Source organism: Kribbella sp. CCNWLW201, assembly GCF_037203805.1.
Lineage (GTDB): Bacteria > Actinomycetota > Actinomycetes > Propionibacteriales > Kribbellaceae > Kribbella.
The window spans coordinates 1,241,237-1,295,939 of sequence record NZ_JBBCBQ010000001.1 but is presented as its reverse complement, the minus strand read 5'-3'; the positions used below and the strand labels follow the sequence as shown (position 1 = coordinate 1,295,939).

Annotated in this window: 57 protein-coding genes, 1 pseudogene and 1 riboswitch (2 of these 59 cut by a window edge); of the genes and pseudogenes, 28 read left to right on the top strand and 30 right to left on the bottom strand. The window is 67.7% G+C overall.

Going from position 1 to position 54,703, the window contains the following annotated elements:
• The 3 genes from V9K99_RS06240 to V9K99_RS06230 form a co-directional block, all read right to left on the bottom strand.
• On the bottom strand, positions 1–666 hold the 5' portion of the coding sequence (locus V9K99_RS06240) for a glutathione synthase (RefSeq protein WP_337323363.1). It extends 336 nt beyond the left edge of the window; only the first 666 of its 1,002 coding nucleotides appear in the window; it begins with the start codon at positions 664–666; the stop codon falls past the left edge of the window.
• On the bottom strand, positions 663–1,844 hold the full coding sequence (locus V9K99_RS06235) for a flavohemoglobin expression-modulating QEGLA motif protein (protein WP_337323364.1): 1,182 nt from the start codon (positions 1,842–1,844) through the stop codon (positions 663–665). Before V9K99_RS06235 ends, V9K99_RS06240 begins: the two co-directional genes overlap by 4 nt.
• A 107-nt stretch (positions 1,845–1,951) precedes the next feature.
• Positions 1,952–3,889 carry a class I tRNA ligase family protein gene (locus tag V9K99_RS06230; protein WP_337323365.1) on the bottom strand — a complete coding sequence of 646 codons (1,938 nt, stop codon included), beginning with the start codon at positions 3,887–3,889 and terminating at the stop codon, positions 1,952–1,954.
• A 335-nt stretch (positions 3,890–4,224) separates the two neighbouring features.
• Here V9K99_RS06230 and V9K99_RS06225 point away from each other — a divergent pair, with 335 nt between their 5' ends.
• Positions 4,225–4,563: a hypothetical protein gene (locus tag V9K99_RS06225; RefSeq protein ID WP_337323366.1), complete on the top strand. Its 339-nt coding sequence runs from the start codon at positions 4,225–4,227 to the stop codon at positions 4,561–4,563.
• Between the two features lie 98 nt (positions 4,564–4,661).
• On the opposite strand, the gene V9K99_RS06220 is transcribed toward V9K99_RS06225, so the two are convergent.
• A complete protein-coding gene (locus V9K99_RS06220; protein WP_337323367.1) occupies positions 4,662–5,183 on the bottom strand; it encodes a cupin domain-containing protein in 522 nt (173 codons plus the stop codon).
• Positions 5,184–5,257: 74 nt separating this feature from the next.
• Between V9K99_RS06220 and V9K99_RS06215 the strand changes: the two genes are divergently transcribed.
• The 6 genes and pseudogenes from V9K99_RS06215 (at position 5,258) to V9K99_RS06190 (ending at position 9,556) form a co-directional block, all read left to right on the top strand.
• Positions 5,258–5,860, top strand: a complete 603-nt coding sequence (locus tag V9K99_RS06215; RefSeq protein WP_337323368.1) for a TetR/AcrR family transcriptional regulator — start codon at positions 5,258–5,260, stop codon at positions 5,858–5,860.
• 206 nt (positions 5,861–6,066) lie between these two features.
• Positions 6,067–7,360: pseudogene (locus tag V9K99_RS06210) on the top strand (IS701 family transposase).
• A gap of 120 nt (positions 7,361–7,480) precedes the next feature.
• Positions 7,481–8,242 (top strand): SAM-dependent methyltransferase, encoded by a 762-nt coding sequence (locus tag V9K99_RS06205; protein WP_337323369.1) that lies wholly within the window; start codon positions 7,481–7,483, stop codon positions 8,240–8,242.
• Between the two features lie 46 nt (positions 8,243–8,288).
• Positions 8,289–8,723 carry a VOC family protein gene (locus V9K99_RS06200; RefSeq protein WP_337323370.1) on the top strand — a complete coding sequence of 145 codons (435 nt, stop codon included), beginning with the start codon at positions 8,289–8,291 and terminating at the stop codon, positions 8,721–8,723.
• A gap of 15 nt (positions 8,724–8,738) precedes the next feature.
• Positions 8,739–9,092: a YciI family protein gene (locus tag V9K99_RS06195; protein ID WP_337323371.1), complete on the top strand. Its 354-nt coding sequence runs from the start codon at positions 8,739–8,741 to the stop codon at positions 9,090–9,092.
• A 104-nt stretch (positions 9,093–9,196) separates the two neighbouring features.
• Positions 9,197–9,556: a YciI family protein gene (locus V9K99_RS06190; protein WP_337323372.1), complete on the top strand. Its 360-nt coding sequence runs from the start codon at positions 9,197–9,199 to the stop codon at positions 9,554–9,556.
• A 14-nt stretch (positions 9,557–9,570) separates the two neighbouring features.
• On the opposite strand, the gene V9K99_RS06185 is transcribed toward V9K99_RS06190, so the two are convergent.
• The 3 genes from V9K99_RS06185 to V9K99_RS06175 are packed head-to-tail and all read right to left on the bottom strand — an operon-like array spanning position 9,571 to position 11,923.
• On the bottom strand, positions 9,571–10,347 hold the full coding sequence (locus V9K99_RS06185) for a MerR family transcriptional regulator (protein WP_337323373.1): 777 nt from the start codon (positions 10,345–10,347) through the stop codon (positions 9,571–9,573).
• 15 nt (positions 10,348–10,362) lie between these two features.
• Positions 10,363–11,124, bottom strand: coding sequence for an ABC transporter permease (locus V9K99_RS06180; RefSeq protein ID WP_337323374.1), 762 nt, complete (start codon positions 11,122–11,124; stop codon positions 10,363–10,365).
• Between the two features lie 10 nt (positions 11,125–11,134).
• The gene (locus V9K99_RS06175) at positions 11,135–11,923 is read right to left on the bottom strand and encodes an ABC transporter ATP-binding protein (RefSeq protein ID WP_337323375.1); all 789 of its coding nucleotides are present in this window, start codon (positions 11,921–11,923) and stop codon (positions 11,135–11,137) included.
• 180 nt (positions 11,924–12,103) lie between these two features.
• On the opposite strand from V9K99_RS06175, the gene V9K99_RS06170 reads away from it, so the two are divergent.
• The 3 genes from V9K99_RS06170 to V9K99_RS06160 are packed head-to-tail and all read left to right on the top strand — an operon-like array spanning position 12,104 to position 14,654.
• Positions 12,104–13,042, top strand: a complete 939-nt coding sequence (locus V9K99_RS06170) for an ATP-binding cassette domain-containing protein (protein ID WP_337323376.1) — start codon at positions 12,104–12,106, stop codon at positions 13,040–13,042.
• Positions 13,039–13,788, top strand: a complete 750-nt coding sequence (locus V9K99_RS06165; protein WP_337323377.1) for an ABC transporter permease — start codon at positions 13,039–13,041, stop codon at positions 13,786–13,788. The genes V9K99_RS06170 and V9K99_RS06165 overlap by 4 nt, the downstream gene beginning before the upstream one ends.
• Positions 13,789–13,817: 29 nt before the next feature.
• Positions 13,818–14,654 carry a DUF4097 family beta strand repeat-containing protein gene (locus tag V9K99_RS06160; protein ID WP_337323378.1) on the top strand — a complete coding sequence of 279 codons (837 nt, stop codon included), beginning with the start codon at positions 13,818–13,820 and terminating at the stop codon, positions 14,652–14,654.
• Between the two features lie 3 nt (positions 14,655–14,657).
• Here the strand turns inward: V9K99_RS06160 and V9K99_RS06155 are convergent, their stop codons facing one another.
• Positions 14,658–17,774, bottom strand: coding sequence for a BTAD domain-containing putative transcriptional regulator (locus V9K99_RS06155; RefSeq protein ID WP_337336370.1), 3,117 nt, complete (start codon positions 17,772–17,774; stop codon positions 14,658–14,660).
• A gap of 117 nt (positions 17,775–17,891) precedes the next feature.
• Between V9K99_RS06155 and V9K99_RS06150 the strand changes: the two genes are divergently transcribed.
• Entirely contained in the window at positions 17,892–18,320 is a 429-nt protein-coding gene (locus V9K99_RS06150; protein WP_337323380.1) for a VOC family protein, read from the top strand.
• A gap of 12 nt (positions 18,321–18,332) precedes the next feature.
• On the opposite strand, the gene V9K99_RS06145 is transcribed toward V9K99_RS06150, so the two are convergent.
• Complete coding sequence (locus V9K99_RS06145) at positions 18,333–18,812, bottom strand: iron chaperone (RefSeq protein ID WP_337323381.1); 480 nt, start codon at positions 18,810–18,812, stop codon at positions 18,333–18,335.
• Positions 18,813–18,910: 98 nt separating this feature from the next.
• Entirely contained in the window at positions 18,911–21,163 is a 2,253-nt protein-coding gene (locus V9K99_RS06140) for a PQQ-dependent sugar dehydrogenase (RefSeq protein ID WP_337323382.1), read from the bottom strand.
• A 270-nt stretch (positions 21,164–21,433) separates the two neighbouring features.
• Here V9K99_RS06140 and V9K99_RS06135 point away from each other — a divergent pair, with 270 nt between their 5' ends.
• On the top strand, positions 21,434–21,814 hold the full coding sequence (locus tag V9K99_RS06135) for a YybH family protein (RefSeq protein ID WP_337323383.1): 381 nt from the start codon (positions 21,434–21,436) through the stop codon (positions 21,812–21,814).
• A gap of 52 nt (positions 21,815–21,866) precedes the next feature.
• Here V9K99_RS06135 and V9K99_RS06130 read toward each other — a convergent pair whose 3' ends face one another.
• Genes V9K99_RS06130 through V9K99_RS06115 form a run of 4 tightly spaced genes read right to left on the bottom strand, consistent with a single transcriptional unit; the run spans position 21,867 to position 25,039 of the window.
• Complete coding sequence (locus V9K99_RS06130) at positions 21,867–22,526, bottom strand: metal-dependent transcriptional regulator (RefSeq protein WP_337323384.1); 660 nt, start codon at positions 22,524–22,526, stop codon at positions 21,867–21,869.
• A 4-nt stretch (positions 22,527–22,530) separates the two neighbouring features.
• A complete protein-coding gene (locus V9K99_RS06125) occupies positions 22,531–23,400 on the bottom strand; it encodes a metal ABC transporter permease (protein WP_337323385.1) in 870 nt (289 codons plus the stop codon).
• A complete protein-coding gene (locus V9K99_RS06120; RefSeq protein WP_337323386.1) occupies positions 23,397–24,134 on the bottom strand; it encodes a metal ABC transporter ATP-binding protein in 738 nt (245 codons plus the stop codon). Before V9K99_RS06120 ends, V9K99_RS06125 begins: the two co-directional genes overlap by 4 nt.
• Positions 24,131–25,039, bottom strand: a complete 909-nt coding sequence (locus tag V9K99_RS06115) for a metal ABC transporter substrate-binding protein (RefSeq protein ID WP_337323387.1) — start codon at positions 25,037–25,039, stop codon at positions 24,131–24,133. The genes V9K99_RS06120 and V9K99_RS06115 overlap by 4 nt, the downstream gene beginning before the upstream one ends.
• A 79-nt stretch (positions 25,040–25,118) precedes the next feature.
• Between V9K99_RS06115 and V9K99_RS06110 the strand changes: the two genes are divergently transcribed.
• Complete coding sequence (locus V9K99_RS06110) at positions 25,119–25,652, top strand: NUDIX hydrolase (RefSeq protein ID WP_337323388.1); 534 nt, start codon at positions 25,119–25,121, stop codon at positions 25,650–25,652.
• A 53-nt stretch (positions 25,653–25,705) separates the two neighbouring features.
• Here V9K99_RS06110 and V9K99_RS06105 read toward each other — a convergent pair whose 3' ends face one another.
• Together V9K99_RS06105 and V9K99_RS06100 are read right to left on the bottom strand one after the other, a co-directional pair.
• Positions 25,706–28,879, bottom strand: a complete 3,174-nt coding sequence (locus V9K99_RS06105; protein ID WP_337323389.1) for a M14 family metallopeptidase — start codon at positions 28,877–28,879, stop codon at positions 25,706–25,708.
• Between the two features lie 169 nt (positions 28,880–29,048).
• A complete protein-coding gene (locus tag V9K99_RS06100) occupies positions 29,049–31,091 on the bottom strand; it encodes a PQQ-dependent sugar dehydrogenase (protein ID WP_337323390.1) in 2,043 nt (680 codons plus the stop codon).
• An 881-nt stretch (positions 31,092–31,972) separates the two neighbouring features.
• On the opposite strand from V9K99_RS06100, the gene V9K99_RS06095 reads away from it, so the two are divergent.
• Both V9K99_RS06095 and V9K99_RS06090 read left to right on the top strand, forming a co-directional pair.
• Complete coding sequence (locus V9K99_RS06095) at positions 31,973–32,491, top strand: DinB family protein (RefSeq protein WP_337000300.1); 519 nt, start codon at positions 31,973–31,975, stop codon at positions 32,489–32,491.
• Positions 32,492–32,496: 5 nt separating this feature from the next.
• A complete protein-coding gene (locus V9K99_RS06090) occupies positions 32,497–33,204 on the top strand; it encodes a pirin family protein (RefSeq protein WP_337000301.1) in 708 nt (235 codons plus the stop codon).
• Here V9K99_RS06090 and V9K99_RS06085 read toward each other — a convergent pair.
• On the bottom strand, positions 33,201–33,533 hold the full coding sequence (locus V9K99_RS06085) for an L-rhamnose mutarotase (protein ID WP_337000302.1): 333 nt from the start codon (positions 33,531–33,533) through the stop codon (positions 33,201–33,203). The genes V9K99_RS06090 and V9K99_RS06085 overlap by 4 nt on opposite strands.
• Positions 33,534–33,668: 135 nt before the next feature.
• Between V9K99_RS06085 and V9K99_RS06080 the strand changes: the two genes are divergently transcribed.
• Together V9K99_RS06080 and V9K99_RS06075 are read left to right on the top strand one after the other, a co-directional pair.
• The gene (locus V9K99_RS06080) at positions 33,669–34,433 is read left to right on the top strand and encodes a VOC family protein (RefSeq protein WP_337000303.1); all 765 of its coding nucleotides are present in this window, start codon (positions 33,669–33,671) and stop codon (positions 34,431–34,433) included.
• Between the two features lie 199 nt (positions 34,434–34,632).
• Positions 34,633–36,540 carry a penicillin-binding transpeptidase domain-containing protein gene (locus V9K99_RS06075; protein ID WP_337000304.1) on the top strand — a complete coding sequence of 636 codons (1,908 nt, stop codon included), beginning with the start codon at positions 34,633–34,635 and terminating at the stop codon, positions 36,538–36,540.
• Between the two features lie 52 nt (positions 36,541–36,592).
• On the opposite strand, the gene V9K99_RS06070 is transcribed toward V9K99_RS06075, so the two are convergent.
• Complete coding sequence (locus V9K99_RS06070; protein ID WP_337000305.1) at positions 36,593–37,933, bottom strand: FAD-binding oxidoreductase; 1,341 nt, start codon at positions 37,931–37,933, stop codon at positions 36,593–36,595.
• A 128-nt stretch (positions 37,934–38,061) separates the two neighbouring features.
• On the opposite strand from V9K99_RS06070, the gene V9K99_RS06065 reads away from it, so the two are divergent.
• Together V9K99_RS06065 and V9K99_RS06060 are read left to right on the top strand one after the other, a co-directional pair.
• On the top strand, positions 38,062–38,472 hold the full coding sequence (locus tag V9K99_RS06065) for a nuclear transport factor 2 family protein (RefSeq protein ID WP_337000306.1): 411 nt from the start codon (positions 38,062–38,064) through the stop codon (positions 38,470–38,472).
• Between the two features lie 122 nt (positions 38,473–38,594).
• The gene (locus tag V9K99_RS06060) at positions 38,595–38,906 is read left to right on the top strand and encodes a TFIIB-type zinc ribbon-containing protein (protein WP_337000307.1); all 312 of its coding nucleotides are present in this window, start codon (positions 38,595–38,597) and stop codon (positions 38,904–38,906) included.
• Positions 38,907–38,935: 29 nt separating this feature from the next.
• Here V9K99_RS06060 and V9K99_RS06055 read toward each other — a convergent pair whose 3' ends face one another.
• Together V9K99_RS06055 and V9K99_RS06050 are read right to left on the bottom strand one after the other, a co-directional pair.
• Positions 38,936–39,349, bottom strand: a complete 414-nt coding sequence (locus tag V9K99_RS06055) for a PaaI family thioesterase (RefSeq protein WP_337000308.1) — start codon at positions 39,347–39,349, stop codon at positions 38,936–38,938.
• Positions 39,350–39,386: 37 nt separating this feature from the next.
• Positions 39,387–39,701 carry a WhiB family transcriptional regulator gene (locus tag V9K99_RS06050; protein WP_337000309.1) on the bottom strand — a complete coding sequence of 105 codons (315 nt, stop codon included), beginning with the start codon at positions 39,699–39,701 and terminating at the stop codon, positions 39,387–39,389.
• Between the two features lie 193 nt (positions 39,702–39,894).
• On the opposite strand from V9K99_RS06050, the gene V9K99_RS06045 reads away from it, so the two are divergent.
• Positions 39,895–40,359, top strand: a complete 465-nt coding sequence (locus V9K99_RS06045; RefSeq protein WP_337000310.1) for a GNAT family N-acetyltransferase — start codon at positions 39,895–39,897, stop codon at positions 40,357–40,359.
• A gap of 11 nt (positions 40,360–40,370) precedes the next feature.
• Positions 40,371–41,501 carry a DNA polymerase IV gene (locus tag V9K99_RS06040; protein ID WP_337000311.1) on the top strand — a complete coding sequence of 377 codons (1,131 nt, stop codon included), beginning with the start codon at positions 40,371–40,373 and terminating at the stop codon, positions 41,499–41,501.
• Here V9K99_RS06040 and V9K99_RS06035 read toward each other — a convergent pair.
• Together V9K99_RS06035 and V9K99_RS06030 are read right to left on the bottom strand one after the other, a co-directional pair.
• On the bottom strand, positions 41,498–42,337 hold the full coding sequence (locus V9K99_RS06035; RefSeq protein WP_337000312.1) for an amidohydrolase family protein: 840 nt from the start codon (positions 42,335–42,337) through the stop codon (positions 41,498–41,500). The genes V9K99_RS06040 and V9K99_RS06035 overlap by 4 nt on opposite strands.
• A 58-nt stretch (positions 42,338–42,395) precedes the next feature.
• The gene (locus V9K99_RS06030) at positions 42,396–43,487 is read right to left on the bottom strand and encodes a mandelate racemase/muconate lactonizing enzyme family protein (RefSeq protein ID WP_337000313.1); all 1,092 of its coding nucleotides are present in this window, start codon (positions 43,485–43,487) and stop codon (positions 42,396–42,398) included.
• A gap of 162 nt (positions 43,488–43,649) precedes the next feature.
• Between V9K99_RS06030 and V9K99_RS06025 the strand changes: the two genes are divergently transcribed.
• From V9K99_RS06025 to V9K99_RS06005, 5 genes are read left to right on the top strand one after another with little or no spacing between them, the layout of a single operon-like run.
• Positions 43,650–44,345 (top strand): GntR family transcriptional regulator, encoded by a 696-nt coding sequence (locus tag V9K99_RS06025; RefSeq protein ID WP_337000314.1) that lies wholly within the window; start codon positions 43,650–43,652, stop codon positions 44,343–44,345.
• Between the two features lie 25 nt (positions 44,346–44,370).
• A complete protein-coding gene (locus V9K99_RS06020) occupies positions 44,371–45,222 on the top strand; it encodes a fumarylacetoacetate hydrolase family protein (RefSeq protein ID WP_337000315.1) in 852 nt (283 codons plus the stop codon).
• Between the two features lie 37 nt (positions 45,223–45,259).
• Positions 45,260–45,853: a class I SAM-dependent methyltransferase gene (locus V9K99_RS06015; RefSeq protein ID WP_337000316.1), complete on the top strand. Its 594-nt coding sequence runs from the start codon at positions 45,260–45,262 to the stop codon at positions 45,851–45,853.
• A gap of 5 nt (positions 45,854–45,858) precedes the next feature.
• Positions 45,859–46,236: a VOC family protein gene (locus V9K99_RS06010; RefSeq protein ID WP_337000317.1), complete on the top strand. Its 378-nt coding sequence runs from the start codon at positions 45,859–45,861 to the stop codon at positions 46,234–46,236.
• A 31-nt stretch (positions 46,237–46,267) separates the two neighbouring features.
• Positions 46,268–46,972, top strand: coding sequence for a hypothetical protein (locus V9K99_RS06005; RefSeq protein WP_337000318.1), 705 nt, complete (start codon positions 46,268–46,270; stop codon positions 46,970–46,972).
• Between the two features lie 4 nt (positions 46,973–46,976).
• On the opposite strand, the gene V9K99_RS06000 is transcribed toward V9K99_RS06005, so the two are convergent.
• The 4 genes from V9K99_RS06000 to V9K99_RS05985 all read right to left on the bottom strand — a co-directional run bounded on the left by V9K99_RS06000 (position 46,977) and on the right by V9K99_RS05985 (position 48,920).
• Positions 46,977–47,360, bottom strand: coding sequence for a hypothetical protein (locus V9K99_RS06000; protein WP_337000319.1), 384 nt, complete (start codon positions 47,358–47,360; stop codon positions 46,977–46,979).
• A gap of 66 nt (positions 47,361–47,426) precedes the next feature.
• Complete coding sequence (locus V9K99_RS05995; protein ID WP_337000320.1) at positions 47,427–47,978, bottom strand: histidine phosphatase family protein; 552 nt, start codon at positions 47,976–47,978, stop codon at positions 47,427–47,429.
• Complete coding sequence (locus V9K99_RS05990; RefSeq protein WP_337000321.1) at positions 47,975–48,718, bottom strand: CbtA family protein; 744 nt, start codon at positions 48,716–48,718, stop codon at positions 47,975–47,977. Before V9K99_RS05990 ends, V9K99_RS05995 begins: the two co-directional genes overlap by 4 nt.
• A 4-nt stretch (positions 48,719–48,722) precedes the next feature.
• Positions 48,723–48,920 carry a CbtB domain-containing protein gene (locus V9K99_RS05985; protein ID WP_337000322.1) on the bottom strand — a complete coding sequence of 66 codons (198 nt, stop codon included), beginning with the start codon at positions 48,918–48,920 and terminating at the stop codon, positions 48,723–48,725.
• A 52-nt stretch (positions 48,921–48,972) separates the two neighbouring features.
• Positions 48,973–49,038, bottom strand: a riboswitch (cobalamin riboswitch).
• A 138-nt stretch (positions 49,039–49,176) separates the two neighbouring features.
• Here V9K99_RS05985 and V9K99_RS05980 point away from each other — a divergent pair.
• Positions 49,177–49,818 carry a LysE family translocator gene (locus V9K99_RS05980; RefSeq protein ID WP_337000323.1) on the top strand — a complete coding sequence of 214 codons (642 nt, stop codon included), beginning with the start codon at positions 49,177–49,179 and terminating at the stop codon, positions 49,816–49,818.
• On the opposite strand, the gene V9K99_RS05975 is transcribed toward V9K99_RS05980, so the two are convergent.
• From V9K99_RS05975 to V9K99_RS05965, 3 genes are all read right to left on the bottom strand, one after another.
• Positions 49,799–51,181 (bottom strand): MFS transporter, encoded by a 1,383-nt coding sequence (locus tag V9K99_RS05975; RefSeq protein ID WP_337000324.1) that lies wholly within the window; start codon positions 51,179–51,181, stop codon positions 49,799–49,801. The genes V9K99_RS05980 and V9K99_RS05975 overlap by 20 nt on opposite strands.
• Positions 51,182–51,223: 42 nt before the next feature.
• Positions 51,224–51,592: a DUF1304 domain-containing protein gene (locus V9K99_RS05970; protein ID WP_337000325.1), complete on the bottom strand. Its 369-nt coding sequence runs from the start codon at positions 51,590–51,592 to the stop codon at positions 51,224–51,226.
• 339 nt (positions 51,593–51,931) lie between these two features.
• The gene (locus V9K99_RS05965) at positions 51,932–53,455 is read right to left on the bottom strand and encodes a DEAD/DEAH box helicase (RefSeq protein WP_337000326.1); all 1,524 of its coding nucleotides are present in this window, start codon (positions 53,453–53,455) and stop codon (positions 51,932–51,934) included.
• A 368-nt stretch (positions 53,456–53,823) separates the two neighbouring features.
• Between V9K99_RS05965 and V9K99_RS05960 the strand changes: the two genes are divergently transcribed.
• A complete protein-coding gene (locus V9K99_RS05960; RefSeq protein WP_337000327.1) occupies positions 53,824–54,336 on the top strand; it encodes a DinB family protein in 513 nt (170 codons plus the stop codon).
• Here V9K99_RS05960 and V9K99_RS05955 read toward each other — a convergent pair whose 3' ends face one another.
• A protein-coding gene (locus tag V9K99_RS05955; protein WP_337000328.1) for a TetR family transcriptional regulator crosses the window boundary here: on the bottom strand, positions 54,337–54,703 show its 3' portion. The gene runs 302 nt beyond the window's last position; the window shows 367 of its 669 coding nt (coding positions 303–669); its start codon lies off the right edge, out of view — the gene reads right to left on this strand; its stop codon occupies positions 54,337–54,339. It abuts the gene before it with no gap.

Sequence of the window (54,703 nt, the reverse complement as noted above, 5' to 3'; positions counted from 1 at the left end):
GATCCGGGCATCGCCGTCCTCGCCGCCGTCGACGAACTCCTGGGCGATCGCGTAGCCGTCCTGAAGCACCGCCTCGGTCATCTGGGCGAGGTTCGCTTCGCCCTCGTCCTCGATCATGAACACGTTCCGCCCTTTGGCTCCGTACAGAGGCTTGACGACGCAGTGGCCGACCTCGCCGGCGAACCGCTCGATCGCTTCCGGGTCGCGCGTCACCAGCGATCGGGGCCGGATCTTCTCGGGAAACTCCTCCAGGTAGAGCTTGCTCGTTGCGCGTGTCAGGGACCTCGGGTCGTTCACGACCGTGACGCCTCGTGCCTGCAGCATCTGGCCGAAGACCACACCCAGTGGGCTTGCCCACGGCCGCTCGTGCAGATCGTCGATCGATTCGTTGCGCAGGAACAAGGCGTCGAGGTCGTCCATGACGATCCGTTCGGCGTCACGCTCCTTGATGCGCTTCATGAAGACCTCGAGTGTGTCGTCCGTCTCGAACTCTGCGGCACGAGCCCGGGCCACCAGTTGTTGCCCGTCGCTCTCCCCGAGCTCGACGTCTCCGACACCGACGTACCAAACCTCATGCTCGCGTTGGACCGCGGCCCTCGCCAGCCGAGTAGTCGTGTACTCGTCGACCTCGGTGGCGACGTCATTGACGAAGAAGGCAAGCCTCATACCGACACAACTCCTTCGTACAGGTCCGTGACCGACATGCCCGCGCGCAGTCGGGCGAGGCGCTCCTGGGCGCCGGGCACGTCCAGCCAGCGCGGCCGGACCCATGGTGCCTCCAGCACCTCGCGGTCGAGCAGATCCTGGATCAACGGGATGTGGTCCAACGCGAACTTGCCGACGAACAGGACATCAAGGCTGCTGCCCTCCGCGAGGGATTCGAGGATCCGCGTGATCCCGCGCAGATAGATCGCGTCCTTCACAGAACCACCCCCGACGACGACCCGGATGGCGATGGACCAGGCGGTCCTCGTCGGTATCTGATGTTCTGACCGCAACGATTCGAAGATCTCCAGGAACTCGGCGCCGTCAAGCATCTTGCCGACGGCAACAACCCTCGCCGCGAGCACGCGAAGACGCCGCGGGTCCAATCCGCCGGCCAGGTACTCGGCGAGCACGGCAAGGCCCTCTTGGGTCTCGTCGTAGCCGGGCAGTCCGATGGTCAGCAGGGTCAGGGGCTGCCTGGCGCCGTTCTGGTAGGTGACGACATGAGTGCCAACCTCGTGGTGCAGCAAGGGCTCGACGCGGTCCGCCCTAATAGTGGCGGATTCGGGGATGAGCAGCCGACCGAACGACACCATCAGTTCGGAGACGTCGTCGCGCACCTCGACGTACGCCGGGAAGTCCGGATACACGGCGCGGTATCGATCGAACTCCGCCCGAGCCGCCTCCGCGAACGCGCCGGCCGTGACGCTGTGGTTGCTGGGAGCTTGGGCTGGGATGGTCTCGAGCAGTTCCTCCGCGACGGACGCGAGCGGCGGGGCGACACCGCCGTACAGCTGCAGCGACCCATACACGAACCGTGAGGTGTCGCGATCCTCCAGGGCTGTGATCTGTCGTGCTATCTCGTCTCGCTTCGCCCGGAAGAGGGTGTGCAGCGCAGGGTCGGTGACGTTCTCGATCTCGAGGTCGTAGAGCTCACGGCGTACCAGGTCCGGCTCGAATTCCAGCGGTCGGAGGCGGAGCGTGGGGGTCGACCCGAAGTCACCCCGTTCGAAGTCCGTCCATGCTTCTGCCGCATTGACCGGCGTGGTGTTGAGCAGCAGGTTCAAGCTGCGCTCGATCTCGGTGAGGCGAGCGTCGATGTCGAGAGCGGGCGCGAGCTGCTCGGTCGGGGAGGTCATCTACCAGCGGTACCCACCAGTCGAACACAATCAACCCAAGCACAGCTCACGCGCCTGCTGCCTTCCACTTGGTCGCTACAGCGTGCGTTGTGAGCGTGACGCCCTGGTTAGTTGCCGATGGTGAGCGTCGCGGGCCCGCACGTGAGGATCGCTGCTGCGTGGCGATCGCGGATCGTATCGTCCGGGCGCAGGCGCGCGAGCCGAAGCAGTTCGGCGGAGCACGCGAGGCCGTCCGCGTGGCCTGGCAGCATCGTGCCGGCCGGGATGCCGTGTTTGGCTCGATGCGACCGGGCGGCGTGCAGCAGGTGACGCAGCCGGTCCACCTCGGTTTCGGCCTCCGGGTCGAGCCGCTCGGGACGGGCAGCCGGCCATGCGTGTGCGTCGAGAGCGTCCTGGCAGGAGCCGTCGGTGCCGGCGAGGGATTCCCACAGCTGCTCGGTGAGGTACGGCGCGATCGGGTGCAGCAGAAGGAGAAGCTCGGCCAGCGTCGCGGCGAGCGTGGCGCGCGAGCCAGGGTCGTGCCGGAGCGAGGGCTTACGGGCCTCGAGGTACAGGTCGGACAGGTCGTCGTTCATGAACCGGGCCAGCGCATCGGTCGCGCCGGCCAGGTCGAGCTCCTCGAACCCAGCGGCTGCGAGTGCGCGGGTCCGTTCCAGGCGGGACGCCAGCCACCGATCCAGCGGGTGCGCGGGCTCCTGCGGTTCCGGAGGAGTGCTTGTGGGGAGATGGATGCTGTGCGCTGTGGTGAGCCGCGCGATGCTCCACAGCTTCTTCAGCAGCGCAAGGGCGCCGGTGAGGTCGGTGCGGCCGAACGACAGGTCGGTGCCGGGCCGCGCACGGCGGCACAACGCAAGGCGCAGTGCGTCGGTCCCGAACTCGTCGGCGTAGTCGAGCGGGTCGATGGTATTACCGAACGACGACGACATCTTCTTGCCGTGCTCGGTGCGGATCATGCCGTGCAGGTACAGCCGTTTGAATGGTGCGGTGCCGGTTAGATGCGTACACAGCATCGTCATGCGGATTGCCCAGAAGAACAGCAGGTCTGACCCGGTGATGAGCAGATCGTTCGGGTAGTACCGTGCCAGGTCCTTGGTCGCCTCGGGCCAGCCGAGCGTCGACAGTGGCCACAGGCCCGAGGAGAACCAGGTGTCGAGGGTGTCCTCATCCTGCGTCCAGCCGGCCGGGATTGCCTCGTCCGGCCCGAACGAACGAGCCTCGCCGTCGGCGCCGTACCAGATGGGGATCCGGTGCCCCCACCACAGCTGCCGCGACAGGCACCAGTCACGCATGTCGTCGAGCCACCGCAGGTACTCGGTCGCCAACTCGGGCGGATCGATGCGAAGCTGCCCGGATTCGAACGCGAACCGTGCGGAGGCGGCGAGCGTCGTGGTCGCGAGGTACCACTGCGGTGTGGAACGGATCTCGATCCTCGACGAGCAGCGGGTGCAGCTGCGGCCGCCGGCGGTCTCGATGGTCTCGATGTCGGACAAGCCGGTCTGGCAGCCTGTGCACCACAGCGTGTCTCGTTCGGCGCGGTAGATCAATCCCTGCCGGAACAGGCGTCTGAACGCCGCATGAGTCGCGCGAGCCGGGCCGGGATCCAGGGTGTACGTGGACCGGTCCCAGTCGGGGGACATGCCGAGGTGTCGCATCTGCGCGGCGATCGTCTCGCTGGTCGCGTCACCCCAGGCGCGTGTTCGCGCGAGGAACGCGTCGCGGCCGAGCTCGTGCCGGCTGGTGCCCTCGGCGGCCAGTTGCCGTTCCATCAGGGCCTGTGTGGCGATGCCGGCGTGGTCGGTCCCCGGCAGCCACAGGGTCTCGGCGCCGAGCATCCGCCGGTGCCGGATGAACGCGTCGGAGATGGTGTGCTCATACGCGTGACCCAGGTGCAGGCCGCCGGTGATGTTCAGCGGCGGCAGGATCATGGCGAAACGTTCGGCTGCCGGCCGTGGCCGGAACAGGCCCGCTCGCTCCCAGGCTGCGTAGCGATCTGCGTCGCGGGCGAAGTGGTGCGCAGGGGTGTAGTGCGCGTCGATGGTGGACATCGCGATCTCCCAGGATGGGTCGTCGTGGGCGCCGCGGACCAAGTTGCCCGGGGCGCGCGGAGGCGCCCTCGCCGAGAGGCGAGGGCTACCGTACGACGAACCGACCGCCAGGCAGGCAGCAACGACCGAGAAGCGGAGCTGCCTGACTGGTCATAACATCTACTGTGACCGATCCACCCCAAGATGCAACAGATTTCCGCTCCCGACCGCGCCTGCCAGGAGCACTTGTTCGTGCGCGGACCGCGGCAATTGAGTGCATCGCGTGACGCTGCGTCCGCTGGCGACGTACCCTGTTCGAAAACCTCACCGGGTCGCGTCACGTTACGGCGCAGCAGATGACCAAGAACGATTCACGTGGGATGCGCCATCGGCCCCCCGAGGCCAGAGTTACCAATGGCTTCCACACGCAATGGTTGCTGCGGAGTTGGGAGCACATCGTCAAGCGGGTCGAAGCCGGCCTCGACGAAACCGCGACCGGCTGTCCACGATGTGACGGCACCGAGGGTCTCGACGCACGTGACCAGCTTGAATCACTGATGCGTCGCGGCGGCAGACGCGCCGAGCGTGTCTCGGTCCAGGTGAAAGCGCTGGATGAGCGCTTCCGACGAGCACCTTCTCCGCAGCCGTTCTCGCCCGTCGACGGCAACTGGTGGCGCTATCGCAATCTGGACTGACTAGTACTGCAGCCGTAGATCGTGATCGCGTTCCTGTCGAGCAGGTAGTCCATCGCGAACGGGTGTAGGCCGCCTGGCTTACATCCAGGCGGCCCGGACTAAGGCGTCGGCATGGAGAGCTGGTAGCGCTCGATGACGTCCGCGAACCATTCGGGCTCGGCGATTGGGACCTCGTAGCGGTTCGCGAGCTCGACGATCTTCGACATCTCTGCTTCGCCGCGCTCGGTCAGGCCGATGACCGTCCGGAAGAGCTCTTCGAGTCCGGCAGGCGAGATGATCTCGATCATGCGCGCCGGCGTCGGCCCGGCGTTCCACATCGCGTGGACCTCGCCACGCGGCTTCACGATGTATCCGCCCGGACCGAGCACGATCTCCTTGTCCTCGGACCGGAAGCCGATCTCGCCCTCGAGCACGATGGAGATCTCATCCTCGCGGTGGTGGACGTGGGGCGGGACGAGTCCGCCGACTTCGAAGGGGTGTTCGACGACGGCGAGGGCCCCACCGGAGTCGACACCGTCGATCTTGAAGATCACCCCGACGCCGGGCATCAATCCGCCGCGCCGACCTTCACCGGGCTGGACAACCTTGACGGTCGTGGCCGCTACAGTCCGTGCACTCATGCCGCACCTCCATTTGGGTGACACATGTGTACAATGAAGCAGCAGCACAGCGCCCTGTCAAGATTGGCTAACATATGTGTTCAGCGAACATAGCGTCGCCACGCCCATACCGGAAGACGAAGCGTGCGCTCACCGAAGCCGAGACCCGGCAACGAATCGTTGAAGCGACGGTCGAGCTCCACGAAACGCTCGGCCCCGCGAAGACGACCATCAAGGCCATCGCCGAACGCGCGGGCGTGCAGCGTGCCACGGTGTACAACCACTTCCCCGATCTCCAGGTGCTCTTCGAGGCGTGCAACGCCCACTACTACGAGCGGCATCCCATGCCCGACCCAACGTCGTGGGCCGGCATCGCCTCACCCAACGAGCGCTTTCGCGTCGCGGTGCGCGAACTGTATCGGTGGTACGAGGAAACGGAGGCGATGCTCTCGGCAGGCATCCGCGATATCGATGCTGTCCCGCCGGCGGCCCGCGAGGCGTTCTTCGGATACTTCCGCCACGTCGCTCGTTCACTAATGACGGGACGCCGCGAGCGAGGTCGTGCGCGCGTGCGCGCGGCGGCAGCCGTCGGCCACGCGATCTCGTTCGTGACATGGCACTCGCTCGTCCGGGAGGGATCGCTCACGAGCGAAGAGGCTGCCGATCTCATGGAGGCGATGGTCGGCGCGGCGGGATGACGGCTTCGTGAGCGAGCATCGTGACGATGGGCACAAGCACGGCTTCTGCGAATTGCCCTGGCCCATGCAATGCGCCTGAGCCGCCTAGTACTACAGCCGTTGATCGTGGCTGATTCGCTTTCCTGGTAAGGGATCTGAGATCGGCGTGGCTGTGTGACGCGAGGCGGCCGCCGCTTGCGATCTGGGAACGGGAACTGGGCGCGCTGATGCAACGGGTTGGAGGATGTTTCGCGCGGGTCGAGACCCGCCGGACGGCCAGGGACGCTGTCGACGGTCTGCTGGCAGACCTGCCGCGCAAGAACTGCTGGAGCCTGGCCGAGCATGCCGGCCATGGCTCCCCGGACCGGATACAGCACCTGATGGGCCGGGCGAGCTGGGACCACGAAACGGTCCGGGCCGAGGTTGCCGCCTACGCGGTGGAGAATCTGGCTGGTGGGGTGGAGCCGGATCTGGTGACGCTGGTGTTCGACGAGACCGGTGACGCCAAGAAGGGCCGGCGCACCGTGGGCGTGCAACGGCAGTACTCCGGCACCTGCGGGCGGATCGAGAACCGCCAGATCGCGGTGTTTGCCACGCTGGCCACTCCGGCCGGGCATCCGTTCGTCGATGTCGAGTTGTATCTGCCCCAGTGCTGGACATCGGATGCGGCTCGGCGTGCGGTGGCAGGGGTTCCGGCTGATGCGGAGTTTGCGACCAAGCCTCAACTGGCACTGCGAATGACCGACCGGGTACTGGCCGCTGGCGCCGGCGTGGGCTGGATCGCCGCCGACGAGGCATACGGCGACAACCCCGAGCTTCGGCACGCAGTGGAAGTACGTGGCCTGAACTACGTCATGGCCATCTCCTGCGACACCCAGATCCCCACGCCGGCAGGCAAGCTACGCGCCGACAGGTTCGTCGAACAGATCCCACGCAACGGCTGGCAGATCCTGTCCTCGGGCCACGGCAGCAAAGGCGAACGGCTCTACGCTTGGGCCTTCACCAGCATCAGCGACGGCGAGCCGACCCAGCACCGCTGGTTGCTGTTGCGGCGCAACCTGCACACCGGTGAGCTGGCCTACTTCCTCTGCCACGCCACCACCGCCGTTCCGCTCGCAACACTGGTGCGGGTGGCCGGGACCCGCTGGCGGGTCGAGGAGAACTTCCAAGCCGGCAAGGGCTGTGCCGGCCTGGACGAACACCAGGTCCGCACCTGGACCTCCTGGCACCGCTGGACCACCCTCGCCATGCTCGCCCACGCCTTCCTCGCCGTCACCGCCGCACGAGCCCGACAGCCAACCACCACCCACACCGCCACCACACCCAGCAACACCGAACACCAAACAGCGATGATTCCCCTTACCTGCAACGAGATCCGGCACCTCCGCGCAGCACTCACCCCCCATCCACGACCAGCTGCACATCGCCCGATGGAGCCGATTCCGCCGACGCCACCAACACCGAGCCAGACGCTGCCACTACCAAGCGCGAAAGGAACGCGATCACGATCTACGGCTGTAGTACTAGTCCGGTCCCCAGCAAATGACATTGCTCATGAACATCCGCTCATCGGCAGATTGGGCGTCGGGCGCGCGGATAATCGGTTGCCCGGTCGTAGGTACTCCTCGAGACTTCGGTTGCGTGGATGATGCTGCGCTTGAGGGGTTGCTGAGGAACGAGCGGTATCCGCGGGCTGGCGGGTATTCGGGTCGGTGGATGGTTGATGGGGCGATGGGGCCGAATCCTGTGTGGCAGGCGGAGGCGTTGACTGATTTCATGCCGCTCGAGCCTGGGATGCGGATACTCGATATGGGATGTGGCACTGCGCTGAGTTCGATCTTCCTGGCCAAGGAGTTCGGTGTTGAGGTGTGGGCTGCTGATTTGTGGGTCAAGCCCGACGAGAACTTGCGCCGCGTGGCCGAGGCAGACGCAGAAGACCAGGTTCACCCGATATACGCGGAAGCTCATGCGCTGCCGTTCGCCGAGGATTTCTTCGACGCGCTCATCAGTATTGGTGCCTACCACTACTTCGGCACCGACGACCTCTATCTCGGCTACTACTCACGCTTCGTGAAACGCGGCGGCCGGATTGGCATCGTTCAGCCCGGTCTCGCCGAGGAATACGAGACGCTTCCCCCGCCACACCTTGAGCCCTACTACTGGAAATGGGACTTCTGCGCCTGGCACAGCCCCGGCTGGTGGCGGCGGCACTGGGAGAAGACTGGCCTGGTCACCGTCGAGGTCGCTGATCGGCTGCCTGGCGGGTGGCGGGACTGGTTGCAGTGGAATGAAGTATGCGACAACGACCGTGGTACGCCGGGACGGGAAGAAGCTCAGATGGTTCACACCGACGGCGGCCGAACACTGGGCGTCACCCGAGTCATAGGTCGCCGCAACAGCTAGGCCCGGCGTGCGGCCTGAGGGTCGATCCCGCCTCTATGGTGGGTCGATGGGATCGGTCAAGCAGTTCCAGGTCACCTTCGACTGTGCTGAACCTGAGCGCGTCGCTCGTTTCTGGTGCGAGGTGCTGGGGTACGTCGTTCCGCCGCCACCGGACGGGTTTGCGACGTGGGGCGATTTCGACCGCACGCTGCCGCCTGAGCGTCAGGGGTCGAGGTTCGCATGCGTTGATCCCACAGGTGTGGGCCCTCGACTGTTCTTCCAGCGCGTTCCCGAAGGCAAGGTCGTCAAGAATCGCGTGCATCTCGACGTGCGGGTCGGCACCGGGCTGGTGGGTGAAGAGCGCCTGGCCGCACTCGAGGCCGAGTGCGCACGGCTGATCCCGCTCGGCGCCGTACGCGTGCGACTGCTGCGTGCCGATGGGGTCAACGAGTCGTGCCTCGTGATGCAGGACATCGAAGGCAACGAGTTCTGCCTCGACTGAATGAGGAGGGATGAGATGGCGCAGTACCTGATCTCGTTTGAGAAGGGGGCGATGGGCCATATCCCCGAGGGTGATTGGCCCGAGGTGGGCAAGGCCGGGCATGCGGTGGTCCGGGAGGCCAAGGATGCCGGTGTGTTCGTCTTCTCCGGTGGGCTGAGGTACGACGACGGCGACGTGGAGCATGCCGTGGTCGCGACTGACGGGGTGGTCACCGACGGTCCGTACCCGGAGAGCAAGGAGCTCATCGGTGGCGTCTTCATTGTCGACGTACCTACTAGGGAGGCGGCTCTGGAGTGGGCCGCGAAGGTCGCGGCCGCGTGCCGCTGTGCGCAAGACGTCCGCAAGTTCATCTACGACCCGGCCGGCTGAGTGCCACGGAGAATTTTGCGGCAAGCTGTCGGATCCGGGGCTCGGCGTTCGTAGCAGGGGTGTAAGGCGGCTGGAGGGATGCCGCCGGGACAAGGAGTGATGAGATGACGCTGTACCTGATCTCGTTCGAAGACGGTGCGATGGACTTCCCCGAGGAGGACCTGCCTCAGGTCGCCGAGGACGCCCACGCAGTGGTTCAGGAGGCCAAGGACGCCGGCGTGTTCGTCTTCAGCGGAGGGTTGGACTACCGCAAGAAGCACGCCGCTGTGGCCACCGACGGGATGATCATCGACGGCCCGTACCCGGAGAGCAAGGAGCTCATCGGCGGCATCTTCGTCGTCGACGTACCCACCTGGGAAGCGGCTCTGGAGTGGGCCGGAAAGGTCGCGGTCGCCTGCCGCTGTACGCAGGACGTCCGCGAGTTCTTCCCGTTCCGGCGGACTGATCTGGAGAGACCACGTTGACGCGGTAGCTGCTGTCACCCACCGAGTCTGTCGGCGGGCACTCGCTCGATGCGGGTCCAGCCCTTCCAGCCCCGTTCCTCCAGGATCGCCAGCACCCGCTCGGCGCCCGGTGCGGACTCGAGCATGGCCGCGTCCATCAGGTCGACGAACTGGTCGTCGAGGCCGTCGGCACCTGTCTCGCCGGCCTCTACAGCGCGAATCAACAGGCGCTCGGCGATGTCGGCGATCTCGACGATCCGCGGATCATCGGGCGACAGGTCGAGTGGCCCGGTGAGAAAGCCGTAGAGCTTCACCATGTCGGGGTTGTCCAGATCCTCGTGCTTCTTGGCGATCACGGCATCGATGAAGTGCGGCACCTCGGCGGCGACCATGATCCAGGCGTCCCGCTCCAGCTCGATGTACTGCTCCTGGACGCCGAGACCGCGGAGCCGGTCGAGGTAGCCGATGACGCTCTGCGGGAGCGCCAGGTGGTCTCCGGCAGCGAGCCTGGCCAGCCGTTTGCGGGTCTCCTGCAGCCGCCGAACCTCCGCGCGCAGTTTCTTGTCGATCTCCTGGACGCCGTCGGCGAACTCCTCCGGGCCGGCGTCCAGGAGCTCCTGCACCCGGTCCAGCGGTACGCCGGCATCCGCCAGGGTGCGAATCCGGATCAGCCGCACGACCGCGGCGGCGTTGTAGGTCCGGTACCCGGAGTCGTCGCGCTCGGGCTCCGGCAGCAGCCCGATCTGGTGGTAATGGCGTACCGCCCGCACCGTGACCCCCGCGTGCGCCGCCAGCCGGCTGATGGTGAGCATGGGTCTCAGCCTGCCTCAGGCGATCTTCCGGCGATAGGTGACCATCGCGAAGGCGTAGGCCACGACGAGGATGCCGACACACCAGGCGAGGGCGATCCAGATGTCGTCGCCGACCGGCTGCCCGGCGAACAGCTCCCGGATCGTGTTGACGATGGAGGTCACCGGCTGGTTCTCCGCGAACCAGCGCACCGGGCCGGGCATGGTCTGGGTGGGCACGAACGCCGAGCTGAGGAACGGCAGGAAGATGAGCGGGTAGGAGAACACGCTCGCGCCCTCGATCGACGCCGCGGAGAGGCCGGGGATCACGGCGATCCAGGTCAGCGCCAGCGTGAACAGCAGCAGGATGCCGGCGACGGAGAGCCAGGCCAGTACTCCGGCCCCCGATCGGAAGCCCATCAGCAGGGCGACGAGTACGACGATCACCAGCGAGATCATGTTGGCGACCAGCGAGGTCAGAACGTGGGCCCACAACACGCCTGACCGTGCGATCGGCATGGACTGGAACCGCTCGAAGATGCCGCTCTTCATGTCCAAGAAGAGCCGGAACGCGGTGTAGGAGATGCCCGAGGCGATCGTGATGAGCAGGATGCCGGGCAGCAGGTAGTCGACGTACTCGACCGGACCCGTGTCGATCGCCCCGCCGAACACGTAGACGAACATCAGCATCATGGCGATCGGCATGATCGCGGTCGTGATGATGGTGTCGAGGCTGCGGGTGACGTGGCGCAGGGTCCGTCCGGTCAGGACGGCGGTGTCGCCGAAGAAGTGCGTGGCCATGGTTGTCCCCCTACCTGGACTTGTCGTCGCCGACGACCGCGAAGAAGACGTCTTCGAGTGACGGCTGTTTCTCGACGTACTCGACCTTGGCGGGCGGCAGCAACTGCTTGAGCTCGGCGAGGGTGCCGGTCACGATGATCCGGCCCTGGTGGAGGATCGCGATCCGGTCGGCGAGCTGCTCGGCCTCCTCCAGATGCTGCGTGGTGAGCAGCACCGTCGTGCCGCGGTCGGCGAGACCCTTCACGGTGTCCCACACCTCGATGCGCGCCTCGGGGTCGAGCCCGGTCGTCGGCTCGTCCAGGAAGATCACCGGCGGATTCCCGATCAGGCTCATCGCGATGTCCAGGCGGCGGCGCATCCCACCCGAGTACGTCGACACCTTTCGCGCCCCCGCGTCGGTCAGGGAGAAACGCTTCAGCAGATCATCCGCGATCGCGCCCGGATCCTCGAGGTGGCGCAGTTTGGCGACGAGTACGAGGTTCTCCCGTCCACTGAGGATCTCGTCGACGGCGGCGAACTGACCGGTGAGGCTGAAGGACTCCCGCACCTGCGAGGGTTGCGTGGCGACGTCGAAACCGCTCACGGTGGCCGTCCCCGCATCGGCCTTCAGGAGCGTTGCCAGGATCCTCACCACCGTGGTCTTGCCCGCCCCGTTCGAGCCGAGCAGGGCGAAGATGCTGCCCCGCTCCACGTCGAAGTCCACGCCGCGCAGTACCTCGAGGTCGCCGTACGACTTCTCGAGACCCCGCACGCGAATCGCCGGACCGTCGGGCTCGCCGCCGATCGTTTCGATGAACATCGCCTGTCTCCTTTGTGCAGCCGGTCCGGTCACCGGCGATGTCACCAGGGTGCGGGGTTGACGCTGCGTCAAGGTCAAGCCGGCGTCGGCCAGGGCATCCGGACACGGCGGAACGCGGTGTCAGCGGGCGTGTCAGACAGGTGTCAGGGGCGTGTCACGGGGGGTAGGGATGGTTGGCGCATGACAAGTTCAGCGATTGCGGTTTCAGGGCTTCGGAAGGCCTATGGGGACAAGGTCGTGCTTGACGGCATCGATCTGGATGTTCCGGCGGGCACGATCTTTTCTCTGCTCGGTCCGAACGGTGCGGGTAAGACGACGACGGTGAACGTGCTGACCACGTTGATGAAGGCCGACGGCGGGGCGGTCAGCGTCGCCGGGCACGATGTGGCGACCGAGGCGAAGGCCGTGCGGGCGGCGATCGGGGTCACCGGTCAGTTCGCGGCGGTGGACGAGCTGTTGACGGGGCAGGAGAACCTGCAGTTGATGGTGGATCTGAACCGTGGCGCCGGCGACGGCCAGCGGCAGATCACCGAGTTGCTGGAACGGTTCGATCTGGTGGAGTCGGCGCAGAAGCAGGTCTCGACCTATTCCGGGGGTATGCGCCGGAAGCTGGACCTGGCGATGACGCTCGTCGGCAGCCCGAAGATCATCTTCCTGGACGAGCCGACGACCGGCCTGGACCCGCGCAGCCGCCGGACGATGTGGACGATCATCCGCGAGCTGGTGGCGGATGGGGTGACCATCTTCCTCACCACGCAGTACCTGGATGAAGCCGATCAGCTCGCCGACCGGATCGCCGTACTCGATCAGGGCCGATTGGTTGCCCAGGGCACCCCCGACGAGCTGAAACGCCAGCTCCCCGGGACGCATGTCCGGCTCCGCTTCGGCACCGTCGCCGAACTCGACGCGGCCGCGGGTCTCTTCGCCGACTCCACGCGGGACGACGAGGCACTGGCTCTGCGGGTTCCCAGCGACGGCGGCACGAAATCGCTGCGGGCCGTGCTCGACCGGCTCGACGAGCACGCACTCAGTGCCGAGGAGTTCTCGGTACACACACCCGACCTTGATGACGTTTTCCTCGCCCTGACGGGCCACACCACGGAGGTAGTCGCGAAATGAGCACCAAGTCCCCCTCAACGGTCATGCTGCGCCGCGACTTCAAGCACATCGCCCGGAACCCGACTTCGGTGTTCAACGCGGTGCTGATGCCGGTCGTGATGATGTTCATGTTCGTGTACCTGCTCGGAGACGCATTCAGCGTCGGAGTCGATTACGTCGACTACGCGACGCCGGGAATGCTGCTGCTGGCCGTGTGTTACGGACTGGGCGGTACGGCGACAGCCGTGAGCTCCGACATGACGAAGGGCATCATCAACCGGTTCAAAGTGATGGACGTCCCGCGCGGCGCGATCCTGAACGGCAAGGTCGTCGCCAGTGTGCTGACCAACCTGATCGCCATTGCGGCCGTCATCGGAGTGGCTTTCGCGCTGGGGTTCAGCCCGTCGGCGAGTCTCGTCGACTGGCTCGGCGTGATCGGCCTCGTCGTACTGCTCGGTGTCGCGTTGGGCTGGCTCACGGTCGCCCTCGGAATGGCGGCGAAGTCGGTGGAGACGGCGGGTATGGCCGCCGTACCGCTGGTCATGCTGCCGTTCTTCAGCAGCGCGATCGTGCCGGCGGACAAGATGGGGCCTGGCGTCCGGCAGTTCGCGGAGTACCAGCCGTTCACGCCGATCATCGAGACGCTGCGCGGGTTGCTCAACGGCGGAGCGTCCTCCAGTGACGCGATCCAGGCAGTCGCCTGGTGCGTCGGGATCGCTCTCGTCGGCTACCTGTGGGCGTCCTCCACGTTCAAGAAGCGGGCCTGACCAACCCACCCCGAGGAAGGAGAGTCGTCATGCCTACATTCGCCACGCCTGGGCCCATCAACGCGACCGTGGAGGTCGCCGGGGCCCAGGTGCGGGTCACCGCGAGCGACCGGACCGACACCGTGGTGCGGGTCGCACCCATCGACGCGTCGAACCGGTCGGACGTGAAGGTGGCCGACAAGACCAAGGTCGACTTCGCCGACGGTCAGCTGTCGGTCAAGACGACCGTCTCCGGGAGCAAGAACGGGTCGGTGGCGATCACCATCGACCTGCCCGCCGGCTCCGGCCTGGCTGCGTACCTGGCGCACTCGGCCGTACACGCCGACGGCTCGTTCGGCGAATGCCAGCTGCACCTGGCATCGGGTCGGGTCCAGGTGGATCGCATCGACGCGCTGCAGGCGAACATCTCGACCGGTGAGGTCGCGATCGACCACATCGCCGGACCTGCCAGCATCGACGGCGCCGCGTTCGCACTGCGGATCGGCGCCGTCGAGGGCACGGTCGGGCTCTCGAACTCGGGCGGGCAGGCCTGGATCGGCCACGCCTCGGCCGACCTCGATCTCGGCAGCGCCAGCTGCGACTTCGACATCGACCGCGCCGACGGCAGCGTCACCGCCTCAACCGCCAGCGGTGCCATCCGGATCGGCCGGATGACCAACGGTCAGGCGAAGCTGACGAACGGCTCGGGAGACATCGAGGTCGGCATCGCCGAGGGCACCCCTGCCTCCATCGACGTCAACAGCGAGCGCGGGGCCGTGCACAACTTCGTCTCCTCGCAGTCAGAGCCGGGCCCCTCCGACGCCAGGGTCTCGGTCTACGCCCGCACCCGCCACGGCGACATCACCCTGCAACGCGCCGCAAGCTGATCCTCAGGAGGCGAGCGTGGTCTCGACCAGGTCGGAGGAGGGTGTTTGCAGGCCTTCTCGGGTCACCTCGGCGAAACGAGCTTCGCCGAGGTGACGTCGGGCGTCCTGCTCGATCCTGGCCGCGTCCGGGCGGGAGCGAACAGGCAGTCCGCCGTCGCTTGCCGCGAGCAACCGCGCTGCCTGGTCGTACTGGTCGAGGCGAGCGGCCAGGTCCGCGATCCCGACGAGGATTCGGGCGATCATGGCCGGGGCTCCCGCCTCGGTCGCCGCCTGCCAGGCGGCCACGCGATGGGTACGGGACTCACGGAGGTCGTCCGCCAGGTAACCGAGCAGGTCATGGATCTCCGCCTGGATGACCGCCTGATCCGCGGCATCGCCCAGGACCGTGGTCGCGAGGCCGAGCTGACGGCGGGCCTCGGCGGCGTCACCGTCGAGGCGAGCGAGCTCCGCCTTGGCGAGCGCCAAGTTGGCCAGCGCGTACGGCCAGGTGACACCTTGGGCGCTCCGCTCGGCCGCGGCGATGGCGGCAGCGCTGGCGTCGCGATCGCCGTTGAGCCGGTACAGCAAGGCCTGCTGGGTCCGCACTTCGATGACATCCTCGACGGCGCCGAGCTCGGTGAGGACCGTGATCGTCTGTTCGAAGTACTCGCAGGCTTTGGCGAGTTCGCCCCGAAGGGCGAGTTGGCCGGCCAGCTCGGACAGGGCCAAGAACATCCCGAACCGTTCGCCGAGTGCCCGGAACTCCGCGAGCGCCAGCTCCAGCTCGGCCTCCGCGTCCTGGTCGCCTTGGCCGAACAGGCTCCGCATCTTGACGACCTGCCACCGGGCCATGGCGCGTACCCACGGGTCAACGCTGTCCAGCAGTGATTCGAACGCGGTCACTGCCTCCTCCGGTGCGCTCAGCAGGCGCTCCAGCGGGATCACGAAGGCCAGCAGCGGATTGTCGCTCTGACTTTGCTGACCGAACCGATAGGCCTTGTGGATCCATTCCGCGCCGAGGTGTTCGTCGCCCCGCCCGGAGGTCACGTAGAGCACCACCAGCCCGTACGTCATGGCCCGGACCTCGTCGGGCACCTCGCCCGGGAGGTTCGCGGCCGCGATCAGCAACTCGAGGCCTTCGGTACGGCGGCCGCCCAGCCACCAGTACCAGCCGGCTCCGGAAGCCAGCCGCATCGCAGCCTGTGCGTCACCGGCCGCGATCGCCCCGCGCAGCGCGGCACCGAGGTTGTCATGGTCGGCCTCGAGCGTGGCCAGCCACTCCAGCTGCTCGGCGCGGCGAAGATGTGGCTCCGCGGTCTCGGCCAACGCGGTGAAGTAGGCGAGGTGCGCCTGCCGGGCCTGGTCTGATTCGCCCGCCTCGGCGAGCCGATCCGCGGCGTACTCCTTGATCGTGGTGAGCATGCGATAACGCGGCGCCCGGTCACCCTCGGTGATCAGCAGCGACTTCTCGGCCAGCGAGGTGAGCAACTCCAGCACCTCGTCTGCCTCGACAACATCACCGACGCAGACCTGCTCGGCGGCCTCCTGACTCGCCCCGCCCGAGAACACCGACAGGCGGCGCAGCACCACCCGCTCGGCATCGGTGAGCAACTCCCAGCTCCAGTCGACCACCGCGCGCAGCGTCTTGTGTCGCGGCAACGCGGTCCGGCTCCCGCTGGTCAGCAAGCGGAACCGGTCATCGAGCCGGTTGGCGAGCTGCTCGAGGGTCATCGTGCGCAACCTGGCAGCGGCGAGCTCGATCGCCAGCGGCATCCCGTCCAGGGCCCGGCAGATCCGCACCATTGTCGACACGGTGTGTTCGTCGGTCCCGAGATCCTTGCGCACCGCCCCGGCCCGGTCCCGCAGCAACTGGACGGCCGGCGAGGCTGCGATCTCGGCAGGTCCGGCGTCCGTTGGCACGGCCAGCGGCTCGACCTGCCACAGCGCCTCACCGGTGATGCCGAGCGGTTCCCGGCTGGTCGCCAGGATCCGCAGCCGGCGGCATTCCCCGAGCACGCGATCGGCGAACCTCGCCACCGACTCGATCACATGCTCACAGTTGTCCAGGATCAGCAGCATCTCCCGATCGCGGATCGCGGCGATCAGCCCGTCCGTGGGGTCGTCGCCCGCTGACGAGCCGAGCAGAGCATCCCGGAGTCCGAGTCCGCTGAGTGCCGTCTGCGCGATGTCGGCGTCGGCGTCGATCGGGGCGAACTCGACCAGCCAGATGCCGTCCGGCAGGTCGCCGAGCATCGTCCGCGCGGTTTCTGTGGCCAGCCTGGTCTTCCCCGCGCCGCCCGGCCCGATCAGGGTGGTGAGCCGATGGACGGCGATGAGGTCGCGGACCGCGGCGACATCAGCGTCCTTGCCGACGAAGCTCGTGAGCGCGGCCCGCACGTTGGTCTTCCGGTTCTCCTCCCGCCGGCCCAACTCGCCCCGCAGCAACGCGACATGCAGGGCCGACAACTCCGGCGACGGGTCGACCCCCAGCGCATCGGCCAGGGCCTCCCTTGTCCGCTCGTACGCGAGCAACGCGTCGGTGTCGCGACCGGTCGCGGCCAGGGCACGGATCAGCGCAACGACAAGCCGTTCTCGCATCGGGTGTGCGGCCACCAAGTCGGTCAGTTCCGCGACCACCTCCGCAGCGTGGCCGAGGCTGACTTCCCCTTCGAACCGGTCCTCCATGGCAGTGAGGCGTAGCCCCTCGAGCCGGGTGACCGCCGCGTCGAACGCTTCGCTCTCCTGCAAGCCGACGTCCTGCATGGCCGCGCCTCGCCACAACGCGAGCGCCTCGCGCAGCCGCCGTACCCGCACTGCACCCTCTTCGTTGGCGGCCTGGCTGACGAGGCGTTCGAACCGTACGGCGTCGACAGCGTCGGGCTCCACCGTCAGCCGATAGCCGTTCGTCTGCCCTTCGACCGAACCTTCCGGCAGCGCCTTCCGCAGCCGGGAAACCAGGCGATGCAGGGCGTTCGCCGCTTCGGCAGGCGGGTTTTCACCCCAGATCCAGTCGACGAGGGTCGCCTTCGGGACTACGCGACCCGGTTCCAGCGCGAGGGCGATCAACAGCGCGCGCAACCGGGCGCCCGGTACGTCGGCCAGGGCGCCGGCGTCCGTTCGAACCTCGAATTGTCCAAGCATCCCGATCAGCACGCGGCTGATTTTGCCACGGGGGACGGGCCGGTCTTCGCGAGCATGTCTGTTCGGCCGTACGCCGTTCGTCGTACGGGTGAAGGTGACCAGCAAAGGAAGGTCTCTATGAGCTACGAACAGATGGCCGTGACCATCGCTCTGCCGATCGCGGACCGCAAGAGGTCCTACGCGTTCTATCAGGCGGGACTCGGATTCGCCGCACCTGGGGAGCCCGACGAAGACGGCGTACCCGAGCCTCTGCGGCTCACTCTCGGCGCCAACGTCCGGGTCATGCTGATCCCCAAAGGTGGCTTCGGCTGGGTTCTCAGTGAGCGCAAGCAGGCCAAGCCCGGCCAAAGCGAATGCATCCTCAGCCTCAACCTGCCCACCAGCGCCGACGTCGACGACCTGATCGCACGTGCCACAGCGGCGGGCGCCGAGATCATCCGCGAGCCAGGCGAGCAGCAATGGGGGTACGACGCAGCCTTCGCCGACCCAGACGGCCACGTCTGGCAGATCGCGGTGGCCGGCCAGTTCATGACCACCTGGCCCTAGCCCGGCCAGGGATCAGCTGACGGCCTTCTGGATGAGGGTGGTGAGCTGCTTCTCGACGGCGGGGGTGAGTTTGGTGAGGGCGTAGGCGACCGGCCAGATGGCGCCGTCGTCCAGGTTGGCCGGGTCGTTGAAGCCGAAGGTCGAGTAGCGGGCTTTGAACTTGCCGGCCGGCTGGAAGAAGCAGACGTTCTTGCCGGACTTGTAGTACGCCGGCATGCCGTACCAGAGCTTCGGGGTGAGCTCGGGTGCGTTGGCCTTGATGAGCTCGTGGATCCGCTCGGCCATGGCGCGCTCGGTTGCGTCCGGCAACTCGGCGATCTTCGCCAGCACTGCGGCCTCCTCGTCCGCCGTGCCGCCGCTCGAGGCTGCCTTGAGCTCTCGGGCGCGCTGCTTCATCGCGCCGCGTTCGGCCTCGGTGAAGCCGTCGTACGACTTCTCGCCCGCAGCCGAGGTGGAGGTCTTCTTCGCCGGGCGCTTCTGCGTGGGTGCCATCGGAGGGCTCCTGTCTAGGTGATCCGGAGGGGAACGATCCTCAGACTAGGCAAGCACCCACGGCAGCGGCTTCTTGAAAACTGATCGATTCCCCGGCGTCAGCGTTTGCGGTAGGTGGCTGTGTAGGTGGTGTTCACCGCCGGGGCGGTGATGGTGTGGCTCTGCGGGCCGCCGTCGGACCACGAAGTGAACACGTAGGTGGCCTTGTTGAAGGGTTGAGGAGACGGGGCACTGACCGAGTTGGCCGACCCGACGACGACCGTGACGGAGAACGGGGTCGAGCGCGGTGCTTCGTTGACGACCATGTTGGTCAGGTTGAGGCCGCCGGGCGTGGTCTTGAACGTCAGTACGACGGTTCTTGGGTTCAGGCGGAGGCTGGTTGTCGAGGACAGGCCGGCCGAGTCGGTTGCGGTCAGGCGGAGCTCCAGCCAGCACGGGTACTGATGGTCAGGCGTGGTGAACGACCCACCGGCGACGCCGTTGTATGTCTGCAGCGCATGCGCATGGCAATCGGTCGGCGTGATGCAGTGGTTCATGGTCAGTGACCAACTCAGCGAGGATGCCGGGAGCGTCCCGTCCTGCGCATCGGTCGCGTGGCCCGTGAACGTGATCGGGTCTCCGACCTTCCACGTGAGGCTCGCGCTGGGCGTGTCGATCACTGCCGTCGGGGCGGTATTGCCAGCCGTGACAGTCACGGACGTCGTATCGCTCGCGCCCTGGTCATCCGTCACCCGAAGCGCCGGGTGATAGACCCCCGCAGACGAGTAGGTGTGCGACGCAGTCACACCAGTCGCGTCACCGAAGGTCCCGTCGCCGTTGAGATCCCAGGAGTAGGTGAGCGGCCTGCCCTCCGGGTCGGACGAGCCGCTGCCGTTGAAGTTGACCGTCAACGGGACAGCCCCGCTGGTCGGGTTCGCGGTGAAGGCGGCGGTCGGCGCCTGGTTCGCGGCCGTGAAGGTGATGCGGTGGACCGAACCGTTCTCCATGTCGACGTAGAACAGGTCGCCACCAGGGCCGATCTTCAGATCGACCGGATGACCGGCCGCACCGCCCGACCCGTCGACACCCACGAACGACTGCAGCCTGGACGGATCAGGCAATCCGTTCGTACCCGGCAGCATTGCCCAGATCTCGTTGCGCGAGTGGTCGGCGAAGAACAGTGCGCCGTTGTACTGCGTCGGATACGTCCCGCCTTGGTAGAACGCGATGCCGGTGATGGACGAGCCACCGGTGCGGCAGCCGGGGTAGCTCACCACGCAGGCGTTGTGGTGATAGGCGTAGTACGGCGCAACGACCGAGCCAGGTGTCGAGTAGAGCGACTGGCATGAGGTCAAGCCGGCACCCTGGTAACCGCCTTGCACGGCCGCGCCCTCGTAGCACGGCCAACCGAAGTTCGTGGCCGTGGTCGGCGACACCACCCGGTTGATCTCCTCCCAGAGGCCCCAGCCGACGTCACCGATCCACAGTTCGTCCGTGCCCGGGCGTTGAGTCATCCGGAACGGGTTGCGCACCCCGTACGCTGAGATGCGCCGTGCGTTCGGGTCCGTCGAAGAGAAGAACGGGTTTCCGGGTACGCCGGCACCCGTCGCCGGGTCGAGGCGCAGGATCGCACCGTCGAGCGTCGCCGGCCCAGTGGGACGCCGTACGCTCTGGCTGCGCAGCGCTCCACCTTGCGCGCTCGGCGGGGTCAGCGCCGTACCGACCGCACCTGGCGGATCGCCACACGGGTTGGCCTGGCCTCCTGGGTACGTCGCGCCGTACTGCCCGTAGTCGACGTTGTTGAAGCTGGCGCCGTCGCCGGCGCTGGCGTACAGGTACCCGTCGCGTCCGAACAGGAGCGTGCCGACCGAGTGGCTCGGGTACTGCTGGCACCAGTCGTTGATGAGCACTTGTTCGCTGCCCGTCATGACGTTGCCGCTGATCTGCAGTCGCGACAGGCGCGCCGACACCAGGCATCCGTCGGTGGTCGGGCCGGGTGGCGTCGGACACGCGTCGTTCCAGGTCGGCGCCGTACCGCCGATTGGCGCCTCGTATGCGTAAAGCACGTAAACAAAGGGGTTTGCCGGGAAGTTGGGCGGGATCGCGAAGCCGAGCAGGCCGCGATCCCAGTAGTCGTTGACCTGCACCCTGAGGTCGGCGACCGTCACCGGGTTCGTGTCGGTCAGACTCTGGAAGACCTTGATCACACCGTTCTTCTGACCGACGAAGATCCGCCCGTCGGGTGCGAACTGCAGCACCGTCGGGTTGGTCAGCCCACTCAGTACGACGGTGTCGCGGAACCCGGTGGGCAACGTCGCAGCCCCGGCCGGGCCCGGTCCGACCTGCGTGAGCAACGCGGCGCCCAGCAACATCGCCGTCACTGCACTGACCAGTCCGCGTCGGCGCGCGGCAACTCCGAGACCCCACATGGTCGGCCCCCACCACTCGTTCCCCCGGCGCGCCCCACCGCACGCCCTCCTTTCGCATTCTGCGCGCTCAGCCTCTGTTGGGTAAGAGCTTCCGGCAACCGTGTTCGCTGCGTACTCACGTGCTGGCGGTGAGCCATGGACTTATCAACGGCGGTGGGCAGGCCTAGCCTGGCTGTAGGGGCCTGGGGGGGTGGCTTGCAGGGGGTGAGTGTGATGGGTGCGTTGGAGAGTGCCGTCCGCGAGGTGATGGACGCGTTCGATCGGCAGGAGTACGACGTACTGCGCGAATCGCTGGCGCCGGACGCGCAGGGAGTCGACGAGATCTCGCGGCGGTGGTTGCGGGACGCCGGCGAGATCGACGCGTACTTCAAACAGCTCGAAGGGGTGGCCACCGGGATCAGCTCGGAGATCTCGGAGCTGCGCGAGGAGGACTGGGGCGACGTGGGGCTGGTGACCGGCTGGCTCGAACAGGACTACACGTTGGAGGGCGAGCCGCAACACGTCTCGGCGCCGATCACGTTCGTCTTGCGGAAGGTCGACGGCGATTGGCGGATCGCCCTGATCCACGCCGTACCACTTCCCGCAGAAGACTGAGCAACAGTTGAGGAAGGCAAGAACTCGCCGCCCGAGGGCTCACCTTCAGGAGCTAGCTGTTGGGTACGACGCGGATTGCGTAGGCGGTTGTGAGGCCCAGGGTTGTGGAGGTGCCGTCGTGTTCGACGTCGAGGGTGCCGGCGGTGTCGTGGCGGTGGTTGACGGTGAGCGTCGTACCGATGGTGATGCCGAGTTGGTCGAGGTGGCGGAGGAGGTCGGGGTCGCTGTCGGAGACTCGGGCGACTCGCGCCCGGACGCCCACCCCGACGGTGTCGAGCCGGAGCTGGTCGTCGTCCGGGAGGGTGCCGTCGGAGCGGGGGATGGGGTCGCCGTGGGGGTCGTGGTCGGGCTCGCCGAGGCGGCTGGCCAGGCGGTCGATGAAGGTGTCGGAGACGGCGTGCTCGAGGATCTCCGCCTCTTCGTGCACCTCGTCCCAGGTGTAGCCCAGGTAGTCGACCAGGAAAGTCTCGATCAGGCGGTGCTTGCGGACCATGGCGAGCGCGATCCGCTGTCCTTCCGGGGTCAGCTCGATCGCGCCGTACCGGGCATGGGAGAGCAGCCCGCGCTCGGTGAGTTTGCGGACCAGCTCGGACACCGAGGACGGTGACAGGCCGAGCCGGGTGGCGAGCGCGCCGACGGTCACCGGTTCCTCGGACCACTCCCGGGCGTTGAAGACCGCCTTGAGGTAGTTCTCGACAACTCTGGATTCCATGCCTTCATCCCATCGCGGCAGCCCGCCGGCGACTGGTCGTCAGGTGTCTGCCGAGCACCCCGTGGCGTGGGCTGAACAGATAGACCAGGGCGAACACGACACCCTGGACCACGACGACGAGCCCACCCGAGGCGGCGTCGAGCCAGTAGCTGAGGTAGATGCCCAGCACCGAGCATACGGCCGAGATGACCGGCGCGATCAGAAGCATCCGGCCGGACCGATCGGTGAGCAGGTACGCCGTCGCACCCGGAATGATCAACATCGCCACCACGAGAATCACGCCGACCACCTGGAGCGCGACCACGGCGGTGAGCGCGAGCATGCCGAGCAGCAGCGCGCCGAGCCGGCGTGGCGACAGCCCGATCGCGTGGGCGTGGACGGGGTCGAATGCGTACAGCGTCAGGTCGCGGCGCTTCAGCACCAGGATGACGAGGGCGACCGCTGCCAGAACGCCGATCTGGGTCAGGTCCGTGGTCGAGACGCCGAGGATGTTGCCGAAGATGATGTGGTTCAGGTCGGTCTGGCTCGGGGTGACGGAGACGAGCACCAGCCCGAACGCGAACAGGGTGGTGAACACGATCCCGATCGCCGCGTCCTCCTTGATCCGGCTGGTGTCCCGGACGATCCCGATCAGCGCGACCGCGAGGAACCCGAACACCACCGCACCAAGCGCGAACGGCGCGCCGACGATGTAAGCGATCACGACTCCGGGCAGTACGGCGTGGGAGACCGCGTCACCCATCAGCGACCAGCCGAGCAGCACCAGCCAGCACGACAGCACCGCACACACGACGGCGGCGAACACCGTGGTGATCAGCGCACGGACCATGAAGTCGTACTGCAACGGTTCCAGCAGAAAGTCGAGCGGGTTCACGCCGCACCCTCCTGCTCGAGTACGTCGAGGCCGAAAGCGCGGGCCAGATTCGCCGGCTGCAACGCGTCGGCCACCGAGCCGTGGAACAGCACCCGCTGGAGCAGCAGGATCGCCTCATCCGCCAACTGGGGCAGGGCATGCAGGTCGTGGGTCGAGACCAGGATGGTCCTGCCGTCGGCGGCCAACTCTCTCAGCAGTCCGACGATCGTTGCCTCGGACCGCTTGTCGACACCGGCGAACGGCTCGTCCAGCAGCAGGAGTTGCGCACCTTGGGCGATGCCGCGGGCAACGAACGCGCGCTTCTTCTGCCCGCCGGACAGCTGTCCGATCTGCCGGTCCGCGTACTCAGTCAGCTCAACTCGCTCCAACGCCTCGGCCACCGCGGCGTGGTCGGCCGGACGCGTCCGCCGGGTGAAGCCCTGATGCCCGTACCGGCCCATCATCACCACGTCGTGCACCGACACCGGGAACGTCCAGTCCACGTCCTCGTTCTGCGGGACGTAGCCGACCCGGCCCCGTTTGCGCGCGACCGCCGGGTCGACGCCGTCCAGCCGGACCTGGCCCTGGTCGGGGCGGATCATGCCCATGATCGCCTTGAACAGCGTCGTCTTGCCGGATCCGTTCATGCCGATCAGGCCGGTCACCTTGCCCGGTCCGACGGTCAGCGACACCCCGTCCAGTGCCAGCACATCGCCGTACCGGGCGACGACGTTCTCGACCACGAGCGATGTCATGAGGTTTTTCCTGTCAGACCGCGGATGATGGTGTCGGCGTCGTACCGGATCAGGTCCAGGTACGTCGGGACCGGGCCGTCCGCCTCGGACAGCGAGTCGACGTACAGGGTGCCGCCGAATTCGGCGCCGGTGCCGGACGCGACCTGCCGCATCGCCTTGTCCGACACGGTCGACTCGCAGAACACCGCTGGTACGGCGTTGGACTTCACGAACTCGGTCGCCGAGGCGATCTGCTGTGGCGTCGCCTGCTGCTCGGCGTTGACCGGCCAGATGTACTTCTCGGTGAGCCCCGCGTCGCGCGCCAGGTATGAGAACGCGCCCTCACAGGTGACCAGCGCGCGCTGCTTCTTCGGCACCGCCGACAACTCCGCCACGAGCTCGTCCTGCACCTTCTGCAGCTCCGCCTTGTACGTCTTGCCGTTCGCGGCGAAGTCGGCGGCGTGCCCGGGATCGAGCTCGGCGAATGCGTCGACCATGTTGTCCACGTAGATCTGCACGTTCTTGGGGCTCATCCACGCATGCGGATTCGGCTTGCCAGCGTACGAGTCCTCGGTGATGTCCATCGGCGCGACCCGCTCGGAGACGACCTTGTGCGGTACGTCGACCGACTCGACGAACTGGTGGAACCACACCTCCAGGTTGAGGCCGTTGTCCAGGATCAGGTCCGCGTCGGTGGCCTTCCGGATGTCACCCGGGGTCGGCTCGTACCCGTGGATCTCGGCGCCTGCCTTCGTGATCGACTCCACCTTCAGGTGGTCGCCCGCGACGTTCCGCGCGATGTCGGCGAGCACGGTGAACGTCGTCAGCACCACAGGCTTGTCACCGCCCGACGCCTGGCTCGGTGAGCAGGCGGGCACCGCTGCGAGGGCCAGGACCAAGGACAGGGCGGCGAGAGTTTTCGGCACACCGAAAACATAAAAGTTCGGTACACCGAAAACAAGACCGCGTTGCTTATCGGCAGCGCGGCTGGGAGGGTGCTGAGCCGTGGACGACGACATCCGCCGCGGCGACCTGCTCGCCGAGGGCGAGCCGGAACTGGAGTTCAACCCCGGGATCGCGGCCCGGTTGCCGCGCAAGACCGTGGCCGGCGGCGCGCTGATCCGCGACCAGGCCGGCCGCATCCTGTTCCTCGAACCGACCTACAAGCCGACCCTCGACATCCCCGGCGGGATCGCCGAGTACGACGAATCGCCGTACGAGGCCTGCTGCCGCGAGGTCCAGGAAGAGCTCGGCCTGCAGCTCGAGATCGGCGCCCTCCTCGTCGTCGACTGGGTCCCCGCCCTCGGCGTCTGGTCCGACGCCCTGGCCTTCGTCTTCGACGGCGGCGTCCTGGACCCGGCCACGATCGCCCGCCTCAAGATCGACCCGGTCGAGGCCCGCACCCACGAGTTCCTCACCCTCGCCGAAGCAACCCCCCGCCTCCGCCCCTCCATGACCCGCCGCCTCGCCAAGGCCCAACAAGCCCTAACCACCAACACCCCGACCTACACCGACTTCGGCCGCTCAGCGAGCTGGTAGCCCGCGCCACCGGGCGCCGGGTGGGGATTCCACCCGGCGCCCGGTACAGGTTGTCAGCGGAGTAGGTAGGCGGTCAGGCGGTCCATCAGTTGGGTTCGGGTGGCTGCTCCGGTGACTCCTTCGAAGCCGAAGCCCAGGTAGACGGTGTCCGCGGTGGCGATGGCAGCGCCTTCCCCGATGCCGAAGCCGGCGCGGCGGACCCAGTCGTTGAGGTTGGCGCCCTCGATGCCCTCGGGGTCTTGTGGTGCACCGAGCACGGTCCAGCCGTCGGTCGGATCGGCGTCGTCCTCGAACGACGTCGTTCCCTCACCGGTCGAGACCTCGATGTCGTCGATGAAGACGCCGGGGAACTGCTGCAGACCCCAGTCGCTCAGGACGGTGATCGACACCTCGACCTGCTGGTTGGCGAATGGCGTCAGATCGATCTCCCATTGCTGCCATCCGGCCGAGCTCCCGTTGCCCGCATGCCAGAACCCTGAAGACCCGGAGTTGCTGCAGGTGCCGGTCGCCGGGTCGAAGGTCTGGTAGTGGGTCAGGAACGGGTGCAGCACGTTCGCCGCATCCGCGGGGTTGCTCCAGCCGCCGGTGCAGGACTGGTCGTTGCTCAGATCGTCGGAGGTGTGCCCGTTCGCATCGGGCAGCGTGGTCCAGTTGTCCTGGCCGACGGTATGCGCCTCCACGATCAGGTAGTCGAAGTCCAGCTCGAGGTTGTAGCTGGTCCAGAACGACAGGGTCGCGCCTTCCGACGGCACCGTGATGGTGCGGGCGAGCCGCTTGTACGCCTCGTCGGCCCGGTCGGAGTACATGAACTTCTCCCCGGTGTGCGGGTCGAACGGCCCCGCGATCCCGGACAGATACTCAGCCGCCCGCCAGCTGTCCAGGTGCGGGAAGCTGCCGGTCGGGTCGGTCACCTTCAAGAAGTCACCGGTGGCGATGAACGACGAGTCGCCCGTTTGGTTCTGGGCGCTGTCGTCGCCGTTGCGGTCCAGGGACAGGCCGGCGAGCGGATTGTCGATCCCGGAGATCGGGAACGGTTCTCCCGTCGTCGGGTCGAGGCCGCCGTTCGGCGTGGTGATCGCCGCACCGAAGACGTACTCGATCGGGTCGCCCTGCGAGTTGCCCGAGCCGGACAGGGCGAGGCAGCGCGCGAGGACAGCGGGATCGGCCCGGCACTGCCTGTTCTCGAACGGGTCGTACAGCTGCGTTCCGAGCGCCGTGGTGTATTGCTGGCCGGCGCGCTGGCCGGTGTAGGCCACGCGACCGCCTTCGTTGACGAAGTCGCGCACCTCGAGCAGTTCCTGCATCGCCAGCCGCGATGCGTTGCCCGGACCCCATCCGGGTTCGCGGGTCACCGTGTCATCGCCGGTGTACCAGAGGACGGCGTCGTAGTGACTGAGTACGCCGAGATTGTCCGGTGCGACCCGGCCACGCGCGTCAACGTCGTACACGTCGAACGCGATCCCGTTGGCAGTCAGCGCGTCGGTGTAGAAGGACAGGTACTGCGGTGCGGTCACACCAGGCTTGGCCGGAGACGCTCCGGTGTAGTCCTCGGCCGCGAGGATCAGCACCCTTCGACCGGTGTCGGATGCGACCTGGTAGGTGAACGACGGGCTGCGTTGACCGCCGCCTTCGAACCACACGGTCACGTTGTCGCCGGGCGCCGAACCGGTGACTTGGCCGCGCATGACGTGGTAGTAGGTGCCGTTGCCGACGCCGTAGCGCTCACCGCCGGCCCACTCGGAGGTGGGCTTGGACTGCACCGCGCCGGTGCCGATCTGGTACTTCAGCGTGACGGCGCCGAGGTTGCGCCGGGCAAGGATCCGGACTTCTTGTGGGTCGCCGTACGAGATGGCGAAGCGGAAGTCGAACAGCGACTGCTGGCCGTTCTGTGGGTCGATGTCGTCCTGGTCGAGGTAGAACGGCGCCGGCGTGATGCCGACCGGTGAGGCCGGGGCGGTGGGGTTGACGGCCGAGCGGGCCAGACCGAGGTGGAACGGCAGGGTCTTCAGGAACTCTGCCTGGATCAGGGCCTCGTCGTCCGGGAACACGAAGCCGGCTCCTGGAATCCCTTCGCCGAGTTCGGGGGTGTAGGAGACCGTACCGGCGTTGGTGTCGGCGTAGTCCGTGGTCTCGCCGTTGGTGACGTAGAGCGTGTCGGCGGACTGACCGGGGTTGAAGCCCGGGATGGCCGGGTTCGCGTCGGTGCCGCCCATTGCGACGTACAACGGGTTGTCGGCGTCGGGTGTGCCGACCTGCCAGCCTTGCGGATACAGGAGCCACTCGCCGAACGAGTGCAGGTTCGACTGGAACTTCGGCTTGATCCGGTCGATCAGCCCGGCCATCGCCCGCGTCTCCGGCTCCGATGCCGGTGCCGGTCCGCGGTAGGTCTCGCTGAACGGGTCCGGTGATGAGCCCTCGTTGTCATAGCCCCAGTGCTCGTTGAAGTTCCGGTTCGGGTCGACGCCGTCGCCGACGGTGATCTGGCCGTCGCCGTCGTTGTCGCGCAGGTTCTTGCGCCACAGCCGCTCGTTCGTGAACGTGTACTGGTACCCGTCCGGGTTCGCGGCGATCACGAACCACAGCTCGGTGCTCTTCAGCAGGTTCCTGATCTCCCTGTCGTTCGCCCGCCAACGGCCGACGAAGTGATGCAGCAGCCGGCGGTTCACCTCGAGGCTGATCCACTCACGAGCGTGTTGCAGCGACGAGTACAGCACTGCCGGGCGAGATCCGTCGGGGACCTCGCGCGCGCTCTGGGTGAGTTTGAGCCCGATCAGTTCACGGCCCTGATGGGTTCGGCCGAGCACCACGAGCTTCACCAGCTGGGGATTGTTGCGCGCGACATCGAACAGTTCGTCGCGGATACCGCCCGCCTCGTCCCAGGACCGGTAGACCGTGAACCCGGCGGCCGCCTGGGCTGCGGCCTGCTCCGAGACCGACTGACCTTTGCTGTTGCGCTTGACGGTGACCTTCACGCCCGCGGCGTTCATCTTGTCCCGCTGGGCCTCGGTCAGCACCGCGTCGGCGCTGACGCCGGCCGCGGTTTGGTGCACCGCCGCGAGTTCGAGGCCCGGGACGGCTTCGGCGATCTTGTCGGCCGGGCCCTCGAGGACGTACATCTCGAGTGGTGAATCCGGCGGTCGGGCGGTTGCGGGGGACGACACCAGGCCGATCGAGACGGAGCCCAGTGCTGCCGTAGCCAGGAACGCTGCGACGCGTTTCGATGACATCGAGAACACCCCTCCCAAAGGTGGGCAGGCGTCCTCGGCGGGCGTACGACAGCAACCCCCGACCGGCTGCCGACCAAGGACGCGCGCCAAATGTGCCGTCACCGTACTCCCGGGTTCATCCCGGGAGCAATGCGTCGCGCACGTCCTGGCCGGTGAAGCGTTTTCCCGATCAGGAGAACCTGAGCCGGACGATCACGTTGTCAATGACTGTTGGGGTTCCGCCGTTCTTGTCGTTGTTGGTCGAGGTCAGCCAGAGGGCTCCGTCGGGGGTTCGGGTGATGCTGCGGAGGCGGCCCCAGCGGCCGGAGAAGACGGCTTGCGGGGTGCCGACGCCGGTGCCGGCGGAGTTGATCTGGGTGACCCACAACTGCTGGCCGGTGACGCCGGCGATGTAGATCCAGTCGTTGACGATCTCGACCCCGCTCGGTCCGGCCTGGGCGGTGGACCAGGTGCGCTTCGGTGCGATGTAGCCGCCGCAGTCGCCGATGGTTCCCTCGCAGGCGGGCCAGCCGTAGTTGCCGCCCTTCTGGATCAGGTTCAGCTCGTCCTGGCTGCTCTCACCGAACTCGGCCGCCCACAACTGACCGCGCGAATCCCAGGCGAGGCCCTGCGGGTTGCGGTGGCCGAGACTCCAGACGTACCGGGCATTGCCGCCGGTGCTGAAGAACGGGTTGTCGCTCGGCGGAGTACCGTCCGGGTTCAGCCGCAGGATCTTGCCGTTGAGCGAGTTCCGGTTCTGCGCGTTGCCGGAATTCTTCGCGTCGCCGACGGTCGCGTAAAGCTTGCCGTCCGGACCGAACCGGATCCGGCCGCCGTTGTGGTAGCGGTTCTTCGCCAGCCCGGTCAGCACCGGCTCCGACGTCGACCCGAGGGCGCCGTTCTCGTACTTCATCCGCACGATCCGGTTGTCGTTCGCGGCCGTGTGGAAGAAGTAGACCCAGTGGTCGGTGGCGAAGTTCGGCGAGAGCGCGAGGCCCAGCAGGCCGCCCTCGCCGGTCGTGGTGACCGTACCCGGCACCTTCCCGAGCGTGGTCTTCTGCCCGGTCGACGTCACCCGCAGTACCTCGAACCGGTCCCGCTCGGTGACCAGCGCCGATCCGTCCGGCAGGAACGCGACGCTCCAGCCCAGATCCACCTTGGCGATGTCCCGGTCGTACGCCGGGATGCCGCCGGCTCCACCGCTCGACGTCCTCGCAGTGACTGCGTTGCTGGCGGGCGACGCGTTGCCGTCCGGATCGCGTGCCTGCACGGTGAACGTGTACTGCGTGTTCGGCGCGAGGTTGGTCACTGTCGCGGTCAGCGAGTTCGTGGTCGAGACCTTGGTGGAGCCTTGGTAGACGTCGTACCCGGCGATGCTGCCGCTGTTGTCCGTGGACGCGTTCCAGGCGAGCGAGACGCTGTTCGCGGTGACGCCGGTGGAGCGCAGGTTGCCGGGCGCGGTCGGCGGCTGGGTGTCGCCGCTCGGGGGAGTGGTGAAGGTGACCACGTTGCTCTGCTGCGAAGCGTTGCCTGCGGCATCGAACGCACCGACGGAGATGTCGTACGACGTATTGGCCGTCAACGTGTCCACGGTCGCGGTGAGTGTGTTGCCGTCGACAACCTTCAGGATGTTGCCACCACGGTTGATCTCGTACCGGACCACGCCGACGTTGTCGGTCGCGGCCGACCAGGTGAAGGTGGCCGCGTTGGACTTGATGTTGCTGACGGCAAGGTTGCCCGGTGCCGACGGCGGCTGGGTGTCGTCGGTGGTCGGGGCGACGGTGAGCTTGTCCGCGTTCGGTCCGCCGTCCGCGGTGGTGGCCCGGGCCTGGATCTTGTTGGTGCCGGCGGCGAGTTGGAGCCGGACTGTCTTGGTCTGCCAGGTCGTCCAGGCGCCGGTGCCGGGGAAGGTGATCCCGACCGCGCCGGCCACGCCGTTGACGGTGAAGTCCATCGGCCTGGCCGCCGCCGTACCGTTTGCATAGCGAAGGGTCACGTCAGCGGGGCCGGCCGGGGCGGACACGGTCCACTCGACGTAGCTGCCGACGAGGTTGTCGTAGTTGACGAAGCCGCTGCCGGTGTAGCCGGTGTGGTTGGACTCGACCACTCCCTGGGAGATGGTCGCGTCCTCGGCCTGGTAGTCGGTTGGAGCTGCGGAGGCGGGTGGTGGGGATACGGCGGCGAGTGTGACTGCGACGGCCAACACCGCATGCCAGACATGGCGAACCTTCATGAGGTCTCCTGTTGTTCCGGGGCGGAGGAGCTGCAGGGGAACCACTCAACCGTTAGGAAACCTTCCTAACGATATTCGGCATCACACCACCGCCGCTCAATCGGTGTCAACAGGAAGCTCGCGATGCTCGCTGGGCGCGCTCGCGATGCTCGCTCGGTCGAGCGCGGGTGGTCGCCTCCTGCCGTGGATGCATCACCGGCACGACGCCCGGCCGCGGATCTGCCCGGGCCCTCCCGTATTTGAAGGGATAACCCCTCAGGTTGTGGGTTCTCTGCCCCGTATGCGAGTGGATAACCCACAACGCGAGGGGTTATCCGGCTCTTCTGCTCGATGTGTGGGTGGTCGTTCAGCGGTGCGGAACGCGAACCGGTCGCTGGTCGCCGCCTTCGTGTCCCAAGTGCCGTACCGCCGGGGTTCCTGTCGACCTGGGAGGGTGCCCGATCCGGGCACGACCCTCCCAGGTCCACCCTCGACACCCCACACAGCAAACCGCATCCGCACCCCGGCGACCGGCGACTGGGTTCGACTGGTCGCGCTCCGGTGCGTGTACCAACGAACGGGTAGTGCACCCCGCTACGACATACGCGCGGGCACCATCCCCCGCTCAGCTGCACTACCCGGCACCTGACCACTACCCGTCGATCGGTACGCCGGAGCCTCATGTCAGGGGGTTGCCCATCGAGGTGGAGGGTTGCCCACTCAAATTCTGAGTGGGCAACCCTCCTACTGAACGGGCCACCCCTGTGCTGGTGGCCTTCCCGCGGACTGGTGGCGCCAGCCCGCGCCCGGTGCGGACAGATCACCCACACATCAAGCAGGAGAGCCCAGAAGAGCCTCTTTATTGCCATGCGGACCGGGGTTCGGCACGCTACGGTCCGGTCATGACTTTCTCTCGGGAGCGGCCGCCCCTGGTGGCCGATGAGCGGACGCAGCTGGTCGGGTGGCTGGATCTGCAGCGGGCGCTGGTGCGGTGGAAGCTGGAGGGGCTCGCCGAGGCGGATGAGCATCGGGCGGTGCTGACGACATCGCCGATGATGACGCCGGCCGGGCTGGTCTCGCACATGCGGTGGACCGAGCACTGCTGGTTCAACGTGCTGTTCCTGGGTGAGTCGTCCGACGGCAATCCGCAGTTCCAGGAGGATGCGCCTGAGGACGCCGACATGATGGTCGACGGCGTACCGCTGGCACAGCTGCTGGACGAGTTCGAGGCCCAGTGCCGGGAGTCGAACGAGATCGTCGCGGCGCACTCGCTGGACGACGTCGGCAAGCATCCGGACTTCCGATCGGCCCAGGCGACGCTGCGCTGGATGCTGATCCACATGGTCGAGGAGACTGCCCGCCACGTCGGCCACCTGGACACCATGCGTGAGCTCCTGGACGGCCAGAAGGGGTACTACTAGATGTCATGAGCGTGGAGATCCGGCGGGCCCCTGACCGGTTCCGGACGTCGAGCGATTGGCTCGAGTCGCGGCATTCGTTCTCGTTCGGGCCGCACTATGACCCGGCCAACGTCGGGTTCGGTTTCCTGCTCGCGCACAACGACGAGACCGTTGCCCCCGGCACCGGCTTCGACACCCACCCGCACCAGGACCTGGAGATCGTCACCTGGGTACTGCGAGGCGCCTTGGCGCACCGTGATTCGGAAGGCCACAGCGGCGTCGTGGTCCCGGGCCTCGCGCAGCGGATGAGCGCCGGCTCCGGCATCCGCCACTCCGAGTGGAACGACGGCGGCGAGCCCGTGCACTACGTCCAGATGTGGGTTCGCCCCGAGCAGTTCGACCTCACCCCGTCGTACGAGCAGGCATCGGTCGATCTCTCGTCCGGTGAGCTGGTGCCGATCGCGTCCGGGCTGCCGAAGCACGCGAGCAGCGCCGCGATCCGCATCAACCAGCGGTCCGCCGGCATGTCGGTGGCCAGGCTGGGTCCCCGTCGTACGGTGGATCTGCCGTCAGCGCCGTACGTCCATCTCTTCGTTGCCGAAGGCACCGTGAGCCTGGAGGACGCAGGCGACCTGGGTACGGCGGACGCCGTCCGGCTGACCGGTGTCGACGGACCACGCGTCACAGCGGGGCCGGAAGGTGCCGAGCTGCTCGTGTGGGAGATGTACGACTAGTCTTCCTGCTCGCTCATCGTCCAAACGTGGCGCAGGGACTGGCCGGCCTGGCCCTCCGGGTTCTGCGCGAAGCCCTCGACGAACTGGCTCATGTGCTGCTGCCAGCGCTGGTCGACCGGGTCCTCCTTGAGCTGCGCGACGGCGGCCTCGAAGTCGTCGCACTCGACCAGGTGGAAGAGGTCGCGGCCACTGCGCCAGATGGACCAGTCGGTGATACCGGCGGTCCGCATCACGGCGATCAGTTCGGGCCAGACACGGGCGTGCTCGATCTCGTAGGCCTCTTCGGTCCCCGGGATCAGGCGGCTGTGGAGAGCTAGGCGGGTCGTCACAAGGGAGCAGAATACGCCGGGGCGGCTTGCGGTGACCGAACCGTTACGCAGTCCGTTCCCGGGATTGTCTCGACGGGACGCGTGAACGCCTGGCAGGTTTGGGGGCTGATCGGACAACGTGTTCCCGGAGGGCTGATGCGCGAACGGACCCGGCCGTGGCCGAGCGGTACGCCGAACTGGGTGGACCTGTCCGCCGATGACCCGATGGCGGCGACCGCGTCGTACGCGGAACTCCTCGGCTGGAAGTGCGTTCGTGAGGAGTCCCGGGAGTACTGGTTGTGCTCGCTGGACGGCCGGGACATCGGCGGGATCGGCGCTCAGCGGGCGGGGAAGCCGTCGCGTCGCTGGACGACGTACCTGGCAACGGAGTACGTGGAACGGACCCTCGACGCGGTGGTGGCGCACGGCGGACGGGTCGTGGACGGGCCGTGCGATGTCGAGCAGTACGGGCGGATGGCGATCGCGGCCGACCCGGGTGGCGTGGTCTTCGGGTTGTGGCAGGCGACCGAGCACCTCGGGACCGAACGTCGTACCGACCCCGGCTCGCTGGTCTGGAGTGAGGCACTGAGTCGCGACTTCGAGGCGGCGAAGGCGTTCTACGTCGCGGTGTTCGGCTACGAGGCGGAGGAGATCGGCGGCGACGGACCCAGGTACGCCGCTCTGTTCGCCGACGGACGGCCGGTCGCGGGCGTCGCCGAACTGCACCCGGATCTGCCAGCAGGCGCGCTGTCGCCGCAGTGGCTGCCGATCTTCGCGACCACCGGAGCCGATGCGGCCGCCGCTCAGGTCTTGGCGGACGGCGGTGCGGTGGTCTGTGGACCGTTCGACACCGACTTCGGCCGGATGGTGATCCTTCGGGATGCGGAGTCGGCGCCGTTCGCGGTCATCCACTTGGGCTGATTCGTCCTGACTCTTGGCGGTGATTCATCGCGGCGATCAGAACCTGCCCGATCAGGCGTTTCTGTCGATCAGTGCCAACTCCGGCGGCTCCGCGCGCGTCGTACTTGGTCGGGTTGAGTAGTTTCGCCCTCGTGGGCCAGGAGCCACACGCCGAAGACTGTGCCAGGTCTCCATCCGTCATCGTGCGAGAGTTGGGAACGTGAAGCGAACCACTGCGATCGTCTGTCTGAGTAGTCTGCTGATCACCGCCGGTTGTTCCGACAGCAAGTCCGGCAGCGACGGCAAACCTGATCCAAACGACGAGAAGCAGGCGTCCGCCGAGGTGGTCAAGCAGTTCGCCGCCGCCTGGATCGCGGCCTGGGCGCCCGAGGGAAAGCCGGACGCGGCCGGGGCGCTGACCGACAATCCGACGGTCTTCGCCAAGCGGCTGGACGACACCGACTCCGCCCTCGTCGCGAGCACCGTGAAGGTGACACCGCAGGGCGACCCGGACTGCAAGGACGGCAACACCTGCACGCAGGACCTCGCGGTCGAGGCCGAGCTGCGCGGGATCGGCACGATGAAGTGGACCAGTACGGCGACCGCGACGAAGGTCGGCGAGACCTGGAAGATCAAGGCCTCCGGCGACACGATCTACCCCGGCCTCGGTGACGCGAACTACCTCAAGCGGGTCCGCGCCCTGCCCGCGCGCGCGTCGATCCTGGACCGCAACAACGTCGCGCTGACCGCGAACCGCCCGATCGTGATCGTCGGCGTCGCCGCGGGGAACAAGGCGACGGCAGCGACGTACGCCGCCTTCACCAAGAATCTCCAGGTGGACGGCGCGAAACTGGCCGCCCGGGCCAAGGCCGCGCCGGCCGGTCAGTTCGTCGACGCGATCACCATCCGCGCCGAGGAGTGGGAGAAGCTGCGGCCGACGATGAGCAAGCTGCCCGGTGTGCTGACGATGGGCGGCACCCAGTCGCTGCCGGAGACGTCGGCGTTCGCCCGGTCCGTGCTCGGCACCATGAAGACCGCGACCGAGGAGACGTTGAAGAACGCGGGTCCGACCGCGTCTACCCAGGACCAGGTCGGGACGACGGGTCTGCAGTACGCGTTCCAGCAGCAGCTCGCCGGTACGCCGGGTGGCACCGTGACGCTGCGGGACGGCAAGACCAAGATGACGATCAAGACGGTCTTCAGCCAGAAGGGCACCGCCGGGAAGCCGGTCAAGACCACGCTGGACGTGAACCTCCAGCGTGCCGCCGAGGCCGCGCTGGCGACGAGCAAGTTGCCCGCCTCGCTGGTCGCCGTACAGGCATCGACCGGTCAGATCCTGGCGGCGGCGAACGGGCCGACGCCGACGAACTACAACCGCGCCTTCCAGGGCCGCTACGCGCCGGGGTCGACGTTCAAGATCGTCACGTCGGCCGCGTTGCTGGGCAGCGGTGAGACCGCGGCCACCTCGCTGCCGTGCACGAACACGATCACCGTGTTCGGCAAGTCGTTCAAGAACTACGACGGCCTGGCGGCGTACGGCGCGGGGACGATGCAGAAGGCGTTCAACGAGTCCTGCAACACCGCGTTCATCTCCCAGCACGGGCGGCTGCCGAAGGACGGGATGACGAAGGCGGCCGCGATGTTCGGCCTCGGTCCGGACCTGAACCTGTCGATCCCGGCGTACGGCGGTGAAGTGCCGGCACCGAAGGACGACGTTGCCGAGTCGGCGTCGATGATCGGTCAGGGCACCGTGACCGCGAGCCCGCTCGGGGTCGCGATGATCGGTGCGACGGTCGCCAAGGGCACGGCGATGAAGCCGGTGCTGGTCCCGGGCAAGGACGCCGCCGGACCGGCTGCCTCTCCGTTGCCCCCAGCAACGGCTGCCGCGCTCCGCACCTTCATGCGGACCACCGTCACCGGCGGTACCGCCAAGGTCCTGGCCGGTAACGGTGCCGTCGCCGCCAAGACCGGTACGGCCGAGGTGGTCCAGAACGGCAAGGTCGTCACCAACGGCTGGATGGTCGGCTACCGCGGCGACGTGGCCTTCGCCGTCATCGTCGAGGGCGGCGCGTCCGGCGCGAAGGCGGCCGGGCCGATCCTGAAGAACTTCCTGGGTCGCTTCAAGTAAGGGTTCTGTCGAGACGGCGGCCGCACAGTGACTGTGCGGCCGCCGTTTCTGGTTACTGAGGCCGGACGTTGTGGTTGCCGGCGAACAGGTTGCCGGGGTCGTACTGGGTCTTGACCGCGGCGAGACGCCGGTAGGTCTCCGGTGGATAGACCGCGGCGACGTCCTCCTCGGTGGCTGTGGCGAGGAAGTTCGCGTACGCGCCGTTGACGTGCGGCGTGAGCCTCTCCCAGATCGCGTCCAGACCCGGCCGAGCTGCGTCGAGGACGGGCTTCGGACCGACGGTGGTCGTCACGAACATCAACTCTGCTTGGCGATGTGCGTAGGCGGTGGCGTCGTCGGCGACCCGGGCCACCGCACCGCCGACGCTGCGTACGGAGATGACCGGCGTCCCGGCCGATGTTCCGACCTCGGAAAGGATCTGGAGCACGTCGGACACCTCTTCCTTGTCCACAAAGGCGCTTCGGGTGACCAGCTGGATGCCAGGCGGCGGGGTCATGCCGTCCACGAGCACGTCCGCAGCGGGCGTCAGTACGACGTCGTCGTCGATCACCGTGCCGAGCCGGCGGATCGGGTCGAGCGCCTTTGCGGCGAGCTCCGGGTCATCGCTGTCGAACACGACGTGGAGCTCGACCGGCGCCTCGGGTCCACCGGCGAAGGGGTTGGCGCAGGTCGCGATCGAGGTGAGCTCTTCGGGAGCGGTGCGAAGGTAGTCGGCCCATCCCTGGAGCACAGTCGCCACCTGCGATGCCGGGAAGGTGATCCGGCCGTGGAACACGTCCGTCGTCGGGTGTGCCGCGAACTCGAAGGCGGTGACGATGCCGAAGTTGCCGCCGCCACCGCGAAGCGCCCAGAACAACTCCGGGTTGTCCGTTGAGCTCGCCCGCACGACCTCCCCGTCGGCGGTGACCAGCTCCGCGGCGATCAGGTTGTCGAGGGCCAGACCGTACTTCCTGACCTTCCAGCCGATGCCGCCGGTCAACGTCAGCCCACCGACACCGACGCTCTTGGTGTCGCCCGAAGAGATTCCCAGGCCGTACGGCGCCAACGCGGCCGCAACCTCACCCCAGGTGGCGCCGCCGCCGATCCGCACCAGGTGACGTTCCTCGTCGATCACCTCCACGGTCGAGAGCGCGCCGAGGTCGATCACGACACCGCCGTCGTTGGTGCTGAACCCGGGGAAGCTGTGACCGCCGCCTCGCACCGAGAGCGCAAGCCCTGTGTCGGCAGCGAATCCGACGGCTGCTTGCACGTCCCCGACACTCTTGGGCCGCAGTACACAGACCGGGCTGCCTGCGACCAGCACCGAGCGACTGGCCGACTCATACTCCGCTCCGCCCGGTTCGATGATGTCGCCGCCGAAGTCACGGCGAAGATTGTCCAGCGCTGAACTCATGGGCGTCCCTCCACAGATTCCGTATCCGTACACACCCCTGACGACACAGCCCACCCAAATGTGAGACCCCCGCGTGTGACCTGGGTCTCACCACCGTGAATGTCGGTGGGACGGTTTAGCGTGCGGCCATGGATGAGACACAGCAGACGCGCGAAATAGTGGGGCGGTACTTCGAGACGATGGCGGCTCGGGACTGGGATGCGTTCAGCGAGGTGCTGAGTGAGGACGTCTGCTACGAGTTGCCACAGACCCAGGAGGTGATCTCGGGGCGGGAGAAGTACGTCGCCTTCAACCGGGAGTATCCGGGCGACTGGGAGCTCACGCTGACCCGGGTGATCGTGGACGGGGAGACCGCAGCGGGGTCGATGAACTTCACCGTCGGTGACCAGGAGCTGGTCGGGCTGGTGTTCCTCGAGCTGCGCGACGGGCTGGTCACCCGGGTGACCGACTTCTGGCCGGAGCCGTACGAAGCGCCCGCGGGTCGCGAGCATCTGGTTGAGCGGGCTCCAGCCGCGCTCGACCGGCTCTCGATCCCGTGACCCGCCGATCGGTTGCAAGGCCCAACCATCACACCGAGGCACCCTGAGAGTTCCGCGGTGAACAACCTGAAAGTTCCCTGAAGTCCCGTCATTTCGGGGAAATCGTCACTTAGGGTGGCTGAATGGAGAGCCTGACCTGTCCCAAGTGCCGAGGCGCGATGCGCACCTACGAACGCAGCGGCATCACCGTCGACCAGTGCACCGAATGCCGCGGAATCTTCCTCGACCGCGGTGAACTGGAGCGGCTCGTCGATGCCGAAGCGAAGTACAACGCGCCGGCGCCGCAGCCTCACTACGAGGAGAAGCGGTACGACGACCGCCGGTACGACGACCGCCGCCGCGACGACGACGACCGTCGCTACGACCCGCGGTACGGCAACCAGCAGTACCCGCGCAAGAAGAAGAAGTCCTTCATGGAGGAACTCTTCGACTGACCGTCAGTTCCCGGCGCTGTGATCGCCCGTCATCGACGCAAGGCGATCACAGTGCCCTGCGCGACGGCGCACAGCGTGGTGGTGCCGTCGCCATCGATCGTCGACAACTCACAGGTGCAGGTCGCCTGCCGGCTCCCCGCCTGCACGACCTTCGCCTCGGCCCGCAGTACGACGCCCTCACCCGGGCGCAGGTAGCTGATCGTGAAGCCGCCGGTCAGCACCTCGGGTCCGAGCGCCGTACCCGCCGCGAAGGTGATCGCGTTGTCGGCCGCGTAGCCGAGGACGCCGCCGTGCAGGTACCCGTTCTGCTGTTTGAGGTCGTCGCGGATGTCGACCTCGAGGGTCGCTCCGCAGGCACCGAACGCGGTGAGCCGGGCACCCAGCAGCACGCTGAAGGGCTGCGCAGCCAGGAACTTCTCGGCCAGGTCGAAAGTCAGCTCCATGCCCACAGATTAACCAGCCGGTAACCAGGCCGGGCTTTCACTGATGGCGGGCGTGCAGGACGGGTTCGCGTTCTTCCTCGGTGGTGCCGCCCCAGACGCCGTACGCCTCCCCGACGACCAGGGCGTGTTCGCGGCACTCGCGCCGTACCGGGCAGGTCCCGCAGAGCGACTTCGCGAGCACCTCGCGGGCGTGTTTGCGCAGGCCGCGCTCGGACTCGGCGGCGAAGAACAGCTCCGGGTCGACGTCGCGGCACGCGGCCCTGTCCTGCCACTCCCAGTTCTCGATCAGCGGGTAGGGCAGGCCGTCCGGCGCCTTCGCGACCGCCCCGGCGGGCGGTTTGCGCCGTCTCATGAGAAGTTCCTCGACCGCGACGACATCACGTTTTCTGGTACCCGCCGCGCAAACGCCAGAGCTATGGTCGGCAGATGACTGCACTGATGCCACGCCTCCGGCGCGGCGGGTCATGGGGCTTTGACTCCCGGCCTTCCCTCGTCTCTCCAGTCGCTTCGCTCCCTCCGTTCCTCAGTCCAGGCCGGGAGGCCCCATGACCACGCCCCCTGTGACGCTCCGCCCGATGACCGAGGCCGAGTTCGAGGTCTGGAGACACCGCAACGCCGAGTCGTTCGCCGCCGGGATGGGGCCGGCTCGCGGGCTCAGCCCCGAGGAGGCGATCGAGGTCGCGCACCGGGAGGTGGACAAGCTGCTGCCCGACGGCCGGGACACCGAGAACCACGTGATCTGGATGGCCTGCGACGATGACCAGCCGGTCGGCAGCCTGTGGATCACCACCAAACCGCGGATCCCGTTCATCTTCGGCATCGAGGTCGACGAGAAGTACCGCGGCAAGGGCTACGGCCGGTCGATCATGCTCGCCGGTGAGGAGGAGTGCCGCCTCCGGGGCTACAGCCAGCTGGACCTGAACGTCTTCGGCAACAACACCACCGCGATCAACCTCTACACGTCCCTCGGCTACACCGTCACCTCCCAGCAGATGCGCAAAGAGCTCTGAGGTACGGCGCGATGAGCTGGTGGATCCTGCATGTGGACATGGATCAGTTCATCGCGGCTGTGGAGATCCGGCGGCGGCCGGAGCTCAAGGGGTTGCCGGTCGTGGTCGGTGGGTCCGGGGATCCGACGCAACCGCGGCAGGTCGTGGCCACCGCGTCGTACGAGGCCCGCGAGTTCGGGGTGCACTCGGGGATGCCGGTGCGGGCGGCGTACAAGAAGTGTCCGCAGGCGGTCTACCTGCCGTCGGACCCGGCCGCGTATGAGGCGGCGTCGACCGAGGTGATGGACACGCTCCGCTCGTTCCCGGTGGTGGTCGAGGTGTGGGGCTGGGACGAGTGCTTCGTCGGGGCGGAGACCGACGACCCCGAGCAACTCGCCGCCGACCTGCGCGCGGCGGTCTTCGAGCGTACGACGCTCACCTGCTCGATCGGCATCGGCGACAACAAGGTCCGGGCCAAACTGGCGACCACGTTCGCGAAGCAGCCGCGATCCCACGCGGCCCCGTTCGAAGCCGGTACGACGTCCGCAGCCGGAGCGCAGCGTGAGGTCGACGGGGTCTACCGCCTCACCGGCGCGAACTGGCGTGAGGTGATGGACCACCGGGCGGTGCGCGAACTCTGGGGCATCGGCAGCCGGATGGAACGCAACCTGAACGAACTCGGCGTCTTCACCGTGGCCGACTTGGCCGCCGCGGACCTCGACGTACTCCGCAAACGCTTCGGCCCGAAGATGGGCGCCTGGTACGCCGCCCTCGGCCGCGGACTCGGCGACACCGAGGTCACCGACGTACCCCGCGAGCCGGTGTCCCGCAGCCACGAGGAAACCTTCCCGAACGATCTGGTCGAACGCGCCGAGGTCGAGGAACAGCTCCGCCGGATCGCCGTCAAGGTCACCCACGACGTCGTCGCCGAGGGCCGCACCATCCAACGCGTCTGGGTCAAAGTCCGCTTCACCACCTTCTACACCCCGATCAAGAGCCGCAAACTCCCCGAAACCACCCAGGACCCCGAAGTCATCGCCACCACCGCGCTCGCGTTGCTGGAAAAGTTCGAACTCCGAAGACCAGTGAGATTGCTGGGTGTGCGAGTGGAGTTCGTCCCCAGCGCCGGCGAGGTCGAGTCTCCGGGTGCCGGCCTGGTTTAGAGGTTGTAGGTGTGAGTGGCTGTGGTGGCGAAGACTGCTTGGCGTTCGCTGGGCGTGAGGGTGGTGGTGAGGGTTTCGGCGGTTTGGACGATCTCGGGGTAGGTGGCGGCCAGGAGGCAGACGGGCCAGTCGGAGCCGAACATGACTCGGCTGGGGCCGAAGGCGTCGAGGACTACGTCGGCGTACGGCTGGAGGTCGGAGGGTTTCCAGTCGGTCCAGGAGGCCTCGGTGACCATGCCGGAGAGTTTGCAGGTGACATTGGGGAGGGCTGCCAGCCGGCGTAGATCGGTCGCCCAGGGGTCCAAGGGGTCACCGATGACTGGTTTGGAGATGTGGTCGACCACGAACGTCAGCTCTGGGAGGGCTTGGGCGGTGGCGATGGAGGCCGGGAGGTGCGGGGGTTTGGTGAGGAGGTCGTAGACGAGGCCGGCGTCGGCTACGGCGGCCAGGCCGCGTTGGACGTCGGGGCGGAGGAGCCAGTCGACGTCCGGCTCGTCGTGGACCTGGTGGCGGATTCCCTTCAGGTACGTGCCATCCGGGCGCGCCAGCAACCCGGCCAGCTGGTCCGCCACGTCGACCGCGGTCAGGTCCACCCAGCCGACCACCCCGGCGACCAGGTCGTTGCTGGCAGCAACTTCCAGGAACTCGACCGTCTCGTCGACCAGGCTGGCGGTCTGGACCATCACGGTCGCGGTGATGTCGGCGGCCGCGGCCTGGGGAGCCAGGTCGTCGATGGAGAAGCTGCGCCGGATCGGATCCAGCTCCGGACCGGACATCCAGCTCTGCTCGCGAACGCTCAGGTCCCAAATGTGGTGGTGGGCATCAACCCTGCTCATGCGAGTGCGGTCCCTTCCGTGGCATCCTGCTGGCCCATCCGGTCGTAGTCATGGTCGCTCATCCCACGCGCCGATCGTCGATCGCGTCGTGGTCCCACTCGATCCCCAGGCCGGGCGTGTCCGGAGCCACCGCGTGCCCGTCGGCGACCTCCATCTCAGCCAGCGTGATCGCCCGCAGCTGCGGGATGTGCTCGACATAACGGCCATTCGGTACGGCGGCCGTCAGGCTGACATGCAGTTCCATCAGGAAGTGCGGACAGACCTCGAGGTTGAACGTCTCGGCCAGATGCGCGACCTTCAGCCACGGCGTGATCCCGCCAACCCGGGCCACGTCGACCTGGACGATCCCGGCTCCGCCCGAGGCGACGTACTCCCGGAACTGGGACACCGAATACAACGACTCACCGACCGCGATCGGGATCGACGTGGACGACGCCAGCCGCACGTGTCCGGTCACGTCATCAGCGGGCAACGGCTCCTCGAACCACGACAGATCCACCGCCTCGAACGCCGCAGCCCGTCGGCGAGCCTCCGGATACGTCATCGACTGATTGGCGTCGACCATGATGTCCAAACCGGGCCCGACCGCATCCCGCACAGCCGTGAGCCGTTCGAGATCCTCGTGCACCCGGGGTTTCCCGACCTTCAGTTTGACGCCGGGCCAGCCTGCCTTCTGCGACGCCAGGGCGCCCGCGACCAGTTGATCGGTGCTCAGGTGCAGCCATCCGCCCTCGGTGTCGTACAGCGGAACCCGTTGCCGGTAGCCGCCGGCCAGTCGCCACAACGGCTCGCCGGCACGCAGGCAGCGCAGGTCCCACAACGCGGTGTCGACGGCCGCGAGCGCGAGCGAAGTGACCGCCCCGACCGTGGTCGCATGGGTCGACCAGAACAGGTCCGACCAGACCGCCTCGACGTTGCGCGCGTCCACGCCGACCAGACGAGGCAGCAGATGGTCTCGCAGCAGGGCGAGTACGGCGGTGCCGCCGGTACCGATCGTGTACGAGTACCCCAGCCCGGTCAGTCCGTCCGACGTCTCCAGCGAGACGAAGATCGTCTCCTGTTTGAGGAACGACTGCACGGCATCGGTCCGGACAGTCTCGACCTCCAGATCGACGAGGAACGCCTCGGCCCGGGTGATCGCCGTACTCACTGGCAGGCGATCCGGGTCGGCGAAGCGGTGCTACGGAAAATGACGGTCACGGGGCGGCTCCAGATCCTATAGGATATTGCGAACCTGATGCTGCCGCTTCACACTGGAGCCGTCAAGGCTCGTCAGCGAGTCGGGCAGAATAGGGCTTCGGGAGGAGCGACAGTGACGGATGCACATGTGGGTCTGGCGGGGCAGCTCACGCGTCTGCCCCAGCGACAGGTACTGAGTGACGACGTCTACGAGACGGTCAAGGGCCTGATCATGGACAGCGTGGTCGAGCCGGGCACCCGGCTCAACATCGACGCGCTGACCCGTGAGCTGGGTATCTCGCAGACCCCGATCCGGGAGTCGCTGGCGCGGCTGGAGTCGGACGGCCTGGTGATCAAGGAGCCGCTGCGGGGATACCGGGTCTCGTCCCGGCTGACCGTGGCCGAGTTCGAGGACCTGTTCGAGTACCGGCTGCACATCGAGCCGTGGGCGGCCGGTCGCGCCGCCGAGCGAGCCAGCACCGAGGACTTGGCCCGGCTCAAGGCCGAGATGCTGAGCTACACCGACGTACCGGACAGACCGGCGTACGAGAGCTACCGGGCGATGGCGGCGCACGACCAGCGGTTCCACGACCTGGTCCTGGAGCTGTCCGGCAACGAGACGGCCCGGCTGTCCTTTGCGCGGACACACTGCCACCTGCACCTGTTCCGGCTGTACTACGGTGGCGGCATCGCGACGAAGGCGTTGCGTGAGCACAAGACGGTGGTGACCGCGGTCCGCAAGGGTGACCCGGCTGAAGCGGCCGCCGCGATGCGGGCGCATATCGAGGCCTCCCGGGCCCGGTTGCGGCCGATGTTCGACAAAGAGTGATCCGTCCTCATCCAGGGAGATACCTGTGGAACTGCTGCGCCTCGGCGCGGTCGGCGAGGAGCGCCCGTACGTGCGCGCCGCCGACGGCACCGTTCACGACCTGAGCCCGATCACCGCCGACATCGACGGCGCCTTCCTCTCCTCCGACGGCATCGCCCGTGCCCGCGCCGCGCTGGAAGCCGGTGAACTCCCGGCCGTCGACGTCGAGGGCCTGCGGGTCGGCGCCCCGATCGCACGCCCGGCCGCGGTCGTCTGCATCGGCCAGAACTACGCCGCCCACGCGGCCGAGTCCGGTGCCGAGCCGCCGAAGCAGCCGATCGTCTTCTTCAAGCACCCGAACACCGTCGTCGGCCCGTACGACGAGGTGCTCGTGCCCCGTGGGGCGACCAAGACCGACTGGGAGGTCGAGCTCGCTGTCGTCATCGGCAAGGAGGCCCGGTACGTCGACTCCGACGAGGAAGCACTCGCCTGCGTCGCCGGGTACGCCGTCTCGAACGACGTGTCCGAGCGGGCCTTCCAGATCGAGCAGTCCGGCGGGCAGTGGTCGAAGGGCAAGTGCTGCGAGACCTTCAACCCGCTCGGCCCGGCGCTGGTTCCGGCGGACGAGGTCGGCGACGTACAGAACCTCGACCTCAAGTCGTGGGTGAACGGCGAGCCGCGCCAGGCCTCGAACACCCGGGACATGATCTTCTCGGTGGCGGCGCTGATCCGGGACCTGTCGCAGTACATGACGCTGAGCCCGGGCGACATCGTCAACACCGGCACCCCGGAGGGGGTCGCGCTGTCCGGCCGGTTCCCGTACCTGGCCCCAGGCGACACGATGGAGCTGGAGATCCAGGGTCTCGGCAAGCAGAAGCAATCCCTCGGCAAGGCCTGACCGAAAACTGTCCCCGGCCGGTCTTAGGGTCGGCCGGGTGACTGATTTCCTGGACGACATCCGGACCTCGTATGACACCGTCGCGCCCTCGTACGCCGAACTCGTGAAGGACGGCGCGGACGACGAGCCGGAGTGCCTCGACCTGTTCGCGAGGCTGGCCTCGGGACCGGTCCTCGACGTCGGTTGCGGGCCGGGGCGGTTGGCCGCTCTCCTGCAGGAGCGCGGGCTGTCCGTGATCGGCATCGACCTGTCCCCGGGCATGATCGAGATCGCCCGGCGCGACCATCCGGGCCCGGACTACCAGGTCGGGTCGATGACGGCGCTGGAGTTGCCGGACGGCGAGCTCGGCGGCGTCATCTCCTGGTGGTCGATCATCCACCTGCCGCGGGACGTGGTCCCCCAGGCCTTGGCCGAGTTCCATCGGGTGCTCGCTCCTGGTGGCGTCCTGATGGTCGGCTTCCACGTCGGCGAGGAATCCACCCACAAGACCTCCGGGTACGGCGGCCATCCGATGAACATCCACGTCCACCGGTGGACGCCGGCCGCCCTCACCGAGATCGCGATCTCCGCCGGCTTCACGCCGTACCCGGATACTGTCGTGCCCGACGCCCGCCTCTTGTTCCGGAAGTGATGCCCATGACTTCGCGCGTTCGCACCGTGACCTTCGACGCACACAACCCGTACGAGCTGGCCGGGTTCTGGCTGCAGGTGCTGAAGGCGCCGCGACCTGACGACGACGAGCCCGGCGACCCGTACGCCGCTGTCGTGACTGACTCGATGACGTTGCTGTTCGAGCAGAACAACGACGAGAAGGCGGTCAAGAACCGCGTCCACCTGGACCTCGAGCCGGACGGACCCCGGGACGAGGAGGTCGAGTGGCTGCTCACCCTCGGCGCCACCATCGCGTACGACCGGCGCGAGCCCGACGGCACCGGCTGGGTCACCATGCTCGACCCCGAAGGCAACGAATTCTGCGTCCTCCGCAGCGCCGCCGAGCGCGCCGCAACCAGCTAGTCCGACCCTCCGGGCTGCAAGGATCTGCCGGATGTATCCCGAATGGTTGACCAGAGACCTGGAGTTCCCGGCGGGCAATCTGCACCAGCAGTTGACCGCGGCAACCGCCCTCGTGCCGGCCGACGTACTGGCCGGAAGCAAGCAGGCCGACGACTTGGCCGAACTCGCCGAGGACCAGACCTTTCACTTCTGGATGGACACCCTGCACTACATCGGTGTCTGGGCGGAGGAGAACGGGCTGGACGATCAACTGCCGGTCGAGTTCTGGTTGCGCGTTGCCAGCGCAGCCGATCTGATGCAGTTCCCGCAGTTCGTGCCGTACTGCCTGGGGAAGGCGAAACGACTGCCCAGCCAGGACCCGGGCGATCTGGTCGCAGCCATAAGCACCCTGCCCGCCGTCGTAAAGGTCGACGGCAGCCTGCGCTCGGTCTGCGTCCAGGTGGCGGACCTGATCCGGACCCAGGACCCGGCCGCAGGCGCTCTGCTGGATGCCGTCGACCTGGATGCGCTCGCGACGCATCTCCGCACCGGCGCCTACGACGCGATCGGCCCGGACGTCAGCCCGTTGCTGTCCGATGCGTTCGACGACCTGTTCGCGCTGGCGGTGCGCGAGGACTTCCCGGCGCAGTACAGCAGGCATTCCTGGGCGGTGATCGGCGCGAACCCGTTCCGGGTCGTGCTCGGCGGAGGCCTGTTCCCCAGCACCGAGGCCGAGGTGTGGTGGCGGGCCGGCTGAGTCCTCAGAGATCGTCGACGTACGGGGTTTGGCCGGTGAAGGTGATGCGCCAGTCGGTGCTGCGGGCGTCGACGGTGAGGTCGTAGCCGTCGCGGCGGGCGAGGACGCGGTACTTGCCGTCCGCCGCGGGCTCGGTCTCGACCTTCCAGCCGCGGGCCTCCAGGGTCTCGGCGGCGAAGCTGATCAGCGCCTCCGGATCCGGGGAGGTGGGCTCGCCGGTCTCGACCGTGATCGTGCAGACCGACTCCGGACCGCGGTCGTCGGACAGCGCACCCTGGCTCGCCGGGCCGACATCCTGTGTCACCGCGGGTGTCTGGTCCGGGACGACGATGGCCGCGACCGCGAGCAGTTCCGAGCGGAGGAAGTTCCGGGCTTCGGTGAGCGTCACAACCCCGTCATACACCTTGCCCGCAACTATCGCGACGCCATGCCGCGATTCGCCCGCCGATCCGCTCTAACGGAAGGCGAGTGACCAGGAGCCCTCGTGGAGCGACAGCGTGACTGTGGCGAGGGGTCGGACGTCCACATGCCGCAGGGACTCGGCCGGCGCGTCGAGGACGTACAGCACGATCGCGCGTACCACCGCCGGGTGGACGACGGCCACGACGGTACGGCGGTCGTCGGGGTCCTGACCGAGGTCGCCGAGCCAGTCCGCGACCCGGGTGAGTACGTCGTTCTCGGTCTCCCCGCCCGGTGTGGCGGCGTGTGGCCGCTCGAGCCAGGCGGCCACCCGCTCCGGCTCGGCGGCCAGCAACTCCTCGAGCTCGCGGCCGGCCCAGTCGCCGTACTCCCGGTCCCGCAACGCCGGCTCGACCACCGCGGTCAGCCCGAGCGCCTCAGCCGTGCGTACGGCGGCCTGCTCCGGCCCGGCGTACACCGCATCGGCCTCGAGCTTGAGCTCACGAGCAGCCGACAGACTCGCCGGGTCCGGCTCCGCGTCACCACCGAGCACGAGGCCGCGAAGTGCGGGGGTCAGGGCATGGGCGACCAGCGTGAGCGCGATCAAGCGGCAACCACCTTCTGTCGGGACAGCCGGCGGTCCACTGCGGCGGCGTACCCGAAACCGAGGAGGAGCCACAGTGTCGCCTGCGTACCGAGTGAGGCGAACCGGAACTGCCACAGCAGCGTAGCGGGGAACGACCCCGGAACCTCGTTGATCGAGGGCAGGATCAGGTACGCCGCCACGATCGTCACGAGGAAGGCGCCGACACCACCGGCCAGCCGAGCGAGATCGCCGTACCGAGCCGCCCAACGGGACGCGGCGACACCGGCCCAGACCGCGAGCAGGCCGATCACCAGGGTCAGCAGGTAGGTGACCGTACGGCGGGTGATCGTCTCCGGGTCGCCGACCGCCGGCGGGTTGGGCGGGTACTTCAGGAACGGCACGAGCACGATCCCGAGGAACCCGGCCGCGGCCAGCCCCAGCGCGGCGTACGAGTCGTTGCCGGTCCGCAGCCTGCGCCGGAGCAGGGTGAATCCGACGGCGAAGATCCCGCCGAGGGTGACGCCGTACAAGGTGGTGGCGAGGAAGAGTCCGGCGCGCTGGCCGTCGCGGGAGACGAGTGGCGCTTCTTCTTCCGAAGCAGCATCGCCATGGTCGTGGGTGTGCGCGGCGCCGGCTTCCTCGATCGCGATCGCGGCATCGATGTGCGGTTCGCCCATCGTGTACGCGAAGGCTCCGGCCAGCAGGCCGGCGAAGAGTCCGACGATCAGTCCGCGCACCAGGAGCGATCCGAAGGTGCGCATAGGTCTAGTGGCAGGGCACGCCGAGCAGGTGGCGACCGTCGTGCATCAGCTCGTGCAGGTACATGCCCGACTGAGACACGGCGCCCTGGTCGAAGGCGACCAGATAGCCGAGCAGAAGCAGCAGGCCGACGCTGAGCAGCGCCACAGCGAGCAGACGGGATGAAACGGCCGGTACGGCGAGAGTGCGGGCAGGAGCTGCCATCTGAACCTCCTGGGGAAGTGCGCGTCCCCTTCGAAAGGCTGCTGGTACCCGAGCGTCCTGACTCACGAGCAGTGCTCGCTCACAGTGGCGCGGCCGTGCCGGACTTGCACCGGCTTCCCTCATGGCACCGCAGGTTGTCCCCCGAACCGTAGCGGCGGGGTTCTCCACGGGTCAACGCGCTACGGCGTGGCGGTGACGTATCCCACCCGGCGGAATCTCCGCTGCGCTCCGGCGATCCGGCACCTACCCTGAGGAGATGCCGTCCGCTCAGCACCTCCTCGCGTTCGCCATCACCGCGTTCATCATCATCGTCGTCCCCGGTCCGAGCGTGCTGTTCATCGTCGGTCGCGCACTGGCCGTCGGACGGCGTGAGGCGGTGCTGACGATGGTCGGCAACACCATCGGCGCCGCCGTCATGCTCGTCGCGGTCGCCCTCGGCCTCGGCACCCTGATCGCCGCCAGCGCGATCGCCCTGACCGTGGTGAAGCTGGCGGGAGCGGCGTACCTGATCTATCTCGGCGTGCACGCCTTCCGCACCCGGAAGTCCCTGGTCGCGGCGATGACCAGTGGGGTGAAGCCGGGCAACAGCCGCAAGACGATGCGCCAGGGGTTCCTGGTGGGGGTCACCAACGCCAAGACGGCGGTCTTCTTCGCCGCCGCCCTGCCGCAGTTCGTCGACCAGAGCGCGAGCAGCCCGGCGTGGGTTCAGATCCTGCTGCTCGGCCTGATCTTCATCCTGATCGCCCTCGTCTCGGACAGCGTCTGGGCCCTGGTCGCCGGCACCGCGCGCGAGTGGTTCGCCCGCTCACCCCGTCGGCTCGAGCTGGTCGGCGGCACCGGCGGCCTGATGATCATCGGCCTCGGTGCGAGCATCGCCGTCACAGGCTCGAAGGAGTAGTACGCCGGCCAGCCTGTACGCCGAGCAGCGCGAGCAGAGCCGGGAGTCCGAAGGCGACCAGGTAGGCGGTCATCGCGGAGCGCGGCTCGAGCGCGGCGAAGAGGGATCCGCCGACGGCCAGGACCGTTGCGGTGGACAACGAGTCGCTGAGCTGCAGCGCGGAGCTGTTCGCGCCCTGCTCGTCCCGCTCGGAGTACTCGAGTACGAGCACCGACAGGGTCGGGAAGACCGTACCCATCCCCAGACCGGTGAGGCTCCAGCCGACGATGCCGACGACGACCGGGACGTTCTCGTTCAGGGTCAAGGCCGCGGTGACGATGCCGAGCAGGATCGCGACCATGCCCGCCTGCAGGAAGACCGCGTGGGAGAACGGCTGGTTCGGCCGGCCGCGGTACCACGAGGCGGCGGTCCAGCTCAGCGCGCTGACGGTCAGCACCAGGCCGGCGAGCGCCGGGGACAGGCCGCGTTCCCGGGTGAGCATCAGCGGGAGGAACACCTCGGCGCCGAAACCGGCGGCGGCGACCAGGCCGCGGAGCGCGACGACCGACGGCAGGCCCGGCCTGAAGATGAAGGTGCCGCTGGGCAGGAGCTTCGGAGCGAACGCGACGACGCCGGCCAGGCCGATGGCGAGCAGGACGAGCTGGAGTACGCCGTGCTGCTGGCCGCCGTAGTGGAGCAGGAGAACACTGGCTGCGGCCGCAACCGCCCAGAGCGCCCGCTTGTCCCACAGTCGCCCGGGGCGTGCTTTCTGGGCGTTGCCCCGAGCCAGGCCCGGGCGCATCACCAGCGCCGCCGGGATCGCGATGGCCGGGACCGCGAGGAACACGATCCGCCAGTTGGTGTGCTCGACGATCAGACCGGCGATCGCGGGGCCGACCAGCGAGGGAACCACCCAGCCGGTGGCGAACGCGGCGAAGATGCGGGGGCGCAGCCTGGCCGGATACAGCTGCCCGACCACGACGTACAGAGCGACCGTCAGCAGGCCCGAGCCGAAGCCCTGGATGATGCGGCCGACGACGAGAACCTCCATCGTCGGCGCCAGCCCGGCGATGATCAGGCCGGCCAGGAACCAGGCGGTCCCGTGCCAGAGCGGCCGGGTGGGGCCCTTGAGGTCGCTCCAGGTGCCGGAGACCACCATCGCCACCACCGCGGAGGCGAGTGGTCCACCGAACGCGAGCGCGTACAGGTACAAGCCGTCGAGCGCCTGGGCGACGGTCGGCATCGCGGTCGTCACGGCCAGGGCCTCGAACGCGACCAGGGTGATCAGCGCGACCATCCCGATCGTCAGAGCGCGGTACTGCGGCGCCAGTACGCCACCGGACGGGGTGCCCTGATCGATCGAGGGCTCGGCTGTTGTCGTCATGCCGAGAACCCTCGGACATCAAGTGGACTTTAAGTCAACCGCTCAGAGAACTGCGGCGAGCACCAGCGCGACGATCGGCGGACCGGCCTGCGCTGCCGCCGCCTGGACCATCCGGCGGTCGGAGGCGACCAGCACGATGCCGGCACCCGCCATACAGGCGCAGGCGAACAGGGCGATCGCCTCACCCTTGTCGCCACCCCAGATCAGCCCGCCGAGCGCCCCGAGAGCCAGGAACAGGTTGTAGAACCCCTGGTTGAACGCCCACGGCCGCGCGACCGCGGCCTCCGCCTCGTCCTTCACCAGGAACCGCCTGTACGTGCTCGGCTTCCGAAACAACAGGCTCTCCATCGCAAACACCGCCAGATGAAAGACCCCAGCCACCACCACGAAGACCTGTGCAATCACGCTCATGCGGGAAAGGTACAGCCGCCGAGCGTCCCCACCCCGCGACCCGCCGTCACCTGCTCCAGTCGAAGGCCCGGGACGGATTGCCAACGAAGATCGCGTCGGCCACGTCGACCCCGAGCCGGCGCTCGATCCGTGGGCGGAGGTTCGTGATGCACCGCGATCGGTGCGCCGGTCGCGTGATGCGCTTCAGCCGCCGCGACCAGCGAAACCCCTGTGGTGGTTGAGATTTCGGGAAGCAGCTCGGCACGCCTACCCAACCCATGAGGTGTCCACAGCACGATCGCCGGCCGCGCGAAAGGCCCAGTCGGACTGACTGGGCCTTTCAAACGTTGCCTAACGCTGTCAGCGACCTCGGCGGGAGGCGCCGGCGCGGGAGCCGGCGGAGAACGCGGCGGCTCCGGCTGTGCGCGTGCTGGAGCCTGGCGTGCTCGTGCTGTAGGACTTCGGCGTGCTTGCGGACTTCGAGCGACCGCCACCGCGCGCCGGACGACCAGCCTTGGCGGCACCGGCCTCACCGGACCGCTGACCACCGGACCGTTGACCACCAGAGCGCTGACCGCCGGCCCGTTGACCGGAGCCTTGGCCGCCTGCCTGGGCGCCGCCGCGACGACGGCTGCCTCGACCTGATCCACGACCCGCGGACACGTTGTCGCGTTCCGGCTGTGCAGCCCTGACCGGTGGCTCGACGAAGATGCGTTCGCCGGGGGCCAGCTCGGTCAGCAGCGGATCACCGGTGGTGAGCTTGGTGACCTTCGCCGCGATACCGGCCTTGCGGGTGAGGTCGCGGACGTCCCGGACCTGGTCGTCGGTCATCAGCGTGACGACGGTGCCCTCGGCGCCCGCGCGAGCGGTACGGCCGGAGCGGTGCAGGTACGCCTTGTGCTCGATCGGCGGGTCGGCGTGGATCACCAGCGTGACGTCGTCCACGTGGATGCCGCGGGCCGCGATGTCGGTCGCCACCAGCGTCTTCGCCGTACCGTTGCCGAAGGCCTCGAGGTTCCGGGTCCGGGCACCCTGGGACAGGTTGCCGTGCAACTCGACGGCCGGGACGCCCTGGGCGATCAGCTTCTTGGTGAGCGACTTCGCGCCGTACTTCGTCCGGGTGAACACCAGCGTCCGGCCGGGCGCCGCGGTCAGGTCGACGAGCACCGGCAGCCGGCTGTCGGTCTGGACGTGCAGCACGTGGTGGGTCATCTTCGAGACCGGCGACTGGGCCGAGTCGACGCTGTGCGTGACCGGATCGGTCATGAAGCGCTGCACGAGTACGTCGACACCGGCGTCCAGCGTGGCTGAGAACAGCAGCCGCTGGGCACCGGACGGGGTCGCCTCGAGGATCCGCCGTACGGCGGGCAGGAAGCCGAGGTCGGCCATGTGGTCGGCCTCGTCGAGCACGGTGATCTCGACCGCGTCGAGTTTCACGTGACCGGCCTTGAGGTGGTCCTCGAGCCGGCCGGGGCAGGCGACCACGATGTCGGCGCCCTTGCGCAGACCGGTGATCTGCGGGCCGTGGCCGACGCCGCCGAAGATGGTCATGGTGCGCAGGTCGAGCGCGTCGGTCAGCGGCGTGATCGACGCCTGGATCTGGGTCGCCAGCTCGCGGGTCGGAGCCAGGATCAGCGCCCGCGGATGGTTCGCCCGGCGCTTCGAGCGGCTCACGGCGAGCCGGGCCAGGACCGGCAGCACGAAGGCGTACGTCTTGCCGGAGCCGGTCCGGCCGCGACCGAGAACATCCTTGCCGGCCAGCGAATCCGGCAGCGTCGCCGCCTGGATCGGGAACGGCTTGGTCACTCCGGTGACAGCCAGCGCCGACACCAGCGAGGCCGGTACGCCGAGGTCCGCGAACGTAAGGTTGTCCGGGACAACCATCGGCGCGACCTCTTCGTACGTGGCCGCGTTGTTGCTCTTAGCAACATTCGCCGGCGGATTGGCCGCACCGTTGGAGGTACGGCGGCGACGCGGGCGCGACCGGGAACCGGACGCGGATTGAGCGGATTGCGGGGATGTGGACGTGGGGCGGCGGACCGCCATGCAGTACTCCAAATGTCGGGGGGTCGTCCTGCCCGGCGCGGCCATTGGCGGCCGCGGCGCGTGGTAGTCGACTGCTGGCGCAACGTGTTTGCGCTCACCGGCCCGAGGCAGAACTGGGCGGGCCGTCACAGGCAGTCTACGGCACCGGGGGCCAATCCTTTGTCAATCCTGCCCGGGAGACACGTCACACCGGCTAGGTTCAGTACGTGACGACGACGGAATCACGGGTGGATCCCCCCACAGCCGCAGGCGAACGCGAACTCCTCCAAGGCTTCCTCGACTACCACCGCGGCACGCTGCTGTGGAAGATCTCCGGCCTGACCGGTGACCAGTTGGTCCAGCGCAGCGTCGAACCGTCCAGCATGTCGTTGCTCGGGCTGATCCGGCACCTGACCGAGGTCGAGAAGTACTGGTTCCATCGCGCGCTGGCCCAACTCCCGGCCGAACCGAAGTTTTGGACCGCCGAGCATCCCGACGGCGACTTCGACCTGGTGGATCCGGGGCAGGCCGAGCAGGACGTCAAGGACTTCCGCCAGATCGTCAAGGCCTCCGACGAGATCGCCGCTCGCTACGACCTCGACGACACCTTCCTGCGACCGGGCCACGACGGCGACTACTCGGTGCGCTACCTCTACATCCACCTGATCGAGGAGTACGCCCGCCACAACGGCCACGCCGACTTCCTCCGCGAGCGGATCGACGGCCTCACCGGCGAGTAGTCAGCGTTTGATCGAGCGGATCAGGCCGACGATGTCGTTCACCACACCCCGGACACCCGGGATCCGGGTCAGCCGCAGCAACCGGTCGACCAGCGGCACCGAGCGGTCGATCAACGCCTTGGTCCGGCGCAGATCCGCGCTGTCGTCGTGCACCCAGAACAGTACGATCCCCATCTGCATCAGCCACAGCAGCTCGGGCAGCTCCGCCTTCAGATCGGCCGGCAACTTGAGGTCCGAGCCGTCGATCACCCGTCGGAAGATCTCGACACTCGCCTCCCGGGCCGGCCGGGACTGCTCACTGAACGGCGACAGCGGGCTCTTCGGTTCCGCCGCGGTCTTGAAGAACGTCCCGGCGAACTCGTGGTAC

Coding starts and splice junctions, on each gene's coding strand:
- V9K99_RS06235 (WP_337323364.1), bottom strand. CDS start 1,844: ATGACCTCCCCGACCGAGCAGCTCGCGCCCGCTCTCGACATCGACGCT.
- V9K99_RS06230 (WP_337323365.1), bottom strand. CDS start 3,889: ATGTCCACCATCGACGCGCACTACACCCCTGCGCACCACTTCGCCCGC.
- V9K99_RS06225 (WP_337323366.1), top strand. CDS start 4,225: ATGACCAAGAACGATTCACGTGGGATGCGCCATCGGCCCCCCGAGGCC.
- V9K99_RS06220 (WP_337323367.1), bottom strand. CDS start 5,183: ATGAGTGCACGGACTGTAGCGGCCACGACCGTCAAGGTTGTCCAGCCC.
- V9K99_RS06215 (WP_337323368.1), top strand. CDS start 5,258: ATGTGTTCAGCGAACATAGCGTCGCCACGCCCATACCGGAAGACGAAG.
- V9K99_RS06200 (WP_337323370.1), top strand. CDS start 8,289: ATGGGATCGGTCAAGCAGTTCCAGGTCACCTTCGACTGTGCTGAACCT.
- V9K99_RS06195 (WP_337323371.1), top strand. CDS start 8,739: ATGGCGCAGTACCTGATCTCGTTTGAGAAGGGGGCGATGGGCCATATC.
- V9K99_RS06190 (WP_337323372.1), top strand. CDS start 9,197: ATGACGCTGTACCTGATCTCGTTCGAAGACGGTGCGATGGACTTCCCC.
- V9K99_RS06185 (WP_337323373.1), bottom strand. CDS start 10,347: ATGCTCACCATCAGCCGGCTGGCGGCGCACGCGGGGGTCACGGTGCGG.
- V9K99_RS06180 (WP_337323374.1), bottom strand. CDS start 11,124: ATGGCCACGCACTTCTTCGGCGACACCGCCGTCCTGACCGGACGGACC.
- V9K99_RS06175 (WP_337323375.1), bottom strand. CDS start 11,923: ATGTTCATCGAAACGATCGGCGGCGAGCCCGACGGTCCGGCGATTCGC.
- V9K99_RS06170 (WP_337323376.1), top strand. CDS start 12,104: ATGACAAGTTCAGCGATTGCGGTTTCAGGGCTTCGGAAGGCCTATGGG.
- V9K99_RS06165 (WP_337323377.1), top strand. CDS start 13,039: ATGAGCACCAAGTCCCCCTCAACGGTCATGCTGCGCCGCGACTTCAAG.
- V9K99_RS06160 (WP_337323378.1), top strand. CDS start 13,818: ATGCCTACATTCGCCACGCCTGGGCCCATCAACGCGACCGTGGAGGTC.
- V9K99_RS06155 (WP_337336370.1), bottom strand. CDS start 17,774: ATGCTTGGACAATTCGAGGTTCGAACGGACGCCGGCGCCCTGGCCGAC.
- V9K99_RS06150 (WP_337323380.1), top strand. CDS start 17,892: ATGAGCTACGAACAGATGGCCGTGACCATCGCTCTGCCGATCGCGGAC.
- V9K99_RS06145 (WP_337323381.1), bottom strand. CDS start 18,812: ATGGCACCCACGCAGAAGCGCCCGGCGAAGAAGACCTCCACCTCGGCT.
- V9K99_RS06140 (WP_337323382.1), bottom strand. CDS start 21,163: ATGTTGCTGGGCGCCGCGTTGCTCACGCAGGTCGGACCGGGCCCGGCC.
- V9K99_RS06135 (WP_337323383.1), top strand. CDS start 21,434: ATGGGTGCGTTGGAGAGTGCCGTCCGCGAGGTGATGGACGCGTTCGAT.
- V9K99_RS06130 (WP_337323384.1), bottom strand. CDS start 22,526: ATGGAATCCAGAGTTGTCGAGAACTACCTCAAGGCGGTCTTCAACGCC.
- V9K99_RS06120 (WP_337323386.1), bottom strand. CDS start 24,134: ATGACATCGCTCGTGGTCGAGAACGTCGTCGCCCGGTACGGCGATGTG.
- V9K99_RS06105 (WP_337323389.1), bottom strand. CDS start 28,879: ATGTCATCGAAACGCGTCGCAGCGTTCCTGGCTACGGCAGCACTGGGC.
- V9K99_RS06100 (WP_337323390.1), bottom strand. CDS start 31,091: ATGAAGGTTCGCCATGTCTGGCATGCGGTGTTGGCCGTCGCAGTCACA.
- V9K99_RS06095 (WP_337000300.1), top strand. CDS start 31,973: ATGACTTTCTCTCGGGAGCGGCCGCCCCTGGTGGCCGATGAGCGGACG.
- V9K99_RS06090 (WP_337000301.1), top strand. CDS start 32,497: ATGAGCGTGGAGATCCGGCGGGCCCCTGACCGGTTCCGGACGTCGAGC.
- V9K99_RS06080 (WP_337000303.1), top strand. CDS start 33,669: ATGCGCGAACGGACCCGGCCGTGGCCGAGCGGTACGCCGAACTGGGTG.
- V9K99_RS06070 (WP_337000305.1), bottom strand. CDS start 37,933: ATGAGTTCAGCGCTGGACAATCTTCGCCGTGACTTCGGCGGCGACATC.
- V9K99_RS06065 (WP_337000306.1), top strand. CDS start 38,062: ATGGATGAGACACAGCAGACGCGCGAAATAGTGGGGCGGTACTTCGAG.
- V9K99_RS06060 (WP_337000307.1), top strand. CDS start 38,595: ATGGAGAGCCTGACCTGTCCCAAGTGCCGAGGCGCGATGCGCACCTAC.
- V9K99_RS06055 (WP_337000308.1), bottom strand. CDS start 39,349: ATGGAGCTGACTTTCGACCTGGCCGAGAAGTTCCTGGCTGCGCAGCCC.
- V9K99_RS06050 (WP_337000309.1), bottom strand. CDS start 39,701: ATGAGACGGCGCAAACCGCCCGCCGGGGCGGTCGCGAAGGCGCCGGAC.
- V9K99_RS06045 (WP_337000310.1), top strand. CDS start 39,895: ATGACCACGCCCCCTGTGACGCTCCGCCCGATGACCGAGGCCGAGTTC.
- V9K99_RS06040 (WP_337000311.1), top strand. CDS start 40,371: ATGAGCTGGTGGATCCTGCATGTGGACATGGATCAGTTCATCGCGGCT.
- V9K99_RS06035 (WP_337000312.1), bottom strand. CDS start 42,337: ATGAGCAGGGTTGATGCCCACCACCACATTTGGGACCTGAGCGTTCGC.
- V9K99_RS06010 (WP_337000317.1), top strand. CDS start 45,859: ATGACTTCGCGCGTTCGCACCGTGACCTTCGACGCACACAACCCGTAC.
- V9K99_RS06005 (WP_337000318.1), top strand. CDS start 46,268: ATGTATCCCGAATGGTTGACCAGAGACCTGGAGTTCCCGGCGGGCAAT.
- V9K99_RS05990 (WP_337000321.1), bottom strand. CDS start 48,718: ATGCGCACCTTCGGATCGCTCCTGGTGCGCGGACTGATCGTCGGACTC.
- V9K99_RS05985 (WP_337000322.1), bottom strand. CDS start 48,920: ATGGCAGCTCCTGCCCGCACTCTCGCCGTACCGGCCGTTTCATCCCGT.
- V9K99_RS05980 (WP_337000323.1), top strand. CDS start 49,177: ATGCCGTCCGCTCAGCACCTCCTCGCGTTCGCCATCACCGCGTTCATC.
- V9K99_RS05975 (WP_337000324.1), bottom strand. CDS start 51,181: ATGACGACAACAGCCGAGCCCTCGATCGATCAGGGCACCCCGTCCGGT.
- V9K99_RS05970 (WP_337000325.1), bottom strand. CDS start 51,592: ATGAGCGTGATTGCACAGGTCTTCGTGGTGGTGGCTGGGGTCTTTCAT.
- V9K99_RS05965 (WP_337000326.1), bottom strand. CDS start 53,455: ATGGTTGTCCCGGACAACCTTACGTTCGCGGACCTCGGCGTACCGGCC.